Origin of the sequence: Cellulosilyticum ruminicola JCM 14822 (assembly GCF_001311925.1) — a bacterium.
In the GTDB taxonomy this organism is placed as follows: Bacteria; Bacillota; Clostridia; order Lachnospirales; family Cellulosilyticaceae; genus Cellulosilyticum; species Cellulosilyticum ruminicola.
In genome coordinates this window covers 1-48,635 of the sequence record NZ_BBCG01000025.1, presented here as the reverse complement: position 1 = coordinate 48,635, position 48,635 = coordinate 1, and the positions used below count along the sequence as shown (strand labels likewise).

The 48,635-nt window shown below is 30.9% G+C and carries 38 protein-coding genes and 2 pseudogenes; 38 read left to right on the top strand and 2 right to left on the bottom strand.

Annotation, left to right across the window (positions count from 1 at the left end):
• The 11 genes and pseudogenes from JCM14822_RS20245 to JCM14822_RS09950 all read left to right on the top strand — a co-directional run.
• Window positions 1–239: pseudogene (locus JCM14822_RS20245) on the top strand (IS701 family transposase); the annotation flags it as partial.
• A 281-nt stretch (window positions 240–520) separates the two neighbouring features.
• Window positions 521–655, top strand: a complete 135-nt coding sequence (locus JCM14822_RS22560) for a hypothetical protein (protein WP_278287203.1) — start codon at window positions 521–523, stop codon at window positions 653–655.
• Window positions 656–1,342: 687 nt separating this feature from the next.
• A complete protein-coding gene (locus JCM14822_RS09985; RefSeq protein ID WP_054742012.1) occupies window positions 1,343–3,556 on the top strand; it encodes a stalk domain-containing protein in 2,214 nt (737 codons plus the stop codon).
• 412 nt (window positions 3,557–3,968) lie between these two features.
• Complete coding sequence (locus tag JCM14822_RS09980) at window positions 3,969–6,167, top strand: stalk domain-containing protein (protein WP_054742011.1); 2,199 nt, start codon at window positions 3,969–3,971, stop codon at window positions 6,165–6,167.
• A gap of 219 nt (window positions 6,168–6,386) precedes the next feature.
• Window positions 6,387–6,719 (top strand): hypothetical protein, encoded by a 333-nt coding sequence (locus tag JCM14822_RS09975; protein ID WP_054742010.1) that lies wholly within the window; start codon window positions 6,387–6,389, stop codon window positions 6,717–6,719.
• Window positions 6,720–7,116: 397 nt separating this feature from the next.
• Entirely contained in the window at window positions 7,117–7,251 is a 135-nt protein-coding gene (locus JCM14822_RS22555) for a hypothetical protein (protein WP_278287202.1), read from the top strand.
• Between the two features lie 607 nt (window positions 7,252–7,858).
• Window positions 7,859–9,292, top strand: coding sequence for a stalk domain-containing protein (locus tag JCM14822_RS09970; RefSeq protein WP_054742009.1), 1,434 nt, complete (start codon window positions 7,859–7,861; stop codon window positions 9,290–9,292).
• Between the two features lie 349 nt (window positions 9,293–9,641).
• A complete protein-coding gene (locus JCM14822_RS09965; protein WP_054742008.1) occupies window positions 9,642–11,999 on the top strand; it encodes a stalk domain-containing protein in 2,358 nt (785 codons plus the stop codon).
• 314 nt (window positions 12,000–12,313) lie between these two features.
• On the top strand, window positions 12,314–14,689 hold the full coding sequence (locus tag JCM14822_RS09960) for a stalk domain-containing protein (RefSeq protein ID WP_054742007.1): 2,376 nt from the start codon (window positions 12,314–12,316) through the stop codon (window positions 14,687–14,689).
• A gap of 267 nt (window positions 14,690–14,956) precedes the next feature.
• Window positions 14,957–17,386, top strand: a complete 2,430-nt coding sequence (locus JCM14822_RS09955; RefSeq protein WP_054742005.1) for a stalk domain-containing protein — start codon at window positions 14,957–14,959, stop codon at window positions 17,384–17,386.
• Window positions 17,387–17,562: 176 nt separating this feature from the next.
• The gene (locus JCM14822_RS09950; RefSeq protein ID WP_054742003.1) at window positions 17,563–19,932 is read left to right on the top strand and encodes a stalk domain-containing protein; all 2,370 of its coding nucleotides are present in this window, start codon (window positions 17,563–17,565) and stop codon (window positions 19,930–19,932) included.
• A 149-nt stretch (window positions 19,933–20,081) separates the two neighbouring features.
• On the opposite strand, the gene JCM14822_RS09945 is transcribed toward JCM14822_RS09950, so the two are convergent.
• Complete coding sequence (locus JCM14822_RS09945) at window positions 20,082–21,278, bottom strand: undecaprenyl-phosphate glucose phosphotransferase (RefSeq protein ID WP_054742001.1); 1,197 nt, start codon at window positions 21,276–21,278, stop codon at window positions 20,082–20,084.
• A 14-nt stretch (window positions 21,279–21,292) separates the two neighbouring features.
• The gene (locus JCM14822_RS23865; RefSeq protein ID WP_054741999.1) at window positions 21,293–21,562 is read right to left on the bottom strand and encodes a hypothetical protein; all 270 of its coding nucleotides are present in this window, start codon (window positions 21,560–21,562) and stop codon (window positions 21,293–21,295) included.
• A gap of 188 nt (window positions 21,563–21,750) precedes the next feature.
• Between JCM14822_RS23865 and JCM14822_RS09935 the strand changes: the two genes are divergently transcribed.
• The 27 genes and pseudogenes from JCM14822_RS09935 to JCM14822_RS21845 all read left to right on the top strand — a co-directional run.
• A complete protein-coding gene (locus JCM14822_RS09935) occupies window positions 21,751–22,050 on the top strand; it encodes a hypothetical protein (protein WP_054741997.1) in 300 nt (99 codons plus the stop codon).
• A gap of 38 nt (window positions 22,051–22,088) precedes the next feature.
• Window positions 22,089–23,693 carry an O-antigen ligase family protein gene (locus tag JCM14822_RS09930; protein WP_054741996.1) on the top strand — a complete coding sequence of 535 codons (1,605 nt, stop codon included), beginning with the start codon at window positions 22,089–22,091 and terminating at the stop codon, window positions 23,691–23,693.
• Between the two features lie 196 nt (window positions 23,694–23,889).
• A complete protein-coding gene (gene rfbA / locus JCM14822_RS09925) occupies window positions 23,890–24,750 on the top strand; it encodes a glucose-1-phosphate thymidylyltransferase RfbA (RefSeq protein WP_054741994.1) in 861 nt (286 codons plus the stop codon).
• A gap of 49 nt (window positions 24,751–24,799) precedes the next feature.
• Complete coding sequence (rfbB, locus tag JCM14822_RS09920) at window positions 24,800–25,786, top strand: dTDP-glucose 4,6-dehydratase (protein WP_054741992.1); 987 nt, start codon at window positions 24,800–24,802, stop codon at window positions 25,784–25,786.
• Between the two features lie 70 nt (window positions 25,787–25,856).
• The gene (locus tag JCM14822_RS09915) at window positions 25,857–27,059 is read left to right on the top strand and encodes a CDP-glycerol glycerophosphotransferase family protein (RefSeq protein WP_054741989.1); all 1,203 of its coding nucleotides are present in this window, start codon (window positions 25,857–25,859) and stop codon (window positions 27,057–27,059) included.
• Window positions 27,060–27,063: 4 nt separating this feature from the next.
• Complete coding sequence (locus tag JCM14822_RS09910; RefSeq protein ID WP_054741987.1) at window positions 27,064–27,906, top strand: glycosyltransferase family A protein; 843 nt, start codon at window positions 27,064–27,066, stop codon at window positions 27,904–27,906.
• 15 nt (window positions 27,907–27,921) lie between these two features.
• Window positions 27,922–28,698 (top strand): ABC transporter permease, encoded by a 777-nt coding sequence (locus JCM14822_RS09905; protein WP_054741985.1) that lies wholly within the window; start codon window positions 27,922–27,924, stop codon window positions 28,696–28,698.
• 11 nt (window positions 28,699–28,709) lie between these two features.
• Complete coding sequence (locus JCM14822_RS09900; protein WP_054741983.1) at window positions 28,710–29,444, top strand: ABC transporter ATP-binding protein; 735 nt, start codon at window positions 28,710–28,712, stop codon at window positions 29,442–29,444.
• The gene (locus tag JCM14822_RS09895; RefSeq protein WP_054741981.1) at window positions 29,422–30,396 is read left to right on the top strand and encodes a glycosyltransferase family 2 protein; all 975 of its coding nucleotides are present in this window, start codon (window positions 29,422–29,424) and stop codon (window positions 30,394–30,396) included. Before JCM14822_RS09900 ends, JCM14822_RS09895 begins: the two co-directional genes overlap by 23 nt.
• A gap of 71 nt (window positions 30,397–30,467) precedes the next feature.
• Window positions 30,468–31,997: a glycosyltransferase family 2 protein gene (locus JCM14822_RS09890; RefSeq protein ID WP_054741979.1), complete on the top strand. Its 1,530-nt coding sequence runs from the start codon at window positions 30,468–30,470 to the stop codon at window positions 31,995–31,997.
• Window positions 31,994–33,136: a CDP-glycerol glycerophosphotransferase family protein gene (locus JCM14822_RS09885; RefSeq protein WP_054741977.1), complete on the top strand. Its 1,143-nt coding sequence runs from the start codon at window positions 31,994–31,996 to the stop codon at window positions 33,134–33,136. The genes JCM14822_RS09890 and JCM14822_RS09885 overlap by 4 nt, the downstream gene beginning before the upstream one ends.
• An 88-nt stretch (window positions 33,137–33,224) precedes the next feature.
• The gene (locus JCM14822_RS09880; RefSeq protein ID WP_054741975.1) at window positions 33,225–33,497 is read left to right on the top strand and encodes a hypothetical protein; all 273 of its coding nucleotides are present in this window, start codon (window positions 33,225–33,227) and stop codon (window positions 33,495–33,497) included.
• 65 nt (window positions 33,498–33,562) lie between these two features.
• Window positions 33,563–33,973, top strand: coding sequence for a GtrA family protein (locus tag JCM14822_RS09875; protein WP_083461368.1), 411 nt, complete (start codon window positions 33,563–33,565; stop codon window positions 33,971–33,973).
• Window positions 33,974–33,985: 12 nt separating this feature from the next.
• Window positions 33,986–34,723, top strand: a complete 738-nt coding sequence (locus JCM14822_RS09870) for a glycosyltransferase family 2 protein (protein WP_306307328.1) — start codon at window positions 33,986–33,988, stop codon at window positions 34,721–34,723.
• Between the two features lie 464 nt (window positions 34,724–35,187).
• Window positions 35,188–36,066 (top strand): glucose-1-phosphate thymidylyltransferase RfbA, encoded by an 879-nt coding sequence (rfbA, locus tag JCM14822_RS09865; protein ID WP_054741973.1) that lies wholly within the window; start codon window positions 35,188–35,190, stop codon window positions 36,064–36,066.
• Window positions 36,067–36,132: 66 nt separating this feature from the next.
• The gene (rfbB, locus tag JCM14822_RS09860) at window positions 36,133–37,179 is read left to right on the top strand and encodes a dTDP-glucose 4,6-dehydratase (RefSeq protein WP_054741969.1); all 1,047 of its coding nucleotides are present in this window, start codon (window positions 36,133–36,135) and stop codon (window positions 37,177–37,179) included.
• Between the two features lie 15 nt (window positions 37,180–37,194).
• Window positions 37,195–38,559 (top strand): ABC transporter permease, encoded by a 1,365-nt coding sequence (locus tag JCM14822_RS21850; RefSeq protein ID WP_054741967.1) that lies wholly within the window; start codon window positions 37,195–37,197, stop codon window positions 38,557–38,559.
• Window positions 38,560–38,575: 16 nt separating this feature from the next.
• Window positions 38,576–39,835, top strand: coding sequence for an ABC transporter ATP-binding protein (locus JCM14822_RS09850; protein ID WP_054741966.1), 1,260 nt, complete (start codon window positions 38,576–38,578; stop codon window positions 39,833–39,835).
• Window positions 39,836–39,855: 20 nt separating this feature from the next.
• On the top strand, window positions 39,856–42,306 hold the full coding sequence (locus JCM14822_RS09845) for a glycosyltransferase (protein ID WP_054741964.1): 2,451 nt from the start codon (window positions 39,856–39,858) through the stop codon (window positions 42,304–42,306).
• Window positions 42,307–42,422: 116 nt separating this feature from the next.
• The gene (locus tag JCM14822_RS09840) at window positions 42,423–43,238 is read left to right on the top strand and encodes a glycosyltransferase family 4 protein (RefSeq protein ID WP_054741962.1); all 816 of its coding nucleotides are present in this window, start codon (window positions 42,423–42,425) and stop codon (window positions 43,236–43,238) included.
• Between the two features lie 19 nt (window positions 43,239–43,257).
• The gene (locus JCM14822_RS09835) at window positions 43,258–44,286 is read left to right on the top strand and encodes a GHMP family kinase ATP-binding protein (protein ID WP_054741959.1); all 1,029 of its coding nucleotides are present in this window, start codon (window positions 43,258–43,260) and stop codon (window positions 44,284–44,286) included.
• A gap of 32 nt (window positions 44,287–44,318) precedes the next feature.
• Window positions 44,319–44,903 (top strand): D-sedoheptulose-7-phosphate isomerase, encoded by a 585-nt coding sequence (locus tag JCM14822_RS09830; protein ID WP_278287201.1) that lies wholly within the window; start codon window positions 44,319–44,321, stop codon window positions 44,901–44,903.
• Window positions 44,904–45,587, top strand: a complete 684-nt coding sequence (locus JCM14822_RS09825; RefSeq protein WP_054741955.1) for a nucleotidyltransferase family protein — start codon at window positions 44,904–44,906, stop codon at window positions 45,585–45,587. It begins immediately after the preceding gene.
• A 36-nt stretch (window positions 45,588–45,623) separates the two neighbouring features.
• Window positions 45,624–46,148 carry a D-glycero-alpha-D-manno-heptose-1,7-bisphosphate 7-phosphatase gene (locus tag JCM14822_RS09820; RefSeq protein ID WP_054741953.1) on the top strand — a complete coding sequence of 175 codons (525 nt, stop codon included), beginning with the start codon at window positions 45,624–45,626 and terminating at the stop codon, window positions 46,146–46,148.
• Window positions 46,145–47,710, top strand: a complete 1,566-nt coding sequence (locus JCM14822_RS09815; RefSeq protein WP_054741952.1) for an acyltransferase family protein — start codon at window positions 46,145–46,147, stop codon at window positions 47,708–47,710. Before JCM14822_RS09820 ends, JCM14822_RS09815 begins: the two co-directional genes overlap by 4 nt.
• A gap of 72 nt (window positions 47,711–47,782) precedes the next feature.
• Window positions 47,783–48,388, top strand: coding sequence for a hypothetical protein (locus JCM14822_RS09810; RefSeq protein WP_054741951.1), 606 nt, complete (start codon window positions 47,783–47,785; stop codon window positions 48,386–48,388).
• A 74-nt stretch (window positions 48,389–48,462) separates the two neighbouring features.
• Window positions 48,463–48,635 (top strand): annotated as a pseudogene (locus tag JCM14822_RS21845) (transposase); the annotation flags it as partial.

The following is a 48,635-nucleotide window of genomic DNA, read 5'->3' as shown; positions in this document are numbered from 1 at the left end:
ACTTCCATTTAAAAAGAAAAACAGTATATGGACATCAGTTTGTTACTGTTATGCTTCGATGTGGAGACATTGTGCTCACGTATGACATTGTACTTTATCAAAAAGATGCGTCCAATAAAATAGAAATAGCTACAAACCTATTAAAAGAGCTACCGCATCCAGTTAACAAAGGTTATGTTTTAGCTGATAGTTGGTATAGTTGTGTGGCATTATTTAATGCTGCAACTCAGATAGGGTAGAATTAATGGATTCAAAAAGGTAAAGATTATTATGAGTTGGCCTGAAAATGCTCTTTGGAATAAGCATGCCTTAAAATGTTTTATTAGTCTAGATACTGAACTGTCTACTAAACAGATTTTAAATTATTATCTTAAAAGATTGGCCTATTGAAACATTTTTATAGAGAAACAAAAAGACGAGTAGGTTTTGATAAATATCAGATTCATACAATAAGAGGAATAAAACGATATATGTGCTTATTGATGCTATGCTATCTATACTGCGAACAGAAGTTCAAGACATGTCATTAGAATTTAGTAAGGGATTAAAGCAGGCTAGAAATGAAGTGAAACGCCTTGAAATAACTTGGATTTATGAGCAAGCAATAAAAGAGATTTCAATTCAAAATATTTTAAAAAAACGAGGTGTTGCATAGGGAAAAGTACACCCTTTTATATTGGAATATTATCCCTTTAATCTGTTAGTAATTAATTGGGTGAATTTATGCACGTTTATAGTAATAAGTAAGGTGTACAGCTAAAAGGTAATATGTTATGTGCAAGGAGTACATAAGGAGTTGGTGAAAGGTTTATAACTTATAGAATGGTTTAGAATGTGAGTTTGTAGAGTTGTGAAAATAAGTGTGAAATATATATATTTCAAATAAATATTAAATAAATGTTAAAATTATTAAGTAATTAATGGGAAAATGTACTTTAATTTAAAATAAGTTAATATATATCTATCAAGGGATAGGGCCTAATTCTGTGATTAAGTATTATGGTATATAAATGCAAAGAAAATGTGTATGACTTGCTATTCCAATAAATGGCTATTGAAATAAAAGAAGGCCTTAGGCTATAATAAAGTCACGGAACACAGCGGTGTTCAAAATAGCAAAATGTAAAAAAGAGATTACGACATATTACAAAGTATTACACAAATATTAAAACTGTAATATGTAAATATAAAAAATAGAATCATTCAATTAGTTAGTAGGTATGTACTAAATATAGCACTTTAAATTTAATAGATACACAAAATCTCTTGAATATATGTATTTTGCAAAACTTATAACTTTAAAAACAAACTTAAACTTAGACATAATTAGGAGGACTAGATAATGAAATTACGTCAAAAATTAGCAGTAGTTCTTGCATCAGCAATGGTAGTATCAGCTGTTCCAGTTGTAACAATGGCAGCTTCAAAAAATAGCTTAACAAAAGAAACTCTTAACTTAACAAAAGATGATATTACAACATCAAATGCAGTTAAAGTTGAATTCAATGATAGCAAAGAAGGACAAAAAGAAGTATTCTACTTAGAACTTGAAAATGCAGAATGGAACTTCTCAACATTAGCAGCTAATGATGGAACAGTAAATGAAGACGTTATAACATTTGCAAACGGAACAGTTTATGAAAAACAATCAGATGAAATCGTTAAAGTAACATACACAGTAGATGCTAAAAAAGAAGCTCACTTCCCAATCATGGCAGAAGTAACAGGTGGAGACGCTAAAGTATCTATCGTAACAAAAGGTGGAAATACAACAGTATCTAATGGAACATTCGTATTCGCTACAACAAGCGATGCTAACGTAGTTGTAACAGTTGATACAAAAGAAAAAGACCTTCCAACATTATACACAGAAGGTACAATAGCTGATATCAAACTTACAGAATCAATGAAAGGTGCATTCGCAGAACTTGAAGATGATGAAAAAGAAGTAGAACTTACACTTGAAAACAGTGATTTCGAATTCGTAAACGCTGGTACAGTAGAATTCACATACGGATTTGCTGGTCAAGGTAATGATACAGCTTCAGTAGTAGCTAAAGTTAACTCAAAAGACAAACAAACAATCATTGTTACATTACCACAAAACTTAAAAGCTGACTCAATCGGTCAAATCAAGCTTAAAGATATTAAAGTAAAATCTACAGCTAAAAACCCAGAAGCAGGAGATTTAACAATTTCAGTAGATGGAGATGCTGTTAAAAACGCAACAGCTCTTAAAGTAGCTAAAATCACATCTTACGGAAGTGAAATCGAAGTAGATGAAGATGATGTAGTAGAAATCAAAGCTGGTGAACAAAAAGAAGTTATCTTTACACTTAAAGAAGCTGAAAAAGGTTCATTCGTAAACGGTCGTGACGTTGACTTCGTAATCAACAAAGGTTTCTTCATGAACCAAGTTGAAGATGAAGATGGTGAATTTGATGAAGATGCTACAATCGCAGCAATGCAACAAGCTATCAAAATCAAAAATACAGAAAATAGTAAAGCCCTTACAATCACAGACGTAGAAGTAAACGATGATGATAAAGTAGTAGGTTTCACAGCAACTATGGTATCAACAGATGCTAAAGATGAAATCGAAGTAAAAGCTAACATCACAGCTGGTCTTGAAGAAGAAGGAGACGTAGTTCTTACAGCTTCAGGTCGTGCTTTAGAAAAAGAAATCAGTGGTGTAATCACATCAATCCAAAAAGTATTAACAGTAAATACAGAAGCTGCAGTTCTTAAAGTAGGTCTTCAAGGACAAAAAGCTGGTAAAATCACTTTAACAGAAGCTGAAAAAGGTATGTTCAAAAACGGTAAAGAAATCGTTCTTACAGTACCAGTAACAAACGGAATCACAGTTAAAGAAGAACCAGTAGTTAAAACAACAGCTGGTGATATCTTAATGGATGATGCTAAAGTATCTAAAGTTAAAACAGATGCTGATGGAGATAAATACGTAGAAATTACTATCCCAGTAAAACGTACATCTAAAACAGCTTCAACAATCGAAATCTCAGATATCGAATTCACAACAGATAGAACAGCAGCAGAAGGTTCATATGATGTAGAACTTGGTGGTTCAGCACTTTCAGCTACAGAAACTATCGAATTAAAAGACTTCTTAGTAATCGGTACTCCAAACACAGAAGATTTAGGAGCAAATGGTTTAGCTAAAGGAACATCTAAATTCGTAATCGGCGAAAACAAATACACAGTAAACGGTGTAGAAAAAGAAATGGATGCTAGATCTTACGTTCAAGCTCCAGGATACACAATGGTACCAATGAGATATGTTGCTGAAGCATTTGGTGTAACAGGAAACAATGTATTATTCTCAAAAGGTGTAACAACAATCTTCGCTGGAAACAGAACAATTCAATTAACAAACAATAGTGATATCGCTGTAGTAAACGGTGTTCAAGTTAAAATGGCTACAAAAGTAGTTATTAAAGAAGGTAGAACATACGCACCAATCGGTGAAGTTGCTCAATTACTTGGTGTAAACAAAGCTTGGGATAACGCAACAAAAACAGCTACATTCGCAAACTAATAATAAAGTGTTAACAGTCTAATAATTGTTTAATGATATAGCAAAATACCCTGCAACTCTTTAAAGAGTTGTGGGGTATTTTTATTATCTATATAACCATATGCTCTAAATAAAAAATGTGATTTTTTAAATAAATATTATTTTTATTAACTAATATAAATTATTGAAACAATATTATAAAATTACGCTTTTAATGAATAGATAATATTTTTGTAAAAAGTAAATAAATTAGAAATTAATAATTAATTATAATTATCGAAAATAAATAAAAAATTTACAGGAAAGTTACAAGTTTGACATAAATATTGCAAAGAAAATACATTATGGATATAATAATGTGTACATGGTGCATGATACCTATAAATGGTAATAAACGTATCATTTAAATATACACATCGGAGGAATATACACAATGAAATTACGTCAAAAATTAGCAGTAGTTCTTGCTTCAGCAATGGTAATTACATCAGTACCAGTTGTAACAATGGCTGCTTCAACAAATACTTTAACAAAAGAAACAATGAGTTTAGCAAAAGATGATATCACAACAGAAAGCGCTGTAAAAGTTGAATTCAAAGACAGCAAAGCTGGTCAAAAAGAAGTATTCTACTTAGAACTTGACAATGCTGAATGGGCTTTAGAAGGTCAAACATTACCAGAAGGTATCAAATACGAACAACAAACAGACGAAATCGTTAAAGTTACATACACATTAACAAAAGACAGTGAAAAAGTTTACTTCCCAATCATGGCTAAAGTAACAGGTGGCGAAGCTAAAGTAGCTGTAGTTTCTAAAGGTGGAAACACAACAGTAACATCTAGTACATTCGTATTCGCTACAACAGCTGACGGTGAAGCTATCGTAACAGCTAAACAAAACGATATGCCTACATTGTATACAGAAGGTACAATCGCTGAAATTACAATCAAAGAATCAATGAAAGATGCTTTCAAAAACCTTGATGATGATGAAAGAGAAGTAGAACTTACAATTGATAACGATGACTTCGAATTTGCACAATCAACACTTTCAGCAGATCAAATTAAATTCGCATACGGTTTCGCTGGACAAGGAAATGATGTTGCATCTGTTAAAACAAGAATCAATTCAAAAGACAAACAAACACTTATCGTAACATTACCAGCTGATTTAAAATCAGACTCAATCGGTCACATCAAACTTGTAGACGTTAAAGTTAAATCTACAGAGAAAAAACCAACAACAGGTGATTTAACACTTTCTGTTGACGGTGATGCTGTAAAAGCTACAGATAGCATTAAAGTTGCTGAAATCAATGCTTACGGAAGCAAAATCGAAATCGAAGAAGATGACGAAGTAGAAATCAAAGCTGGTGACAAAGATGAAGTTATCTTCACTCTTAAAGAAACAGAACAAAGCTCATTCGTAAATGGTCGTGACATGGAATTCACAATCGACAAAGGTTTCTTCATTCCACAAGTAGAAGATAAAGATGGAGATCTTGACGAAGCTAAAACAATCGAAAAACTTAAAGAAGTTGTTAAAATCAGAAACACAGAACTTAACAAAAACCTTGAAATCACAGACATAGAAGTAAACGATGATGACAAAGTAATCGGTTTCACAGCTACTATGGTATCAGATACAGAAGTTAAAGACGAAATCGAAGTTAAAGCTAAAATCACAGCTGGTCTTGAAGAAGAAGGTGATGTAACAGTTAAAGTTGAAGGTCGTGCTTTAGAAAAAGAAATTTCAAGCAAAATCACAACAATCAAAAAAGTTGTAACTGTAACAACAGAAGCTGCTACACTTAAAGTAGGTCTTCAAGGACAATTAGCTGGTAAAATCACTTTAACAGAAGCTGAAAAAGGTGGATTCAAATCTGGTAAAGACATCGTTCTTACAATTCCAGTAGAAAAAGGAATCACAGTTAAAGAAGTTCCAACAGTTAAAACAACAGCTGGTGACATCCAAATGGACGAAGCTAAACTTTCTAAAGTTAAAACAGATTCTGAAGGTGACAAATACGTTGAAATTACAATTCCAGTAAAACGTACATCTAAAACAGCTTCAACAATCGAAATTTCAAACATTGAATTCACAACAGACAGAACTGTAGCAGAAGGTGAATTTGATATTACACTTGGTGGTACAGCATTATCTCCAATTTCTGAAACAATCGAATTAGAAGGATTCTTAGTAGTAGGAACACCTAACACAGAAGATCTTTCTACATCAAATGGTTTAGCTAAAGGTACAGCTAAATTCGTAATCGGTGAAGCTACATACACAACAAACGGAGTAGCTAAAGAAATGGATGCTCAATCTTACGTTCAAGATCCAGGTTACACAATGGTTCCAGTAAGATACGTTGCAGAAGCTTTCGGTGTTAAAGCTAACGATATCTTATTCTCAAACGGAACAGCTACAATCTTCGCTGGTAACAGAACTATCCAATTAACAGCTGGAAGCAACGTTGCAGTTGTAAATGGTGCTGCTGTAACTATGGGAACAAAAGTTGTAGTTAAAGAAGGTAGAACATACGCTCCAGTTGGAGAAATCGCTAGAATTCTTGGAATCTCTACACAATGGGATTCAGCTACAAAAACAGCTACATTCGAAAACAAATAATTCAACTTATTATATAGATAAGATTGTTTATTTTATAATAGAATAAGCAAAAAAGGCAGCTTATAAGGCAATGTCATTAAGTTAAGATGACGATTTAAGACCTTTATATCAGAAATGATATAGGGGTCTTTTTATTTTGTAAAAAATTCTTGACATATAGAGCATAGTGAAAGCAGTCCTTGTAATTAAGGAATATCTTGATTACAAGAAGGAAATAGTATGTCAGATTATATTAATAACTTAACTTTATCTTTAGAAAATGTGATATCGGATTTAGCAGATAATCCTGCACTTTTTCTTAGAAACCCTAGTGTAGATTTTACTAGAAATAGAAAGATTGATTTTAAAACTTTGATTGGGATTACTATGAATTCAGGTGGATGTACAATGACAAAAGAACTGTTGGACTTCTTTGATTTCAACATAAATACACCTACAGTATCTGCATATACTCAACAACGTTCCAAAGTATTACCTGAAGCATTTGAATATATCTTTTATGAGTTTAATGGCAAAAGTCAAGATTCAACTAAGTTATATGATGGATACTAGTTGATTGCTTGTGATGGAAGCAATCTGCCTATTTGTTGTGTCATAAAATAATGATAAATCGAAATACAAAAAGTAAAGCAAGGAAATTTGAAACTATTGTAATCAAATATCCTTATTTTGAATAATGTCTTAAGTTTAACTTAATGACATTGCTCATAAGGACTGTCTTTTGGTTATATAAGAACTTAATCATTCATATAAAACAAAATGATAAATATAAAAAGATAACTAGTAAATATACAAATTGAAATGGTATAATTGATTGAAAAGTTAGATTAATATTATATGACATTAAAACATCATACGTGTTAATCTATAAATAAAATTTTCCAGTAATCAAAATAATAAAAATGGGAAACCTCTAAATCTAATATCACTTAAACAAAGGAGGTTTCCCATGCATATTGCAAAGTTAGTATCTAGACTTTTTAAACTTTTTATACCATCTATTATCGAAGAAATTGCAAAATCATCTGGTTTTATGAAATGTCATTCTATTTTAGATGCTACAACGAGTTCTTTACCTGATTAAACTATTTATGAGAAACTAGAATTAAAAGAATTCCTTAGTCAAGACAGTGATTCTATTGATCAACAAGTTTATATTGGTACAGAAAGTTGTAATAAGTTAAAAGTTCGTTTAGTAGGCAATAAGCTTTCTGATGAAATTGCAACTAAGCGTATCAAAAAGGCAATCCTCCCCAATAATGGTGAAACTATTGACTCATATAAGCGTCAGCTTTTACATTGGAATTTTATGATTACTAATATCAGCAAAGAAACCCTTAATACATTAAAAAGAATCACACTACATATTTACGAGATGTTTTCTAACTTAATTCAGAGGATAGGAAGGTTGGCTTTGCATGAAAAACGTTTAAGACAAACCAACTATTCTAAAATAGAAGGTTATTTAGAACAACTTATTGTTACTGGAAAAACTTAGTCTTAAGTTAACGACTATGATTAAAATATTATAACTAATGAAAGACATGAGAAAAGCAAAAAAACTTAAGTTAACAGATTATAAAAACCGAAATATATTACATTAAAAATAGTATAAGAAAAGATATGATTAAGAAAAGTGTATTACAAGAACTACTAAACTAATAGAAAGTCTAAAAATAAGGAGAGATACTATGAAAAAGAAATTAAGAGCAGGTTTAATCGTAGCAGCAATTTGCTTAATGGCATCACCAATATATGCACAGTCACAAGCTCAGTTAACAGGAAATATAGAACATGTAAATGAAGGGACAAAATGGTATTCAAGAGATGATGCACCAGGTTTAAAAATTACTATTAAAGATGCGTATAAACGTGCAGGAAAAACTGAAAAAATTATTTTAAAGCTAGAAGATGCACTATGGACAGATCGCAATGGAACAAGTGCAGAGATATATGATACTAAAAATATTGATTCATATAAAATTGCATTAATGAGCAAAGGTGAAGATAGTCTTCAATTATATGTAGATATACCAGCTGATTTACAAGAGGGAGATGAAGTAAGTTTTACAGTAGCCCTTGTAGTAGAAGCTAAAGGAAAAACAATGAGTGTAATATTAACACCAGGAGATGATACTGAGCTAATCGAAACACAGAAAATCTTAATTGGTGCACAAAGCGAGAAAAAGGTAACATGGGATATAGATGAAATCCCAACTATAGTTAAAGAAGGTATTATCGCACCTATTACTTTTACAGAAATAAGACCGAATGTGATAGATGGAGAAGTTGAAATTACTTTAAAATTACAAAATTCTAATTTAGCTTTTGGAGAATTTAATTATATATCTAAGAAAGAACATTCTTCAGACACAGATTATGAATTAAGTACAGATGATTATATAACATATGGCGGTGGATTCTCAGGATTAAGTGAACGTATGCTACTCAAAACAATTAATAATGATGATCAAACAATTGTAGTTAGAGTAAAAAGTGGACTTACATCAGATATAGGTAAAATTACACTTAAAAATATTCCTATTATCAATAAATCATCTAATTTTAAAGAAGAAGATGTATTACTTACTTTAGAAGGAGATGCAGTTGTTGATGCAAAAAAAGATATTATTGTAGCCTATATTAGAGAAAAAACATTAGAACAACAAAAGGCAGATGAACAAGCTGCTTTAGAAGCGGAAGAAGCCAGAGAAGAGCAAGAAAAACTAGAAGAAGAAAAACAAAGAGGCATTCAATTTACAGTAGGTAAGAGCTACTATACAGTAGATGGCGAAAAGTTTGAAATGAATGCTGAAACATTTATACAAAGACCAGGTTATATTATGGTGCCATTAAAATATGTGGCATTAGCTATAGGCGTACCAGAAGAAGAAATCTTATATAATAATGGTATGATATATTTTAAATACAATGATAGAACAATAGAGCTTCGTGTAAATAGTACAACTGCTACAGTTAATCGTAATCAAGTTGAGATAGATACAGCTGTTGTACTTAAAGATGGTAGAAGTTATGCGCCTATTGGAGAAGTAGCAAAAATACTTGGACTTAGTAAAGAGTGGGATAAGATAGAAAAAACAGCCAAATTTACTGTAAAGCCATAGTTGTATTTAATGAATCAGAACATGTATTGAATTATAAATATTAGATAATACAATAAATTCATATGTAAGATAAAATAAACATAAATTAAAAGGGTTTACTTAAAAATACACAATAGAACGTGTATTGGAAGTACCCCTTTTTTGTATTTGCGCAAAATATATGGAAATAGTGGTAAGAAATTAAAAGAAAAGTTTGTTGATTCGACATATTGCGACATATATTACAATAGTGTTACATTTTGAATTTAAAATTGACTTAGAAAAGTTTAAAATATATAATCTTTTTGAGTTAATTATTATTTTAACAGGAAAATAATTTGTAAACATAAATTGAAGGGAGAAATTGTAAATGAAATTACGTCAAAAATTAGCAGTAGTTCTTGCATCAGCTATGGTGGTAACAGCTGTACCAGTAGTAACAATGGCTGCTTCAACAAATAGTTTATCAAGAGAAACATTAAAAGTTAAAGAGGATTACGAATTCGTAGGAATTTCTACAGCAAATGCTGTAAAAATCAAATTCACAGATGCATCAGAAAATGCAAAAGAAGTATTCTACTTAGATTTAGAAAATGCTGAATGGAATGAAGATACATTACAAGCAGCTCTTGATGCAGGACAAGGCATTACAGGAGAAAAAGGTAAACTTACATTCACATCTAATGGTGCTCAAATTACATACGAAAGACAAAACGATACAACAATGAAAGTAACAGTAACAGGTGTTACAACAGATAAAATCGTTCAACTTCCAATCTTAGCAAAAGCTAAAAATGGTGAAGCTAAAGTATCTGTAGTATCTCAAGGGGGATCTACAACAGTATCTAAAGGAACATTCGTATTCGCTACAACAGCTGATAAAAAAATGTCAGTAACAGCTAAAAGTGATAAAACATTCTACACAAAAGGTGAATTAGCAGAAATCACAATCGAAGAAGCTTACGCTGGAGCATTAAAAGATGGTGGAGAATTCACAATCGAACTTAATGACAGTGACTTCAAATTTGATGAAGGTACAAAATACACAATTGAAGGTAAATATGGTTTCAGCTCTAAAGGTAAAATCGAAGTAGAAGTTAAAGCTGATACTAAAGATGCTGGAAAACTTACAGTTACATTACCAAAAGTTGATGGAGATACACGTGGTACATGGACAATTTCAGGTCTTAAAGTTAAATCTACAGTTAAAAAACCTTCAACAGGTGACTTCCTTGTAGATATCAAAGGTGATGACTTAGTAGCAGAAAAAACAGACCTTAAATTAGCTACAATCTCTGAATACGGTGTATATGTAAAAATGAATGATGACAAAGCTGAAGATGTAAAAGCTGGTCGTATCGAAGAAGTAGAATTCAAAATTGGTGAAACTGTAGAAGATAGCATGATCACAGGTCGTGAATTCGAAATTAAATTAGACAATGGTTACTGGGATTACAAAGCTTTAGTACAAAAAGCTTTCGAAAAAGGTAAATTAACAAAAGTTACTCTTAAAACAGAAGATGTTAAAAAAGATGACAAAACAGTAAAAGTTATCGTAGCTGGTCAAGATGATGATGATTGGAAAGAACAAGCATTACACATCGATACAAAATGGTTAGCTGAACAAATCGTAGACAACAAAGGTGACTGGTCTATGGATACAGTAGAAGCTGAATTCGATGAAGATGATGACAAAGCTGTAGTAGAAACAATTATCTTCACAATTGGTAAAGATAATGATGGTAACGCAACTCAAGCTAACGATGACTGTGACGAAATCGAATTCAAAACAAACATCTGTGTATCAGTTGAAGCTAAAGAGAAAGAAAAAGTAACACTTACAGTTTCTGGTCGTGCTCTTGAAAAAGAAGTTTCAACAACAGCTATCAACATCATCAACCCATTCAACGTAAAATCAGAACAAGCTGTTCTTAAAGTAGGTAAACAAGGGCAAGTAAGCGGAATAATTTCACTTACAGAAACAGATAAAGATATGTTCCAAAAAGGAGATATCAAATTTGCTATCAAAGATAAAGATGAAAATGTAGAAATCTACTTAACAGATTGTACAGTTGAAACATCAGGCGGTATCAAAGGTACTAAATCTAAAGTTAATGAAGGTAAAAAAGGTAACGTAGTAGTTACTCTTAACAGAACTTCTAAAGAAGCTTCTACAATTACACTTAAAGATATGAAATTCACAACAGACAGAACTGTTCCAGAAGGTACATATGACCTTGAAATTTCAGGATCTGGTATCGATCAAGATGGAAACAAACTTACAATTGAACAATTCGTAAAAATTTCTACAGCTAACACAGAAGAGCTTACAACAAGCGGTTTAGCTAGAGGAATAGCTAAATTTGCAATCGGAGAAAGCAAATATACATTAAACGATAAAGAAGTAGAAATGGATGCTCCATCTTACATTCAAGACCCAGGTTATACAATGGTTCCAGTAAGATACGTTGCAAATGCATTCGGTGTTGCTGATTCTGATATCTTATTCGGAAAAGGTACAGTAACATTATTCGCTGGTGAAAGAACAATTTCTTTAACAACAGGAAGCAACATTGCAGTAGTAAACGGAAACAGTGTAGCTATGAGCACAAAAGTTGTAAACAAAGATGGTAGAACATACGTACCAGCTGGTCAAATCGCTAGCTTACTTGGATTAACATCTACATGGGATTCAGCTACTAAAACAGCTACATTCGAAAACAAATAATAAAACGTTAATGTTTTATTAGATGTCCTGTAGACATTATATAGAAGAAAAGGCAATTCGTTATAATACGAATTGCCTTTTTTCTATTTTAGATTACAGAGATAATACACAAAAATCCTAGGAAAACCCTATAGATTCAATGAGTTACATAAGATAAGAGTAATATTACAAATGTTACATTAAAATTACAATAATAAAAATAGTATTGATTTGAAAAAGAATTGTATATAAAATAAACACAGTTAAATAAATTGATTATTTAATTAATCTTTTAAGCAAATTGAAAATTTAAATATAATAAGGGGGATTTCACAATGAAATTACGTCAAAAATTAGCAGTAGTTTTAGCTAGTGCTATGGTTGTATCAGCAGTTCCAGTTGTAACAATGGCTGCATCAACAAACAGCTTAACAAAAGAAACACTTAAAGTTAAAAAAGAAGCTAAATTCTATGAAACTGCAACAGCCAATGCTGTAAGAGTTAAATTTACAGACCATACAGGTGGAAAAGAAGTATTTTATTTAGACCTTGAAAATGCTAAATGGAATGAAGATGTATTAAATGCAGCTGTAGCAGCTGGAGAACTTACTAAAGTTGATTCTGGATATCAATTTACTAGTGGTACAGCAACTATTACATACGAAAGACAAAATGATGATACAGTAAAAGTAACTGTTGAAGGTTTACCAACAACTAATGATTCAATTGTACAACTTCCACTTTTAGTAGAAACAAAAGATGGAGATGCAAAAGTAACTGTAGTATCTAGAGGTGGTTCAACAACTGTAACTCAAGGTACATTCGTATTTGCTACAACAGCTGAAAAGAAAATCAGTGTAACAGCAAAAGATGATAAAACATTCTATACATCTGGTGAACTTAGTGAAATCACAATCGAAGAAGCATATACAGGTGCTTTAGATGTAGAAGGTGGTGCAACATTTACAATCGAAATTGATGATTCAGATTTCTACTTCACAGGCGAATTCAAAGCTGAATACAAATATGGTTTCAGTGGTAAAACAGAAGAAATTACAGCAGATGTTTTAGATAAAGATAATGGTATATTAAAAATCAAGATTCCAAGAATCAAAGGTGATAGCAGAGGTACAATCGTACTTAAAAATATCAAAGTTAGATCTTCTAACAGAAAACCAAGCGAAGGAGACTTCCTTGTAGATATTAAAGGTGATGACTTAGTTGCTGAAAAAACAAACCTTAAAGTAGGTAAAGTATCTCAATATGGTATCTATATTAAAGCTAAAGATGACAAAGCAAAAGATGTAAAAGCTGGTCGTAAAGAAGAAATCGAATTTGAAATTGGTGAAAATGTAGAAAACAGTATGATTACAAACCGTGAATTCGAAATGACATTAGACAATGGTCACTGGGATTACAAACAACTTGTAAAAGATGCTTACGATGCTGGTAAACTTGAAGCAAAATATGTATCAAAAATTACAACAAGTTCATCTGCGAAAGTAGAATTCAAAGATGGTGAAGATGACGATTACAAAAAAGCTGCACTTAGAATTGATAAAGCTTGGTTAGCTAAAAAGATTTTAGATAACACAGGTGACTGGGCTGTTTTAGGTTCAACAAAAACAGATGATATTTGTTTAGCTGAATTCGATGAAGATGATGACAAAGCTGTAGTTGAAACAATTATCTTCACAATCGGTGCAGATGATGAAGGTAAAGCAGTACAAAACAATACAGATTGCGATAAATTAAAATTCAAAACAAAAATCTGTGTACCAGTTGACAAACAAGATAAAGAAAAAGTAGAAATTAAAATTACAGGTCGTGGTATCGAAAACGAATCTTCTGCAACTCTTATTAATATCATCAATCCATTCAAAGTAACATTTGAGCAAGCTGTTCTTAAAACAGGTAAACAAGGTCAAGTAACTGGTTCTGTAACAATCACAGAAACAGATAAAGATATGTTACAAAAAGGTGATGTTACATTCAAAATCAAAAAAGATGATGAAGATTTCGGTATTTACTTAAAAGACGTAAAAGTTGAAGTATCTGATGGATTAAAAGGAACAAAATCAGATGTAACAAAAGGTAAAGCAAAAGACAATGCTAAAGTTAAATTAACATTAAACCGTACATCTAAAGAAGCTGCTACAATTACATTCAAAGATATGACATTCACAACAGATAGAACAGTTCCAGAAGGAACATATGATCTTGAAATTGGTGGCAAAGCTATCGATGCAGACGATCATACAATTACAGTTAAAGACTTCATCAAAATTTCAACAGCTAACACAGAAGAAATCACATCAAGTGGTTTAGCTAAAGGTGTAGCTAAATTCGTAATTGGTGAAAAGAAATACACATTAAATGACAAAGAAGTAGAAATGGATGCTCCATCATACATCCAAGATGGTGGTTATACAATGGTTCCAGTAAGATACGTTGCAAATGCATTCGGTGTAGCTCCTTCTAACATCATGGCTAGCAAAGGTACAGCTACAATCTTCGCTGGTGAAAGAACAATCAACCTTACATCAGGAAGCAATGTTGCAGTAGTAAATGGTAACCAAATTAAAATGGCTACTAAAGTAGTTAACAAAGATGGTAGATTATATGTACCAGCTGGTCAAATTGCTAACTTACTTGGTATCAAAACAAGCTGGGATAACTCTACAAAAACAGCTACATTTGAAAATAAATAATATATAGGTATGACTATATAACATAAATTACAAAAGAAGAGGGAATTGCATTTAAGCAATGACCTCTTCTTTTTGTATTTTATAAAAAAACAAATTCCTATATTTCGAAATAAAATTTATGTTTTGCAAATAAATTTTAAATGGTTAAAAAAGGAAAATAAGGTTAATAATGAATAAAAATATTCGTAGAATATAAACAGTTAAATCAACTACTTAAGAGTGTGACATCTAATTAACTTATAATTTATTTATAAGGGGGTTTTATAAATGAAACTTAATCAAAAATTAGCAGTAGTTCTAGCAAGTGCAATGGCTATTACAGGGATGCCAGTAGCAACAATGGCAGCATCAACAAATACATTGGTTAAAGAAAAACTTAAGGTAAAGGAAGATACCAAATTTGTAGATTATACAACATCTAATGCGGTAAAGATTAAGTTTACAGATAACAGCGATAACTCAGAGATTTTTTACCTAGATTTAGATAATGCAAAATGGGATGAAGATACATTATGGGAAGCATCTCAAAATGCTGATAACGATTTTAAAGCAGTAAAATCTGATGGAACAGCAGCCCTTGCAAAAGATGAAGTAGAAGCTTATGTATATAAAGGTAGTGTGATATATAACAGACAAAGTGATGCAACAATGAAAGTTACTATTAACAAAGATCAATTTATACATTCTGATACAATCAAGATATTACCAATATTTGCAAAGATGGAAGATGGAGAAGCAACCGTAAGCGTTATAAGTAAAGGTGGTTCGACAACGGTATCACAAAAGAGCTTTATATTTGCAACGACAGCTGAAAAGAGAATTTCAGTAAATGCTAAAAGTGATAAGACATTTTATAATTCAGGTGTTTTGAGTGAGATTACGATTAATGAAGATTATGCAGGAGCTTTAAATGTACCAGGTGGTACAACATTTACTATAGAGATTGATGACTCAGACTTCTATTTTACAGGTGAATTTGAAGCTGAATACAAATATGGTCTTAGTGGTGAAACAGCAAAAATAAAAGGTGAAGTACAATCTGATGATAGCATTATGAAATTTACTATACCACAAGTGTTAGGGAATACACGAGGTACAATCGTACTTAAAAATATTAAAGTTAAATCAACTAATAGACATCCAGAAGAAGGAGATTTCTTAGTAGATATTAAGGGAGATGACATATCAGTCGAAAAGAATAATCTTAAGGTAGCTAAGATTTCTGAATATGGTGTATACCTGGAAATGAAAGGCGATAAAGTCAAAGATATAAAAGCAGGACGTAAAGAAGAAGTGGAATTTGAAATTGGTGAAAATGTAGAAGATAGTATAATGACTGGTAGAGAAATAGAAATGACATTAACTAATGGCTATTGGGACTATAAACAATTAGTAGAAGATGCGGCAAATGATAATCAACTTGAAGGTAAGGTTGAAGGTAGAGGTTATAGTTCAAGTAATGATTATACTGATGAAGAGTATAAAGAATGGGCAACTAAGATTAATCCATGTTGGTTAGCTAGAAAACTTTTAAGTAATACCAGTGACTGGTCAACTGGAACAGGAAAAAATGATAATGATAAATATTGTGAAGCAGAATTTGATACAGATAGAGATGACTCAGCAATACCAGAAACTATTATCTTTAGACCTGGTAAAGACAAAAAAGGCCGTTTGATTGGTGATAATGAAGAATGTGATGTACTTAAATTTAAAACAAAAATTTGTGTACCTATTAATATGAAAGAAAAAAGTAAAGTTACACTTACAATAAGTGGTCGAGGCATTGATGGTGATGATATTAGTAAGACAGTATTTAATATTATTAATCCATTTAATGTAACCTATGAACCAGCTACTTTAAAAACAGGTAAACAAGGTCAAGTAAGTGGGGAAGTAACAATTAGAGAAACAGAAAAAGATTGCTTACAAAAAGGTGATATTACATTTAGAATTACGAAGCATGATGAAGATTTCAATATTTATTTAACAGATGCAGAGGTAGAAGTATCTTCTGAACTTAAAGGTACTAAAACAGATGTTAAGAAAGGTAAAGCATCATCAAATGCTAAGATTAATTTAACATTAAACCGTACATCTAAAGAGCCTGCTACAATTACATTCAAGAATTTAACTTTTACTACAGATAGAACAGTACCAGAAGGAACATATGATCTTGAAATTGGTGGTAAAGCAATTGATGCGGATACGGGACGTGTAAAAGATGATGAAGATAATGTAAACACAATTGTAATCAAAGATTTCGTTAAAATTTCAACAGCCAATACACAAGATATTACAATAAGTGGATTAGCTAAAGGCGTTGTAAAATTTGTAATTGGTGAGTATAAATATACAGTTAATGATAAAGAAGTAACAATGGATGCACCTTCATTCATTCAAGCTCCAGGTTATATAATGGTTTCAGCTAGATATTTAGCTCAAGCATTTGGTGTTACAGAAGGAAATATCCTATTTAATAAAGGTACAGTTACAATCTTTGCAGGTGAAAGAACGATTAATCTTACAATAGGCAGCAATATAGCAGTTGTAAATGGTAACTCTATTACAATGGCTACACCAGTTGTAAGCGTAAATAATAGAACGTTCTTACCAGCTAGTCAGTTAGCAGGATTGTTAGGTATTCGTTCAGATTGGGATACAGTAACAAAGACAGCAACATTTGAAAATAAATAAGTATATAAAGTATAAAAATAGAGTCATTAGTTATAAAGACTATGGCTCTATTTTATAAATGCATCAAAATGAATATAAATTTAATCTTTCTGTAGTGGTTAATTAATAGGTGAAAGTGTATAATATATAATGTAAAAACTGAAAAATATAAAACAATACATACGAAGGAGAAAATTATGAGGGAGAATAAAAAGTACACATGGTTAATAATACTAGTTATGTTAATTAGTACTATACAAGTAAATATACAGGCCACTTCTACTAATGGGCTAGCAAGAACTATGATAAAGGTAGCAAGAAACTATGTGTTTTATGATACAACTACAGCAAATGCTGTAAGAATTACATTTAAGGATAATGACCACCAAGATGAAACTTTTTATTTAGAAATTACAAATTCTAAGTGGAGTGATGATGCGTTAACAAAAGCATATGGTGAACCCATTATATTAGAAGGAACTAAGGCTTGGAAATTTGAAGAAAGTAGTGGAATAGTTGATGGTGGAAAAGCTTCAGTTACTTATATTAAACAATCAGATACAACTATGAAGGTTAAAGTAGATGGAAAAACGATTAATGTAAAGGGGCGTTATTCATTTCCATTATTAGTTGAAGTAACTGATGAAAATGCTACTGTAAGTTTGAAAGGTGGTACTACACTTACAGAAGGAAAATGGACCTTTGCTACGATATCAGATTTTAGAGCAAGCTGGTCGCTAGGAATGGTCAATACCATTGGTACAAATGGAAAAGTTGCAGAAATAAAAGTTTCAGAAGCTTATAGGGGAGCTATGAAAGATGAAGATTTACGTTTTACTTTAGAATTAGATAGCACAGAGTATGTATTTGATATTGAAGGTGAAAGTGTAGAGTCGGAATATGATCAAAAAGGATATACAACCTATAAAATATCTGATAAGAAACAGGTAGAGTTCATGAATGGGTTCCTTAATAAAGGAACATGCATTTATATGTTAGTTAAAGATCGTGACCATGGCAGCATAGATTTTATTATTCCTGCTATACAAGGTGGTACATCTACAGGAAGCGTTAATATTAAAAATCTGGTTGTAAAAACTAAAAAAGGTAAGCCAACAGAAGGGAATCTACTTGCAAATATTATTTCAGATGATTTATCAAATGCTAAAAATGGTATTGCAATAGCTAAGATAGAACAATATGGTATATATGCGCAAATGACAGGTAAACCAGTAGAAGTTGGCGGTGGACATATTGAAGAAATTAACTTTGTAATAGGTGAAAAAGTAGATGATAGTTTAAGAAATGATCGTACATTAAGTATGACATTAGATATTGCAAAATTTGATTATCGTACTTTACTTACCGAGTATGGTGAAACAGGTAAAACACCAAGAGCAATAGAAAAAATGAGTCATGATGAAGTGTTAGAACTTAATCCTCATTTAGATTTAGTAAGATTGAAAAAAGATAGACGTGTGCAAATTGTAAATAATGTTGATTTAATCACTGATATTGCTTTTGAAAAAGACAAGGATGGGAAATTCAATCCAAGTAGTTTGATTATAACTTTAGCAAAAGATATAGCTAACAATGATAAGATAGATAGGGTAACATTAAAATTACCAGTCTATGTCCCAATTGATAAAAGACAAGCAGGAAGTGTATCTATGACTATTGAAGGCCCAGCAGCAGAAGAACCTACAACACTTCAAGTGATTAGCATTAATAATCCATTTAATATTAAAATAGAAAAGCAGGCATTAAAGGTAGGATTACAAAATCAATATGCAGGTAAATTTACATTAATAGAATTAAAAAAAGGTATGTTACAAGCAGGTGAAGTTATATTTAAGTTAGATCCTGATTATAAAGGAATTAGACTCAATGGCGATAGCATGGAAATGCATACAGAAGGTGGACTTAAAGGAATTAGAGCGAGTACATCAGAAGATGACTGTTTCTTAGCCCTTGTTACGCTTAAAGAAACTAAAGAAATCGGTAAATTTGAAGTTGTTATGAAAGAGGTAGATGTAGATCGTACAGTACCAGAAGGCAAAATCGATTTAGAAATAAGTGGAACAGCTATAGATGCGTATGGTGAAAGTATAAAGCTTGAAGACTTCTTCGAGATTACGACTAAAAATACAGAAGACATAGATTATAAAGGACTTGGTAAAGAAAAATTAAAGTTCACTTTAGGTTCTAAAAAAGGAAGTAGAGGCAAAGAAGAAATTCTAATGGATGTTGCACCTTATATTGAAGAACCAGGTTTCATAATGGTACCAGTGCGTTATGTGGCTCAAGGATTTGGGCTTGGCGAACAAGATATTACATATAATAAAGAACAAGGTACAAGCACACTCTTTGCCGGTAAACGTATTATTCAACTCACCAAAGGAAATAAATTGGCTACTGTAAATTCAGGTAAGGTTGAAATGCAAGTACCTGTTATTATCAAGGATGGCAGAACATTTGTGTCTGTTAGTGAAGTGGGTAAACTTTTAGGTGTACAAGCTTCATGGGATAATGAAACAAAAGAAGCAACCTTCCAATATGTAGGTTAAAAACATTATTACCTAATTACCTAACGCTATTATTTTAATAAGAAATAAAACAGAGATGCCACGAAATTCATATAATTTCGTGGCATCTCTGTTTTGTATTAGAGACCTGTCCCTAAATTAGCAGTATTGTAGACCTGTCCCCCAAAATGCTAGTAGGCATTTTTATTGATAAAGCCTTTGAAGATGGTAAGGATGATAATTTTGATATCCAGACCGAAAGTCCAGTTTTCAATATAGTATAAGTCGTGCTCGATGCGGTCTTCGATAGAAGTATCGCCGCGAAGACCGTTAACTTGAGCCCAACCAGTAATGCCTGGGCGAACTTGATGTTTAATCATATAACGTGGTATTTCTTCTTTGAATTTATCTACGAAGAAAGGACGTTCTGGCCTTGGACCTATAACAGACATATCGCCTTTTAGGACATTGAAAAACTGTGGTAATTCATCAATGCTTGTCTTACGCATAAAGTTACCCCACCAAGTTTTGCGAGGATCATTTTTAGTAGTCCATTTATCCATTTCTTCTTCATCTGTCTGAAGACGCATAGAACGGAATTTGTACATACTAAAGTTTTTACGGTCTAGTCCAACGCGTTCTTGTTTAAAGATAATAGGACCTGGTGAAGAGAGTTTGACCATAATTGCTGCAAATAACAAGATAGGACTTGTTAATAGGATGGCAAATAATGAAAACGCAATATCAAAGCTTCTTTTAAGAAAATTTTTAAATAAATTATCTAATGGAATATGTCTTGTATCAATAATTGGTAAGCCATCTAAATCATCAATGTATGGTTTGGCAGGAACATATTTATAGTAGTAAGGTACAATATGTGTTTTGATGCCTGCCTTTTCACAGCAAGTAATAAGATAGCCAAGTTGGTTAGCGTTATGCTCTTCTGTTGCAATCATTACAATATCAATATAGGTACTTTCTAAAAGTTTAGGAAGAGAAGAAATATTTCCTATTACTTTATAGCCACAAAAACGTGTATCATCAGTAGCAGCAACTTCGGTTAATGTAGTGAAGTTGCTATGTATTGCATCTTTCGAAATTTGATTATAATTGTATGTCTCATGAGCAGTAGACTCAGTGTTAACAACGCCTACAATGTTGTAACCCCAAAATGGGTGCTTGCGAAGTTTGTGAATCAGTTTACGAGACGTTTCCGATGTACCTACGATGAGGCAATGCTTTAAGTTGTAACCTTTCTTACGGTATTTACGTAGAAAGAGACGTACACAGCATCTACAGGTAACTGTTAAAATACAATTATAAGCAAAGAAGTAAAGTAAAACATATCGCGCAAAATCAGCTTCTTTAAAGATATATAGATACCCCATCAGTACGAGGACGCCTATAATATTTGAACCAAGAATCTTGTAGATTCATGAGTAATAGATTTGATACGTTTAGAACTATATAAATCAAGCCAACTATAAAGGAGTAAATAAACTGGGACAGTAGCGATGATGAATGAAAGAGAACGTTCAAAAGAAACAGTAATAACACCATCATCCATAATGTAAAATCTAGTAATGTATGCTCCAATGAAGGAGATGAGTATAATAAAAATATCTAGAAAAACTTGTATGCCATTAAAATATTTTTGATTTTCTCGAACCATAATTTCCTCCTAACTTATTAAATCATAGCAAAGCTGTAAATATTATACCATAGTTGGAAAGGAAACGCCTATTAGTATAAAATGGGGAAGATTTTGCATTCCTTAAAAAGGAATAGTTGATTTTATAGAATATATAGTAAAATAATGCTATACTAGGAATAAATATGTTAAGGAGTTGAGGTGTTATTATGGCGGAAAATCAAACGCAGAGTAAGATGTTAAGTAAGCAAGAAAAGTTAGAAAAGCGCAATGCAATCGTAAATAAAATCATGTTTATACCGCTTATAGTAATATTAGCGATTATTCCATTAATTGTTAGATTACAAATCATTGAGCCTAATATAGATATTGCAATTGCCATGGGAACAAGTAAATTTGCAGATTTCTTCTGTGCTTATAAAGCTAGTTTCGTTATGCTTACAGGGCTTCTTATATTAATTATAAGCTTTTTGTTTGTTCAAAAAGATATGATAAAAAAGATAGAATAACAATCATATATATGATATGTAGTGGTGTATTCGTTTTAATGAGTTTACTATCTACAGTAATGTCAAATTATAAGTCAGCGGCTTGGTGGGGAATTCCAGACCATGACGAAGGAATGGTTGTAATAGGCTGCTACATTCTATTTTTAATGTATGCATTAATAGCATTTAAAAAGTATGAAGACTATAAATACATAGTAATAGCCCTTTCAATCGTTGTATTAGTGTCTAGTTTTATTGGATATTTCCAATATACGGGACAAGATTTAATGGTAAATAATGAGTTTGTTCAAAAATTAATTATTTCTAAGGAAGATCAAGATAAGATCAAAGGGTTAACAGGTCTTATTGAAAAAGGGACAATTTACGGAACAATGTTCCATTACAACTATGTAGGTTCTTTCGCAGCTATGATGGTGCCACTTTTTGTGACATTAACGCTATTCTTAAAAGGAAATAAGAGAAAAATCTTTTGCGGCATTATAAGTTTAGCATCTGTATTCTTATTATTTGGTAGTACATCAAGAGCAGGTCTACTTGGTTTTGGTATAGCACTTATTGTAGGAATCATTGTATTTGCTAATAAAATCATTAAAAAATGGAAAGTTGTTATTCCAGTTGTTTTAGTAGCAGTACTTATCGTATTTGGCTTTAATGTAGCAACAGGGGGAAAAATCTTTAGCAGAATTCCAACACTTTTAAATGATGCAACAAGCATGTTTAATGGGTCAGATGAGAAGATTAACTATAAAGATCATATTCCAGTAAGAAATATTACCATTGAAAATGGTATAGCTACACTTGAAACACAAGAGGATGCATTAACATTTAAACTAGGAGATGGAACTGTTAGCACATATGATAAAGCTGGACAGACTGTAGTATATATCTCATCAAATGATACTTATACAACTACAGATAGCAGATTTAGCAATATCACATATAAAATATCACAAACAGAATTATTAAGAGATGGTGAAACACCAACACCAGTTATTCGTGTGGCAGTTAATAATATTGAAATGCTCTTCCTTAAAGTAAATCCAGCTGAAGGACTTTATGCAATTAATGATATTGCAGAGCAAAGAATTGAAATCAAAGATGCACCATATATCGGATTTGAAGGAAAAGAAAAACTAGGTTCTGCCAGAGGATATATTTGGTCTAGAACACTTCCTATATTAAAAGAAACATGGCTTATTGGTAAAGGACCAGACACATTCCCACTCATATTCCCACAAAACGATATTCTTGCAAAATGGTGGGCATATGATACACCTAATATGATAGTAGATAAACCACATAACTTATATTTACAAATTGCAATTAGTGAGGGTGGACTTGCATTTATTGCCTTCCTCATTTTAATTGGCACATACCTTGTTAACTGCTTTAAGCTTTATGCTTTTAGAGGTTATTATGAAAATAAAGAAATTATAGGTATGGCTACATTTTTAGCAGTAGTAGGTTACTTAGGGGCTGGATTCTTCAATGACTCAGTGGTTCCAGTAGCACCTATTTTCTGGACACTTTTAGGTGTAGGTATGGCAATTAACTTTATGATTAATAAAGAAAGAGTAGAAGTTGAGCGACGTATGGCTCATGCTACAATTGATATGAAAACTAAGAAACATCTAGCTAAATAAGCTAGGTGTTTCTATAAATTCTTGTTTATAAAAATTTTTATTTATAAAGATAGAAGTATTTTGTGTGAAATACAAAGTAGGGATCCTAAATACTTCTATCTTTATGTATAGGAATATATAAGAATGTACGAATATATAAAGGAAGAATATATAGGGTTAAAAAGAAGGATAAATAAAGTAAGGAGACGACAAGCAGATGAAGGGCATTATTTTAGCAGGTGGCTCAGGAACTAGACTATATCCAATCACTAAGGCTATCTCAAAACAAATCTTACCAATTTATGATAAACCTATGATTTATTACCCTCTATCAACATTAATGCTAGCAGGCATTAGAAAAATATTGATTATCTCTACACCAAGGGATTTACCAGTATTTGAAGAATTATTAGGGGATGGCAGTAGCTTGGGATTATGTATTCAATATACTGTTCAAGAAGAACCTAAAGGATTAGCACATGCCTTTATTATAGGCGAAAAATTTATAGGCAAGGATAAAGTGGCATTAGTATTAGGAGATAATGTTTTTTATGGCCAAGGCTTTAGTGGTATACTTCAAGAAGCAGTTAAACTTGAAGAAGGCGCAATTATATTTGGCCATTATGTGAGAAAGCCTGAAGCTTTCGGTGTGGTAGAATTTGATGGAGAAGGTAGGGTGATTTCCATAGAAGAAAAACCTAAAGTACCTAAATCACATTACGCCGTACCAGGTCTTTATTTTTATGATAATAATGTCATTCAAATAGCTAAAGGCATACAGCCATCAGTAAGAGGTGAGCTAGAAATCACAGATATACACAAAGCCTATCTTGAAAGTAATAAATTAAAAGTACAGCTTTTTGGAAGAGGAATGGCTTGGCTGGATACTGGAACATGCGAAGGGTTAGCAGAGGCATCTAGCTTTGTACAAACCATTCAAAAACGCCAAGGATTATATGTGGCTTGTATTGAAGAAATAGCTTATCGTCAAGGCTGGATTAGTAAAGAAGAGTTAACTATTTTAGGAAAGCAAATGGAAAAAACAGAGTATGGTGAATACCTACTTAATCTAATATAAAACAAAGTATTCCATGACAACACGAGATAAGACAGCTAAGGAGGAGAATATGAAAAATATACTAGTAACTGGTGGCGCTGGTTTTATAGGTAGTAACTTTATCATGTATATGTTAAAGCACTACAATTACAATATTGTTAATTTAGATAGTTTAACTTATGCAGGTAATTTAGATAATCTAAATGAAGTAAATGAATATACAAATTATACTTTTATCAAAGGGGATATTACAGATAAAGCAGTAGTTGAACAAATTTTTGAACAATATAATATAGACATTGTAATCAATTTTGCAGCAGAATCTCATGTAGACCGCAGCATAGAAGATCCGTCTATATTTTTAAAGACAAATGTATTAGGTACACAAGTATTACTTGAAGTCGCTAAGAAGTATTGGAAGGTAAATACTGAAGATAAATGCTGTAGAGACTTTAAGTTAAATAAAAAGTTTATACAGATTTCAACAGATGAGGTGTATGGTACACTTGGAGCAGAGGGCATGTTTACAGAATTAACACCACTAGCACCTAATAGTCCATATTCAGCATCTAAGGCAAGTGCAGATTTGATGGTACGTGCTTATTATGAGACATACGGTATGCCGATTAATATCACAAGATGCTCTAATAATTATGGACCACGTCAGCATTCTGAAAAATTGATTCCTCTTATTATCACTAGTTGTAAAAATAATCAAGAAATTCCTATATATGGAGATGGTATGCAGGTAAGAGACTGGTTATATGTAGAGGATCATTGTAGTGCCATTGCAAAAGTGATGCATGATGGCAAAATTGGTGAAGTTTATAACGTTGGGGGTAATAACGAACGTTACAATATAGAGATCGTTAAAGAGATACTTAAACTTCTAGGAAAAGAAGAAACACTTATCAAATATGTTCAAGACAGACCAGGACATGATAGACGTTATGCTATTGATAATACCAAAATCACCACAAAGTTAGGGTGGAAGCCACAATACAATCTTAAAGAAGGTATACAACAGACAGTAAAGTGGTATATGCATAAAGCTTAAAATCCAAAAAGCACCTGTTAAATTAGGGCGCATATTAATATATATTTATTATAGAAACAGTGAGTGAGTGATGAAAATTTTAAAAGCAGTCGTTATGGTATTTGATATTAGCATAACAGGAACGATAATGTACTTGGCGAAAGTGAAATCGCCAAAATCTATATGGCTTATTTCTGAACGTGAAGATCAAGCTCAAGATAATGGAGTAGCCTTTTTTGAGTATTTAAATCAGAAGCATCCAGAAATAGAGAGTTATTATATTTTAGAAAAGGATAATAAAAATATTACCAAGGTACAAAAGATTGGTAAAGTCCTTATAAGGGGATCATTTAAACATAAATTATATTTTTTAAGAAGCGAAGTTGTAGCCAGCACAGAAAAGAATATCATCGAACCTTGGGGCAGTAATATTTTTTATAAATATATAGGAAGATATTTCCCTGAAAAACTACGCGTATTTTTGCAGCATGGCATTACAGACAAAGATGTAAGTCATGTATATGGTAAAGCAGTAAGTCCATTTAATTTATTTGTGACTACTGCAAAAAGGGAAAAGGCATTTATTATTAATAAGTTTGGTTATCCAGCAGAAGAAGTAATTAATGTGGGGTTTCCAAGATATGATAAATTAGTTATAAATCAAGATGAAAAACAAAAGCAGATATTATTTATGCCTACGTGGCGTAGATATTTAAATGATTTAGCACGAGTAGATAAGAAGTATAAAGAAGCAGCTAAAAAGGCTTTTATTAATTCTAAGTACTATGAGGCCATACAGGGTTTTATAAATGATGAAAGATTAAATAGTGTGTTACAAAAAGAAGGCTATACTATGATGCTAGTGATGCATCATGGGATGAACATTTTCAAAGACACTTTTTCAGCAGGAAATCGTGTGAGAATATGTGGTTCAGAAGAAGTAGAAATTGCACAGCTACTTAAAGAGGCAGAAATCTTTATTACAGATTATTCAAGTATCCACTTTGATTCGGCTTACTTAGGAAATATAAATTTATATTATCAATTTGACATTGATGATTTTAGAAAAGGGCATGCAGATGCATCTTACTTTGATTATGAAGAAGATGGATTTGGTGAGGTTAGTTATACTCAAGATGAGTTAATAAACTATTTAATAAAAGCAATTAGTCAAAAAGGAATAAGAAAAGAAAAGTTCTCTCAAAGAGTAAATACATTCTTTACTTATACAGACAATGAAAATTGCGAAAGACTTTACCAAGAAATAATAGAACGAATTAATAAGAAGGAGTAGTCTAATGCAGGATATATCTATTATTGTAAGAACATCTGTAAGATATATTTTTTTAGATAGAGCCTTACAAGATATCAAGAAACAAAGTTATAAAAATTGGAAGATCATCTTAGTAAATGATGGTGGTTCTAAAGAAAAGATTAGTCACATTATTACACAGAATCATTTAACATCAGATCAATATGAAGTAATACAAAATACAGGTGCTCTAGGATTAAACAAAGCTATTAATTTAGGAACTAGAGCGGTGAAAACAGAATTTGTAGTGATTCATGATGATGATGATACTTGGGAGGAAACATTTTTAGAAGAGACAGTAAAATACTTAAAGGATTATAAAGAAGCCATGGGGGTGGTAACACATACTAAGCAAGTGTTAGAAAAGGTTGTAGGTGAAACGATTAAAATAGAAAAAGTAAAACCGTTTAATTATCAATTAAAGGATGTCATAAGTATATATGACCTCATTAAGAATAACTTATATTCGCCTATTTCCTTTGTGTATAGAACAAAGATTTATAATGAAATAGGATACTATGATGAAACATTAGAAGTATTAGAAGACTGGGACTTTAATATTAGATTTTTAATGAAGCATGATATTTATGTTATTGAAAAACCATTGGCTAATTATCATATTAGAAAGCAAAATGATATGCAAGTTGCTTTTAAAAATACAGTAGTGGCTAAACGTAAATTGCATTATAAATACGATACGCTTATTAGGAACAAGTACCTAAGATATGATTTAGAAAATGGACAACTAGGAATGGGTGTTTTAATGAATATATTAAAATGGTCTGATAACCGTATCATAAGAAAGTTAAAACAGTACTTAAAAAGGTAGATAGAGGAGGCAAAAATGATTAGACATCTTAAAACCTTTTATAATTATAGAGCATTACTATGGGAATTTGTGAAAAAAGATATTAAGCTCAAATATAGAAATTCATTTTTAGGGATTTTATGGAGTATGTTAAACCCGCTTTTAATCATGGTAGTTTTAACATTTATCTTTTCAAATATCTTTAAGAATTCTATTCCAAATTTTCCTGTGTATTGTTTAACAGGACGTTTGATTTATGATTTCTTTTCACAAGCAACGAATCAATCAATGGTAAGTATCACAAGTAAAAGTACTTTAATTAAGAAGATATATGTACCGAAGTATCTTTATCCGTTATCAAGAGTAATTTCTTCGTTTATTATATTCTTAATTTCATTAATACCACTATTACTTATAATGCTTGTAACAAGAGTGAAGCTAACTCCAATGAGCTTGTTAGCTGTATTTCCATTACTGAGTTTAGTAGCACTTGCATTAGGTATAGGATTATTTTTAGCTACAGTTAATGTATTCTTTAGAGATATGCAGCATTTATACTCAGTTGTTCTATTAGTAGTGATGTATATGTCTGCAATTTTTTATTCAGTAGATATTATTAATCCTAAATATGCATTTGTATTAAAGTTTAATCCGATTTTTCCTATTATTGCTGTATTTAGAGATTGTCTTTTAAATGGACAAATCACAGGTAGTGGCAACTGGATATTATGTGCAATCTACCCTGTTTTAGCATTAGGTATAGGATTATTTACTTTCTATAAACAACAAGACAAATTTATTCTTAATATATAGGAGAATGATAGATGGATGACTTTATAATTAAACTTGAGCATGTAGGTATGCATTATAGGAAAACAACACAAAAAGTAGATTCTTTTAAAGAGTATTTTATTAAACGTCTTAGAAAACAAATTGCCTATGAAGAATTTATCGCGCTAAATGATATTAACTTAACTATAGGAAAAGGTGAAGTAGTTGGATTTGTGGGACTTAATGGTGCGGGGAAAAGTACATTACTAAAACTCATTTCTGGTGTTCAAAAACCAACGGTAGGTAAAGTAACTGTTAAAGGTAAAGTGTCACCACTTTTAGAGTTAGGTGCGGGATTCGATAATGACTTAACTGGAAGAGAAAATATTAAACTTAATGGCTTAATTTTAGGATATAGCAAAGAATTTATTAAAGAAAAAACAGACGAAATCATAGAGTTCGCTGAACTTAAGGATTTTATCGATACACCTATTAAGAATTATTCTTCTGGGATGAGAGCCAGATTAGGTTTTGCCATAGCTACAGTTGTAACACCACAAATCTTAATTGTAGATGAAGTGTTATCAGTAGGTGATGGGCGATTCAAGAAGAAAAGTGAGCAGCGAATGGTGGAACTTATTAAATCAGATGCTACAGTATTATTTGTTTCACATTCATTAGCTCAAATTAGAAGACTTTGCACAAAAGTTGTATGGTTAGAAAAGGGCCAAATAAAAATGGTAGGACCAACTAAAGAGGTGTGTGATGCCTATGAAGCTTACTTATAAATTTTCAATTATCTCAGCTGTATATAATACAGCTGAGTATTTGGAAGAAATGATAGATAGTGTGATAAGCCAAGATATTGGATTTAAAGAAAATGTGCAACTCATCTTAGTAGATGATGGCAGCACAGATGGCTCGGGAGAAATTTGTGAGCAGTATGAAAAGAGGTATCCTTATAATATCCTTTATATAAAGAAAGCACATACAGGTGTGAGTCATACTAGAAATCAAGGGATAGCATATGCTCAAGGTAAACTAGTTAATTTTTTAGATGCAGACGATCGATTGGAGAAAAATGCATTAAGTGAAGTGTGGTCTTTCTACAAAAAGCATAGAGAAGAAATGAATATTGTAGCCATTCCTATCTTCTTATTTGAAGCAGAACAAGGCCAACATATATTGAATGATAAATTCACAAGTAGTAGAGTGATTAAAATATCAGAAGAAACTACTGCTGTTTTACTATCTAGTTCAAGTTCATTTATAGATAAAGAAGTCCTAAAAGAACACCGATTTGACGAGCATTTAAAGTATGCAGAGGATGCAAAGTTATTAACTGAAATATTAATGACCACAGGTACTTATGGTGTTGTTAATACAACAAAGTATTGGTATAGAAAACGTAAGCGTCATACCTCAGCCATTCAAAGTGGCTATAATAATAAAGGATGGTATATAGACTATCTTAAAGGTTTTTCAATGCAGTTATTAGATTGGAATATAAAAGAAGAGTTTAAAGAATATATAGCGTATCTGGTGATGTACGATTTGCAATGGCGAATTAATCAGTTAGAGCATGCTAAGAAGACGCTAAATAAAGAAGAATTAAAGGTATATATGCGTTTATTAAAAAAAATACTTCGTAAAATAGATAGACGTTATATATATGCGCAAAAATATATGACACTAAAGAGAAAAGTATTAGCCTTTATAGTAAGAGGTAAATTGAAATAATTATGATTAATGTAATATGAGTTAGTATAAGAAGTGAAATGACATCAAGGAAGAGACAGGAGGAATGAACTATGGAAGTAACATATAAATATAGATTTTCTATTGTAATGGCAGTTTACAATGTAGAAAATTACTTGGAAGAAGCAATAAACAGTGTTATTTCGCAAGATATAGGGTTTGAAGAGCATGTACAGTTAATTTTAGTAGATGATGGGAGTACAGACCTTAGTGGCAGCATATGCAAAAACTATACAAATCTTTATCCAAATAACATTATTTATATTAACAAGCCAAATGGCGGTGTAAGTACTGCAAGAAATAAAGGGATGGAATATGTAGAAGGGAAATATATGAACTTCTTAGATTCAGATGATATCTTAGATGCAGATGTATTAAGTAGAGTTTATAATTTGTTTGAACAAATTTACAATTATACAGATGTTGTTTCAGTACCTATTTATTTCTTTGAAGGTGCACAAGGAGCGCATATACTTAATTATAAATATAGAAAAACAAGACAGGCTAATTTAATAAGAGATTATCAATATATTCAATTATCTTCTAGTGCAGCATTTGTCAAATCTGAGTTTAAAGACTTATATCAATTTGATACAGACATGAAATATGCAGAAGATGCATTATTCATTAATAAGATTTTATTACACAAAGAAACAATGGGTGTACTTAAAGGTTCAGGATACAGATATAGAAGAAGACAAACTGGTACATCAGCAATTCAAGTTGGAACAAAAGTTAAAGAGTGGTATACAGAGTATTTAAGAACTTTCTCAATATCACTTATAAAATATGCTAAAGCTCAAAAAGGCTATATACCAAAGTTTATTCAATATACTATTATGCATGATTTACAATGGCGCCTTCAATTAAAAGATATAAATGCAAATGTGTTAAATGAAATAGAAAAACAAGAATTTATTGCATGCATACAAGAAATATTACAAGAAGTTAATGATGAAATTATACTTGAACAAAGAAGTTTAAGTATTGCACATAAACTATTTGCATTAAAACTTAAAAATGGTAATGAGGCAAGTGAACAACTTAGATTAATAGAAAGCCCTAAAAATATAGAGTTAATGTATGGTGATCAATATGTGTATTCTTTAAGTGAAGATAAAGCTAAGATAGATTTTGTTGATATTATAGATAATCAATTATATATAGAAGGTTGTTTAGGAAAGACATTAGACTTTGAAGACTATGAAGTTTATATAGAATTTAATGAAACTAAATATCTAGCAGAATGTGTAGATAGAAGTATAAATAATGAAGAGAGCTTAGGAAATCTTATTAAAAAGACAATTGGTTTTAAAATGCAAATTCCTCTAGAAAAAGATATTAAAGTACAAAGTGTACGTGTGTTTATTAAAGTGAAGGAATCTTGGATTAGACCACAGTTAATGCTAGGTAAATTTGTGAGAATTAATAAAGATGTAGAGGATTCTTATTTCATTACAAAGACACACCGTGTTGTATTTAAATATAATACATTCTATTTAATAAAGAATAGCCTTAAAGTGAATATAGGTAGAGAATTTAGAGTATGTAAATCATTATTAAAGAAAAGGCAGTATGCATGATATTAATGCGTATGAGCTACTTTGTATACAAGAAATTACAACGTAAAGAAGTATGGCTTTTAATGGACCGAGTTGATAAAGCAGATGATAATGCAGAACACTTAATGAGATACTTAAATACGCAAGATGAAACAAGTAAACGTTATTATGTGATTAGTAAAGATTCACCAGACTATGAAAGAATGAAACAATATGGCAATGTTGTTGAGTATAATTCAAAAAGACATAAATGGTTACAACTAGTTGCAGATAAGGTGATTTCATCTCATATTGAAGATACAATTCGTGTACCTTTACAAGGAAATGCAAAATACGTAAGAGAACTTTCGAACTTCAAATATATATTCCTACAACATGGGATTATAAAAGATGATCTTTCAGGATGGTTAAATAAGTACAATAAAAATATAGATGCCTTTGTGACTAGTACAAAAGCTGAATATGATTCGATTTTAGAAGGCGATTATAAGTACAATGAAGATGTTGTAAAACTTACAGGATTACCACGTTATGATAGATTAAAAAATCAAGATCAAAAGCAAATACTTATTATGCCAACATGGCGTAGCAAAGAAGTTTCAGAAATAGACCCTAACTCAGGTGTTAGACCATACAATGATAGATTTAAAGAAAGTCAGTATTTTAAAGCTTACAATAAGCTTATTAATAATGAAAAGTTACTTAAAGCATGTGAAGAGTATGGATATAAAATAGTATTTTTCCCACATCCAGCTATTTGGCAACAGATGAAAGACTTTAATCAAAATGAACAAGTTATTTTTGAAGATTATAATCAAAGCTATCAGAAAATGTTTAATGAATCAAGCTTATTATTAACAGATTATTCTTCAGTAGCTTTTGACTTTGCGTATATGAAGAAACCAGTTTTATATTATCAATTTGATAGAGAGCAATTCTTTAAAGGGCATACATATACTGAAGGATACTTTGATTATGAGACAATGGGATTTGGAGAAGTAATAGTAGATGAAGAGGAAGTTATAAATCAAGTTATAGCGTACATGAAAAATGAATGTGCTATTAAAGAAGTATATAAAGAGCGTATAAATAATTTCTATTGCTATACAGATCAAGACAATTGTAAAAGAGTTTATGATGTGATTAAAAGTATAAAGTAAGTTATTTAAGGAGTCAAAAAATGAATAATTCGAATAGCAAGAATAACAACATCAAAATAGTTACAGCAGTTATGGTGATGTGGTTATTATGGCTGTAAAAGATGAAGTAAGTTCGAAGTTTACTGATGAAATGAATCATGCTATGAAGCAGCTAGGATTCGTAAAATCTCTAAAGGACAAGAGAAGATATAGTTACATTGGTGTATTAAATGATGGTAAAGTCATTTATGAAGAATTTTTAGAAGGAAAATTAGAAATAAGCCTTAATGTAGAGGGCATTAATGTTGAAATTTTAAGTGCCGGCTTTGGAGTGGGGAATACAGTAAGTATTTTAATTAATGATAAAGAATATGCTTATTAAAAGAACAAATATTAAGCCTAAGATTGTAGAAGGGTCAATTCAAGATATTGAGGGAGAAGAGTTTGATGAAGCAAGCTAAGATAATGCTAGGTATGTTATTTAATAAGTATAAGAAGTATATTTTATATATTATAGTAGGTGGATTCACAACATTAGTAAATTTAATAATTTATGCAGTAGTAAGGTACGGCGGTATGCACTTAACCGTTGCAAATTTAATAGCATTTATTGGTGCAGTGATTTTTGCTTATATTACAAATAAGTATTTTGTATTTCAAACGGATTCTAATCAAGAAATAAGTCTTAAAGAGTTTGGTAAGTTTGCAGGAATGCGAGTAGGAAGTTTTGTAGTAGAAACAGTATTACTAGTTTTACTTGTACAAATTATACCGTATGAAATAATCTTGAAAGTACTTATTGGAATTATAGTGATTATCTTAAACTATGTAATCAGTAATAAATTTGTATTTAAATAAAGGAGACACTAGATGATTTCTATCGTCATTCCAAATTATAATGGTAACAAGTATTTAAAGGAATGTTTAGATTCAGTATATGCTCAAAGTTTCAAGGACTTCGAAATGATTATCATCGACAATGCTTCAACAGATGGTTCATATGAGTGGTTAGAAGCTTATCTAGATATTCAATTCAAAAGACTAGATCAGAACTATGGCTTTAGTAGAGCTGTTAATGAAGGAATTTACTTAGCAAAAGGTGAGTATGTACTACTTTTAAATAATGATACGATTATGGCACCGAATTTTTTAGAAGAGATTTTAAAAGATATGCAGGCACATCCAAAGGCTTTTGCAGTATGTAGTAAAATGATTCAATATCATCATCCAGATTTAATAGATGATGCTGGAGATGAGTATAGTTTAATGGGCTGGACACGTAAAAGAGGTGACAATGAATCTGTTACGAGATATACGAAATCAGAAAATGTATTTAGTTCCTGTGCAGGAGCCGCATTATATCGTAAGGCTGTGTTTGAAGAGATTGGCTACTTCGATGAAACCTTTTTTGCTTATATGGAAGATGTAGATATAAGTTATCGCGCTAGAATCTATGGTTATGAAAATAGATATTGCGCATCAGCGCAGATTCATCATATAGGAAGTGCCACTTCAGGAAGCCGTTATAATGCTTTTAAAGTAAGACTTGCAGCACAAAATAACATTTATGTGCCTATAAAAATATGCCACTTGTACAACTTATATTAAATGGTCCATTTTTATTAATGGGTTATTTCATTAAGTATATATTTTTTATAAGGAAAGGATTCGGTAAAGCTTATAGAGAAGGCCTGAAAAATGGCATTCAAGGCATTAAAAAATAGATAAAGTACCATTTAAATGGTCATATCTATTAAACTATATTTATATAGAAGGAATGCTGATTAAAAACACGATTAACTTTGTAACCAAAAAGTAACAAAATATAATAAAACGTAATAATAGTCATATCACATGAAGGAGCTTATAAGATTAGTAAAATATTAATCTTATAAGCTCTTTATTATTGTATAAAATGAAGTACGAAAAAGGAAACAAAAGGAAACAAAGTAAAAAAATATACAAATTTACCCTATATTATAAAAATATAGAATAAATAGTCACAGTGTGATAAGATATATATGTTAAAGTTTGAATATAGAAAATAAATATATTTATGAGGTGATATATAAATGAAGGGAATTATACTTGCAGGTGGTTCAGGCACAAGGCTTTATCCTATTACAAAAGCAGTATCTAAACAAATCCTGCCAATTTATGATAAGCCAATGATTTATTATCCACTTTCTACATTAATGTTAGCTGGGATTAATGAAGTACTTATTATTTCAACACCTAGAGATGTAGTTGTATTTGAAGAATTATTAGGTGATGGTCATCAGCTTGGCATGAAAATCGAATATGCAGTTCAAGAAGCACCAAATGGTTTAGCAGAAGCCTTTATTATTGGGGAAAAATTCATAGGAGATGACAATGTTGCGCTCGTATTAGGTGATAACATTTTCTATGGTAAAGGTTTCACAGGCACATTACAAGATGCCGCTAAATTACAAGATGGGGCTATTATTTTTGGCTATTATGTAAGTAATCCAGAAGCTTTCGGGGTTGTGGAATTTGATAGAGATTGGAACGTATTATCTATAGAAGAAAAACCAAAAGAACCTAAATCACATTATGCAGTACCAGGTCTTTATTTCTATGATAATAACGTTATAAAAATTGCTAAGACTATTACACCTTCAGCAAGAGGTGAATTAGAAATTACAGCAGTTAATGAAGCTTATCTTAAAGAAAATAAGTTAAAGGTTGAGCTCTTCGGACGTGGTATGGCATGGCTGGATACAGGAACTTGCGAAGGTTTAACAGAAGCTGCTAGCTTTGTACAAGCAGTTCAAAAGCGTCAATCTCTTTATGTAGCATGTATTGAAGAGATTGCTTATAGACAAGGATGGATTACAAAGGAAGAACTCATTACATTAGCACAGCAAATGATTAAAACAGAATATGGTCAATATATGATGCAAATTGCTAATGAAGAATTTACAAGATAAGAAGCTTAATCAGATTAGGATTTATAAAATAAAAATAAAGAAAATAGATAAGACATGGAGGAAATTATGAAGAATATATTAGTAACAGGTGGGGCAGGTTTCATTGGAAGTAACTTTGTAAAATACATGTTAGAAACTTATGATTATAACATTGTTAATATTGATAGTCTTACATATGCAGGTAACTTAGAAAACTTAAAAGAAGTAGAAAATAATCCTCATTATACTTTTGTAAAAGGAGACATTAGGGATCGTGAAGTATTAGATACTATCTTCAAAGAACACAACATCGATACAGTTGTTAACTTCGCAGCTGAATCACATGTAGACCGCAGTATTGAAGATCCTGAAATCTTCCTTAGTACAAATGTTTTAGGAACTCAAGCATTACTTGATACAGCTAAAAAATATTGGAAAGTAAATCCGGAAGATAAACATTGCCGTCTATTTAAAGAAGGCGTTAAATATCTTCAAGTTTCAACTGATGAAGTATACGGTACATTAGGGAAAGAAGGTATGTTTAAAGAAACAACACCACTTGCACCAAATAGTCCATATTCAGCTTCAAAAACAGGTGCAGACCTTATCGTAAGAGCTTATCATGAAACATTCGGTATGCCTATTAACATTACAAGATGCTCAAACAACTATGGTCCATACCAATTCCCAGAAAAACTCATTCCACTTATGATTAACAACTGCTTAAAAGGAAAAGATTTACCTGTTTATGGAGATGGTATGCAAATCCGCGACTGGCTTCATGTAAAAGATCACTGCACAGGTATTAGCACAGTACTTCATAGAGGAAGAATTGGTGAAGTTTATAATATCGGTGGTAACAATGAAAAAGCAAATATTGAAATCGTAAAACTTATTATCAGTAACTTAGGAAAATCAGAAGACCTCATTAAATATGTAAAAGATAGACCAGGTCATGACAGAAGATATGCTATTGATAATACTAAAATCACTACAGAATTAGGTTGGAGTCCAAGCTATACATTTGAACAAGGCATTAAAGAAACAATTGAATGGTATTTAGCAAACGAAGAGTGGATGGAAAAAATCGTGAGTGGTGATTATATGAAGTACTATGAAGAAATGTATAAATAGAAAAGAGAAGATAATATGAGGGTAAAGTATAAAAGTTTAATAGTAACTTTAATTATAGTTATACTTAATATTCTAGTATTAAGGTTTGTGGAATTACCTAAAGATAATAATATGCAATTGTCATATGCAGCTGTAGGAAATTTTAAAACCGTATATCAAACACTATATAGTGATAGTAATGTGTTTGATGGACGTCATTGTGTAGAAATGGTTTATGAAAAAAAAGGGGACAAGCAAGAACTTACTTTTGATCTACCTAGTGAATATAAGTGGATTCGTTTGGACTTTGGTAATTATATAGATCATATAAATTTGAGTTGTATTGAATTAAGTTATATGAAACAGAAGATAGATTTAAGTTCTCGTATATTAAGAGAAGGCAATATAAGTAATGATATCGGAAATATTACAACAACGGCAGATGGTAATATTGAAGTGGATGTTGTGGGTGGAGATCCTTATATAGTACTTGATCTTACAGATGTTAAATTTGAAACTGTTGTAGGAATAGAAAATGTGGTGTTTAAAATAATTGTATGTGTACTATTAACAGCTTTAATATTAGTCTTACAAAAATATATGGGAAGTTTAATATCTCTACTAAAAGAACTTAATGTAAACAAGAAACTAATTTGGAACCTTTCTAAAAATGATTTTAGAACAAAATATGCAGGTTCATACTTAGGAATTACTTGGGCATTTGTTCAGCCTATTGTTACTGTAATAATTTATTGGTTTGTATTCCAAGTAGGCTTTAAATCTGCACCAATGAATGATTTCCCGTTTGTTTTATGGCTAATTGCAGGTATGGTACCTTGGTTCTTTTTCAATGAAGCACTTTTAAATGCAACTAACAGTTTATTAGAGTATAACTATTTAGTTAAAAAGGTAGTTTTTAAAATTAGTATTTTACCTATTGTAAAAATCATGTCTTCTTTATATGTACATATTTTCTTTATCGTTTTTGCAAATATTGTATATCTAATTGGTGGACATATGCCAAGTATTTATATGCTACAAGTAGTTTACTATTTATTCTGTACCTTCTTTTTAGTATTAGGGTTATCTTATGCAACATCTGCAATCATTATATTCTTCAAAGATTTAGGACAAATTGTTAATATATTACTTCAGTTTGGAATGTGGTTAACACCAATTATGTGGAGCAATGAAATGATAGGGCCTAGATATCAATGGGTACTTAAAATTAATCCAATGTATTATATTGTAGAAGGATATAGAGATACATTTATTAGGCATGTATGGTTTTGGGAACGTTATAACCAAACAATGTATTTTTGGTTTGTAGCAATTGTTTTATTTGGAGTAGGAGCTTTAATATTTAAAAGATTAAAAGTACATTTTGCAGACGTGTTATAAGAAAGGTGATAGATGTATGGAAGATATAGTTATTAGAGCTAATAATTTAACTAAAATATATAAGTTATATGATAATCCGGTAGATAGACTGAAAGAATCATTAAGCTTAACTAAAAAGAAATATCATAAAGAGCATTATGCTCTTAAAGATATTTCTTTTGAAATTAAAAAAGGAGAAACGGTGGGGATTATTGGAACCAATGGCTCTGGTAAATCAACGTTATTAAAGATAATAACCGGTGTACTCAATAGGACAGATGGAGAACTTGAAGTGAAAGGGAAAATATCTGCTCTTTTAGAGTTAGGAGCGGGTTTTAATATGGAATATACAGGGAGAGAAAATATTTATTTAAATGGGACAATGCTGGGATATTCTAAAGAAGAAATGGATGAAAAGCTAGATGACATTATTGAATTTGCAGATATTGGTTACTTTATAGATCAACCAGTAAAGACATATTCTAGTGGTATGTTTGTAAGGCTTGCATTCGCAGTATCTATAAATGTAAATCCAGAAATATTAATTATAGATGAGGCTCTTTCGGTAGGAGATATACGTTTTCAACAAAAGTGTTATAGAAAAATTGAAGAATTCAAGGAAAATAAGACTGTTATTATGGTATCTCATGATATAGGCAGTATTAATAAGTTTTCAGACCGTGTCATATGGATTGAACAAGGAAAGCTTATGGGTGTAGGAAAACCTATGGAGATTTCCAAACAATATCAAGCGTACTTAATGGATTCTAAGATTTCGCATAATGCAAGTACTCAAAAGGCAAGTAGTGTTAATTATAATTTAGAATCTGTATTGAATAAAATTGATGAGAGCTTTGAAGTTTATGGAGATAAAAGAGCAATTATAGAAGCAGTAGGTTTAGTTGATGAGAATAATGTACCGTTAGAGATAGTAACAGAAGAGACGGCTGTTAGATTCTTAATGAAAGTAAGATATGATGAAGATTTAGTTAATCCGATAGTGGGTTTTACTATTAATGATAGATTGGGAAATATTATTTTCCAAAGTAATAGTTATGTATTAGATGCAAGTATAGATAGTTCCCAAGAAGTTGCATTATATGAATTTAAATTCAAGATGCCACCACTAAATCAAGGAACTTATACAATTTCGCCAGCAGTTGCGTCAGGTGTTCAAGAACAACATATGCAACATAATTGGGTGCACGATGCATATATCTTTAATTTTATAACGAAGAGTAATTATGCACTTCAAGGGACCTTGTATATGACTAATATAGAATTTGGAGTTGTATAAACAGGTAAAAGGAGAAAATTATGGAATTTACGGGAGAACGTTTTATACCAGATGAAGAATTAGACATGGAGATAACCGTTGAGCATTTACAACGCTATGAAGCAATATGTAAGCTTGCTAGTGAAAAAGTTGTATTAGATGCAGCTTCTGGTGAGGGATATGGAAGTGCTTTAATAGCTCAGTATGCTAAAGAGGTATATGGACTAGATATTAGTAGAGAAGCAGTTGAGAATGCAAATAAAAAATATATAAAAGACAACTTAAATTACATAGAAGGTAGTGTAACTAATATTCCATTAGAAGATAACAGTGTAGATATGGTTGTTTCATTTGAAACGATTGAACATATTGATGAAACAGCACAGCTCCAGTTTATGAAAGAAATTAAGCGAGTATTAAAGGAAGACGGGATGTTAGTTATTTCTACACCAAACAAAAAAGTCTATTCAGAAGAGTTTAATTTTGCTAATAAGTTTCATGTAAGAGAATTTTACAAAGATGAATTCATTAATATGATTCAATCAGAGTTTAACAACTATGAAATGTATTGTCAGTTTAAAGAAGTGGCTTACTATCTAACAAAAGATGATGAGAATACTTGCCTGAAAAAAGGTAATTATAGTGAAGACTTTGCAAAATATTATGTATGTATAGCAAGTAATCAAGCCATTAAGCATGATATCTTATCAAATATTACAATACAAAATGAAACTGAATACATAAAGAAAATGCATAGGATTTTAGATTTACAAAATGAAGTAGAAAGCAGAAATAATCATATACAAAAACTAGATACTCAAATTGAAGAAAAGGATGAAAGGATAGTACAACTTCAAGATGAGGTAGAAGAAAGAAATATAGGACTTGTTCGATTAAATGATGAAGTAGAAAAATATCAAGGACAAGTTAATAATTTAAATGAAGTTAATCGAGTTATAGAAATGAAACTAGAAGAAAAGATTCAAGAACTAGAAATTAAAGACAGAGAACTAGAAATTAAAGACAGAGAACTAGAAATTAAAGACAGAGAACTAGAAATTAAAGACAAGGAATTAGAAATTAAGATTAAACAACTAGAAGAAAGCAATAATAAATTAGAAGAATATACTAAGCAGAACTTAAACTTAAGTGATGAGTTAGCATTAATAAAATTTGAGCTAGAACAAAAGATTCACGAATTAGATGTTATTTATCATTCTACAGGTTGGAAGATGCTTATTGCATTATATAAAGTAAGAGATAGTATTTTCCCAAAAGATACTAAGAGAAGACTTTTTGTAAAGATTGTTAAAAAAGTAGTAACACGTCCAGGATTCTATATTAAGCACTTAAATAAAGATAACTTAAAGAAGTTTTTTAAATATATGAAGAGCGAAGATCCTGAAATGATTGCAGACAGATTTGATAAATATGAAGTTAAACAAGATAGTGTACCAATAGAAAAAATAGAAATTATTAAATCCGAAGTTTGCACAGATGAGATTGTATTTAATTATGAAGAAAATCCAACAGTAACGATTATTATTCCTGTTTATAATCAGTATGAATATACATATAACTGTTTAAAAAGTATTAAAGAAAATACACAAGATGTTACATATGAAATTATCATTGCTGATGATGTATCTTCTGATGAAACAGCAAATATTAAAGAATATGTTAAAAATATCACTGTTATTAGAAATGAGAAGAATTTAGGATTCCTATTAAATTGTAATAATGCAGCTCAAAAAGCTCGTGGTAAGTATGTCCACTTCTTAAATAATGATACGCAAGTTCAACCAGGATGGTTATCAAGTTTAGTAGAACTTATTGAGAGTGATGAAAAAATAGGAATGGTAGGTTCTAAGCTAGTTTATCCTACAGGACAATTACAAGAAGCTGGTGGAATCCTATGGGAAGATGGTAGTGCATGGAATTATGGTAGAAATGATGATCCAGAAAAATCAGAGTATAACTATGTAAAAGAAGCCGATTATATTTCAGGTGCAAGTATTTTATTAAGTAAAAAGTTATGGGATGAAATTGGAGGGTTTGATGAGAGATATATTCCTGCATATTGTGAAGATAGTGATCTAGCATTTGAAGTAAGAAAACATGGCTATAAAGTAATGTATCAACCAAAATCTGTGATTGTTCACTTTGAAGGGGTATCAAATGGAACAGATACTAATGTTGGACTTAAGGCATATCAAGTAACAAATCAGAAAAAGTTCTATGAAAAATGGGGGCAGGTCTTAAAAGAAGAACATTTCCCAAATGGGCAAAATGTATTTGTTGCACGTGATAAAAAATGTAATCAGAAAACAGTTTTAGTGATTGATCATTATGTACCTCATTATGATAAAGATGCAGGAAGTAAAACGGTATATCAATATTTAAAGATGTTTGTAAGCCAAGGATTTAACGTGAAGTTATTGGTGATAACTTCTTTAGACATGAACCATATACAACAACATTACAACAATTAGGAATAGAAGTCTTATATGGAAGTTACTATGCTCAAAATTATGAGAAATGGATTAAAGAAAATGCAGATTTCATAGATTATGTATTTTGTAATAGACCACATATTACAGAGAAATATATGGACTTTTTAGTATCGAATACAAAAGCAAAAATTATCTATTATGGACATGACCTTCATTTCTTAAGAGAAATGAGAGAATATGAATTAACAGGTGATGAGAAGACTAAAGAAAATTCAGAGCACTGGAAAGTAAAAGAACTAAAATTAATGCGTCAAGCAGACGTAGTTTATTATCCATCACAAATAGAGGCAGATATTATTAATGAGATTGAAGCTGATATTAATGTAAAAGCTATTCCAGCCTATATCTTTGATGATAGTAAAAAGTCAATTGAATATGAGATGAATAATAGAAGCGGTGTCATGTTTATTGGTGGATTTGGACATAAACCAAATGTTGATGCGGTTATATGGTACGTCCAAGAAGTATTACCACATGTATTAGAAAAGAATGATACAATTAAAACTTATATTTTAGGATCAAATCCACCTAAAGAGATTCAAGAACTGGCTTCTAACAATGTAATTATTAAAGGATTCGTAACAGACGAGGAACTTGAGCAATTTTATCGTAGATGCAGAATGTCTATTGTACCTTTAAGATATGGCGCAGGAATTAAAGGTAAAGTAATAGAAGGTATGTATAACCAAATTCCTATTCTTACAACATCTGTTGGGGCAGAAGGTATTTTGAATTCAGAAGACAGTTTAGTAGTTGTTGATGATGCTAAAGAGTATGCAGAAGCATTAGCAAATTTATATGAGGATGAAGAAAAGTTGAAAGATTTATCAGCACATTCTTTACAATATGTAAAAGAAAACTACAGTATGAAAAAGGTTGAAGAAATTGTAGGGGCTGATTTTGATTTTTAATTAAAAAGGAGAATAGAAGATGATAGTAAGATCTAAAACGCCATTACGATTAGGACTTGCAGGGGGAGGAACAGATGTATCGCCATATAGTGATTTATATGGCGGATATGTACTTAATGTAACAATAAATATGTATGCATATTGTACATTAGAGCCAACAGACGATGGCAAGATTACATTTCATGCAGTAGACAGAGATGAAGTATATACAACAGATAGTAAAGAATACTTAGAGATTGATGATACACTTATTTTACATAAAGGAGTTTATAATCGCATTGTAAAAGATTATAACGGAGGTAAACCTCTTTCATTTAAAATGACAACATATTCTGATGCACCAGCAGGTTCAGGACTTGGGACATCTTCAACAATGGTAGTTACTATTTTAAAAGCTTATGCAGAGTGGCTTAATCTGCCATTAGGGGAATATGATTTAGCGTATTTAGCATATGAAATAGAAAGAAAAGATCTTAAATTATCTGGTGGTAAACAGGATCAGTATGCTGCCACATTTGGTGGATTAAATTTCATGGAATTTTATAGTGATGATAAAGTAATTGTTAATCCATTACGTGTAAAAGAGTGGATTAAAAATGAGTTAGAAAGTTCTCTTGTATTATTTTATACAGGAACTTCAAGACAATCAGCTAAAATTATTGATGAACAGATTAAGAATGCGCAGACAAAAGAAGAAAAAAGTATTGAAGCAATGCATGCTATCAAACAAGGTGCTTCAATAATGAAAGAGGCACTCTTAAAAGGAGATTTTGATACATTTACTCAGTGTGTATTAGATGGCTGGAAAGCTAAAAAACAAATGGCAAAAGTTATTACAAATAATGTGATTGATGATGCTTATGATTTTGCTATCAAACATGGTGCTAAAGCAGCTAAGATATCTGGTGCTGGTGGTGGTGGATTTATGATGATTATAGTAGATCCAGTTAATAAGTTCAGTTTAATGCAAGCACTTAAAGAATTAGATGGTAAAGTAATGGATGTTAAAGTTGTGCAAGAGGGAACGCAAGCTTGGATTATATACTAGGGAGATGCTAGAGATATATTATGGAGGTAGATATGAGAGAATATATTGTAAATCAAATTAGAGATTCTTATGAAACTAAAATGAGATTAATGGAAAATGCAGAAATACTAGAAGTTATCAAAAAGGTAGCAGAAGTTACAATTGAAGCATATAGAAGTGGAAAGAAAACACTTATTGCAGGTAATGGAGGAAGTGCGGCTGATGCACAACATATGGCAGGAGAATTTGTAAGCCGTTTTTATTTTGATAGACCAGGTTTACCAGCATTAGCATTAACTACAGATACTTCAATTTTAACGGCTATTGGTAATGATTATGGCTATGAACGTGTATTTGCTAGACAAATTCAAGCTAATGGTAATGAAGGAGATATTTTCTTTGGTATTTCTACATCAGGAAATTCACCTAATGTAGTAGCGGCTATTGAAGAATGTAAGAAAAAAGGTATCGTAACAGTTGGTTTAGTAGGAGCTAAAGCATGTAAAATGGATGAATTGTGTGATTATATCATTAAAATACCATCTACTGAAACTCCTAGAATACAAGAATCACATCTGCTTATTGAACATATGATTTGTGCTTTAGTAGAAGAAGCTATATTTGGAAGGGGATTTTAGATGGAAGCAATTATACTAGCAGGAGGGTTAGGGACAAGACTTAGAGAAGCTGTAAAAGATGTACCTAAACCTATGGCACCTGTAAATGATAGGCCATTTTTACAATATATTTTAGAGTATTTAGGAAAGCATAATATAGTAAAAGTAGTTTTAGCAGTAGGTTATAAATGGGAAGTTATTAGAGATTATTTTGGAAATCAATATAAAGATATAAAAATAGAGTATTCTGTGGAAGAAGAGCAGTTAGGGACAGGCGGTGCAATTAAACAAGCATTGGCTCAATGTGATGAAGAAGATATTTTCGTTATCAATGGCGATACATATTTTGATGTGAATTTATTAGATATGCTAAATCATCATAAAGAAACAGGTGCCCAGTTAACAATAGCTACTAAAAAGATGTATGAATTTGATCGTTATGGGACTGTACAATCTGATGATAACCGAATCGTTAAATTTGAAGAAAAGAAGTTTAATATGGAAGGCAGTATTAATGGTGGCATATATCTTTTGAAAAAATCTCTATTAAATACTATAGTAGAAAAGAAATTCTCTTTTGAAAAGGATATTATGGAGAAACTTGTAACTGAAAGATTCTTTAGTGCATTTGAAAGCAATACATATTTTATGGATATTGGTATACCAAGTGATTATAAGCAATTTCAGGAAGATATGGACGCATAGTCTCATATCTTCTTGATATAAGATAGGAGTAAAATAGTGAATAAAGCAGTGTTTTTAGATAGGGATGGAACAATCAATGTAGAAAAGAACTATCTTTATAAAATAGAAGACTTTGAATTTATTCAAGGTGTACCGGAAGCAATTAAATTATTAAATGATGCTGGATACTTAGTAATTGTCATAACAAATCAAGCAGGTATTGCTCGTGGGTATTATACAGAAGAAGATATGCATAAGTTACACAGATATATCAATCAAGAGTTGATCAAATATGGTGCACATATAGATGCATATTATTTTTGTCCGCATCATCCCGTACATGGCATAGGTGAGTATAAAAAGGACTGCAATTGCAGAAAACCTAAGACTGGTATGTTAGAAGCTGCTATTAAGGACTTTGATATAGATGTGTCTAAGAGTTATATGTTCGGAGATAAAGAATGGGATGTAGAAGCAGGAGAAAGAATGGGAGTGTTAGGATTTAGAGTAGATGAGCATGAAAATGAATTATTACAGAAAGTTAAAACTATTGTAGAAAGGGAGTATATAGAGAATAAGTGAAAATAGAAGAAGCAATACAAATGAAGAATATAAGCATAAGTGAGAATCAAACTAAACGTATTAAATGGATTGATATCTATAAAGGTATAGCAATTATAACGGTGATATTAGGACATACTGCAGGTATGATGCCTAGATATGTATATCTTTTCCATATGGCAGCATTCTTTTTTATTTCGGGTTATACAGAGAAGTTTGAAGAAAAAAGTATCCTAGAGATATTTAGAAATAAAGTAAATTCTCTGATTATACCATACATAGGAATAAATGTATTCGCATTAATAATTAGAGGAATACTAGAAGTATTTCACATCCAGGGGATGTTTTATAATGAATGTATTAATTTAACTAATATAAAGAGTTATCTTAGAGAATTATTGAGGATTAATTGGACTGCAGATTTAGCTGGTGCAACATGGTTTTTAATAGCATTATTCTGGGCATTTATAGTAGCTAAATTATTAGTTTATATAACAAAAAATGAGATAAATATTATAACAGTAGTTATTACATTAGTAATTTTCTTAGGTGTATATAAGATATTTGAAGCAGATATTTTTATAAAATATTTTTTTGATTTAGGTCTGAATGCAACATTCTATGTAGTATTGGGAAGATATATTTATAAAAAGCAATGGCTAGAAAAAACTAAAATAAGAAACAATAAACTGGTTATTTTAAGTACTATAATATATTTTTATATATTTGGAAATGTATTACATAACACGGTTGATTATCCTAGCAGATGTTTTAATAATCCTTATATGGATATTTTATGTTCGATTATAGGGATTATTTTAATATATAATATTTCTATAAAAATAGAAAACAGTAGATATAGTGAGTATATAGAGTACTTTGGAAAAAGTTCATTAGGTTTATTAGGAATTCATTTCTTTATTATACGAATAATTTTTGTAGGTGAAGTTATTATAAGTGTTTCAGAAGTATCAATGTTGAAAAACTTAATACCTACAGGTGAGAAATATGATTGTTTTATATATACAGTATTAGTACTTTATATATTTAAAAAGATGAACGATAAACTTTCAAGAAATCGAGTTTATAGTACCGTGTTTTTAGGAAAATATAAAGGTAATATAATTCAAAATAATAGTTTGAAATGCATTATAACAGTTATATGTGTTGTATTAATGATGGTAGTAGTAGGAACAAGTATTCCATATAATAAAGTGGCTGCTACATTTATGCAAAGCGTTGATAAGAGTAAAATTGTTTTAGATGGGCAATATGAAGATGGATTTGTAGGGGAAAGTGCAAAGTTTTATTATTCAAGTGAAAAAGCTAGACAACTAGATTTAGATATTTGGGTGACAGAATATACAGAACAAAATAAGTTAACTATAGTTAATGGAGAAGAAGAAATTCAATCTATAGATTTAAAATCAGGAGATAATCAAATAGTATTAGATATACCAGCTAATATTAATGGTTATATACAAATGAAGTTTGCTAATACCTTTATTCCAGATGAAATTCAAAAGAATGGTGATAAGCGTCAGTTAAGTGTGGTTATAAAGAAAATACAAATTAAGCCATAGTGATAAAATAGATAAAAATTTATTATAAGCGAGATAAAATTGTGAAAAAATTTTGACAAGAATTTAATCATTATGATGTTACTGCTAGTTATATTAGAAATAATAATAGGAGGATATTGGTGGCAACAAGCATTTAATAAAGAGTACGATATAGTTGTAAAATGTGCTAACATTGAAGGAATAGATGATGTTACTATACCATTACTTTATGATAATAAGAAGTCAACATATCCTTTTGATGGTCAAAATATAACTTATAGCAGCATTATAAAAGAAGATCAACATGTCAGTATAGGATTTAAAGTATATTTAGATAGAATTAATAAGATAAGAATAAATATTCCGAATAAAATTTCAAAATTAAAAGTGTATGAAGTAGATATATTCAATGATATTAAATTAGTTAGGCAAATAGAAGCAAAACAATTTTATGATGCAATTACATATACTCAAAATGTGAATAAACAGATGTTGGAGAATACTCTTATATTAGAGTGTACATCATCAGCAGCATATATAGAAAGTATAACTTTTGGTGATATAGTTAATCTTAGCAACATACGTACGTTTATTATAATTGCTACTACTATAATAGGAATTGTAATAGGTATAGTAGACTACTTATTCATAAAAAGAAGTGAAGAGAAAAATACTAAGATAACGAGTTGTGCTAGTTAAATTTACAAGTAGAATAAGCTCCAATCATATGATATCTTACCCTTACATTACAAAATAGGGGGACATCATATGTCAGAGCTCATTTTAGCAAACGATTTAGAGATATTTCATCTTATGGTTACATCTAAAAAAGAGACTTATTACGGTTTAAAGCTTCATGCTGCAGTTACTTTAGATGGTTATCTTACAGAAATTGAAATTACAGCTGCCAACGTAGATGATTGTGCTATTCTATGGGAATTATTAT

Excerpts from the sequence above, each read along its gene's own strand:
- JCM14822_RS09930 (WP_054741996.1), top strand. The coding sequence starts at position 22,089 with ATGAGTTTACTATCTACAGTAATGTCAAATTATAAGTCAGCGGCTTGG.
- JCM14822_RS09810 (WP_054741951.1), top strand. The coding sequence starts at position 47,783 with ATGATGTTACTGCTAGTTATATTAGAAATAATAATAGGAGGATATTGG.
- JCM14822_RS09835 (WP_054741959.1), top strand. The coding sequence starts at position 43,258 with ATGATAGTAAGATCTAAAACGCCATTACGATTAGGACTTGCAGGGGGA.
- JCM14822_RS09975 (WP_054742010.1), top strand. The coding sequence starts at position 6,387 with ATGTCAGATTATATTAATAACTTAACTTTATCTTTAGAAAATGTGATA.
- JCM14822_RS09910 (WP_054741987.1), top strand. The coding sequence starts at position 27,064 with ATGCAGGATATATCTATTATTGTAAGAACATCTGTAAGATATATTTTT.
- rfbB (WP_054741969.1), top strand. The coding sequence starts at position 36,133 with ATGAAGAATATATTAGTAACAGGTGGGGCAGGTTTCATTGGAAGTAAC.
- JCM14822_RS09880 (WP_054741975.1), top strand. The coding sequence starts at position 33,225 with ATGGCTGTAAAAGATGAAGTAAGTTCGAAGTTTACTGATGAAATGAAT.
- JCM14822_RS09840 (WP_054741962.1), top strand. The coding sequence starts at position 42,423 with ATGGACTTTTTAGTATCGAATACAAAAGCAAAAATTATCTATTATGGA.
- JCM14822_RS09825 (WP_054741955.1), top strand. The coding sequence starts at position 44,904 with ATGGAAGCAATTATACTAGCAGGAGGGTTAGGGACAAGACTTAGAGAA.
- JCM14822_RS09905 (WP_054741985.1), top strand. The coding sequence starts at position 27,922 with ATGATTAGACATCTTAAAACCTTTTATAATTATAGAGCATTACTATGG.
- JCM14822_RS09945 (WP_054742001.1), bottom strand. The coding sequence starts at position 21,278 with ATGGGGTATCTATATATCTTTAAAGAAGCTGATTTTGCGCGATATGTT.
- JCM14822_RS09850 (WP_054741966.1), top strand. The coding sequence starts at position 38,576 with ATGGAAGATATAGTTATTAGAGCTAATAATTTAACTAAAATATATAAG.
- JCM14822_RS09915 (WP_054741989.1), top strand. The coding sequence starts at position 25,857 with ATGAAAATTTTAAAAGCAGTCGTTATGGTATTTGATATTAGCATAACA.
- JCM14822_RS09980 (WP_054742011.1), top strand. The coding sequence starts at position 3,969 with ATGAAATTACGTCAAAAATTAGCAGTAGTTCTTGCTTCAGCAATGGTA.
- JCM14822_RS09955 (WP_054742005.1), top strand. The coding sequence starts at position 14,957 with ATGAAACTTAATCAAAAATTAGCAGTAGTTCTAGCAAGTGCAATGGCT.
- JCM14822_RS09890 (WP_054741979.1), top strand. The coding sequence starts at position 30,468 with ATGGAAGTAACATATAAATATAGATTTTCTATTGTAATGGCAGTTTAC.
- JCM14822_RS22555 (WP_278287202.1), top strand. The coding sequence starts at position 7,117 with ATGCATATTGCAAAGTTAGTATCTAGACTTTTTAAACTTTTTATACCA.
- rfbB (WP_054741992.1), top strand. The coding sequence starts at position 24,800 with ATGAAAAATATACTAGTAACTGGTGGCGCTGGTTTTATAGGTAGTAAC.
- JCM14822_RS09970 (WP_054742009.1), top strand. The coding sequence starts at position 7,859 with ATGAAAAAGAAATTAAGAGCAGGTTTAATCGTAGCAGCAATTTGCTTA.
- JCM14822_RS09895 (WP_054741981.1), top strand. The coding sequence starts at position 29,422 with ATGCCTATGAAGCTTACTTATAAATTTTCAATTATCTCAGCTGTATAT.
- JCM14822_RS09985 (WP_054742012.1), top strand. The coding sequence starts at position 1,343 with ATGAAATTACGTCAAAAATTAGCAGTAGTTCTTGCATCAGCAATGGTA.
- JCM14822_RS09965 (WP_054742008.1), top strand. The coding sequence starts at position 9,642 with ATGAAATTACGTCAAAAATTAGCAGTAGTTCTTGCATCAGCTATGGTG.
- JCM14822_RS09830 (WP_278287201.1), top strand. The coding sequence starts at position 44,319 with ATGAGAGAATATATTGTAAATCAAATTAGAGATTCTTATGAAACTAAA.
- JCM14822_RS09870 (WP_306307328.1), top strand. The coding sequence starts at position 33,986 with ATGATTTCTATCGTCATTCCAAATTATAATGGTAACAAGTATTTAAAG.
- JCM14822_RS09900 (WP_054741983.1), top strand. The coding sequence starts at position 28,710 with ATGGATGACTTTATAATTAAACTTGAGCATGTAGGTATGCATTATAGG.
- JCM14822_RS09875 (WP_083461368.1), top strand. The coding sequence starts at position 33,563 with ATGAAGCAAGCTAAGATAATGCTAGGTATGTTATTTAATAAGTATAAG.
- JCM14822_RS23865 (WP_054741999.1), bottom strand. The coding sequence starts at position 21,562 with ATGGTTCGAGAAAATCAAAAATATTTTAATGGCATACAAGTTTTTCTA.
- JCM14822_RS21850 (WP_054741967.1), top strand. The coding sequence starts at position 37,195 with ATGAGGGTAAAGTATAAAAGTTTAATAGTAACTTTAATTATAGTTATA.
- JCM14822_RS09960 (WP_054742007.1), top strand. The coding sequence starts at position 12,314 with ATGAAATTACGTCAAAAATTAGCAGTAGTTTTAGCTAGTGCTATGGTT.
- rfbA (WP_054741994.1), top strand. The coding sequence starts at position 23,890 with ATGAAGGGCATTATTTTAGCAGGTGGCTCAGGAACTAGACTATATCCA.
- JCM14822_RS22560 (WP_278287203.1), top strand. The coding sequence starts at position 521 with ATGTCATTAGAATTTAGTAAGGGATTAAAGCAGGCTAGAAATGAAGTG.
- rfbA (WP_054741973.1), top strand. The coding sequence starts at position 35,188 with ATGAAGGGAATTATACTTGCAGGTGGTTCAGGCACAAGGCTTTATCCT.
- JCM14822_RS09935 (WP_054741997.1), top strand. The coding sequence starts at position 21,751 with ATGGCGGAAAATCAAACGCAGAGTAAGATGTTAAGTAAGCAAGAAAAG.
- JCM14822_RS09845 (WP_054741964.1), top strand. The coding sequence starts at position 39,856 with ATGGAATTTACGGGAGAACGTTTTATACCAGATGAAGAATTAGACATG.
- JCM14822_RS09950 (WP_054742003.1), top strand. The coding sequence starts at position 17,563 with ATGAGGGAGAATAAAAAGTACACATGGTTAATAATACTAGTTATGTTA.
- JCM14822_RS09885 (WP_054741977.1), top strand. The coding sequence starts at position 31,994 with ATGATATTAATGCGTATGAGCTACTTTGTATACAAGAAATTACAACGT.